Below are 57,671 nucleotides of genomic sequence, written 5' to 3'. Positions count from 1 at the left end.
AGTGGAAGGCGCTGCGCCTGCCGCAGCTCCGGCTGCCGCGGCTGCTCCAGCACCGGCTGCTGCACCGGCTCAGGCTGCTAAACCAGCCGCTGCCCCTGCTGCAAAAGCAGAAAAATCAGAGTTCGCTGAAAACGACGCTTACGTCCACGCGACTCCGCTGATTCGTCGCCTGGCGCGCGAATTCGGTGTGAACCTGGCGAAAGTGAAAGGGACCGGCCGTAAGGGTCGTATCCTGCGCGAAGACGTTCAGGCCTACGTGAAAGACGCGGTGAAACGCGCCGAAGCTGCACCAGCTGCAGCCGCTGGCGGCGGTATCCCGGGCATGCTGCCATGGCCGAAAGTGGACTTCAGCAAGTTCGGCGAAATCGAAGAAGTTGAACTGGGCCGTATCCAGAAAATCTCGGGTGCTAACCTGAGCCGTAACTGGGTAATGATCCCGCACGTTACGCACTTCGATAAGACCGATATCACCGATCTGGAAGCGTTCCGTAAGCAGCAGAACGCCGAAGCCGAGAAGCGTAAGCTGGACGTGAAATTCACCCCAGTGGTCTTCATCATGAAAGCCGTTGCCGCTGCTCTGGAGCAGATGCCACGCTTCAACAGCTCCCTGTCCGAAGACGGCCAGAAGCTGACGCTGAAGAAATACATCAACATCGGTGTTGCGGTTGATACGCCAAATGGTCTGGTTGTTCCGGTATTCAAAGACGTGAACAAGAAGAGCATCACTGAGCTGTCCCGTGAACTGACCACCATCTCCAAGAAAGCGCGTGATGGTAAGCTGACTGCCGGCGAAATGCAGGGCGGCTGCTTCACTATCTCCAGCATCGGCGGCCTGGGTACCACCCACTTCGCGCCGATTGTGAACGCGCCGGAAGTGGCTATCCTCGGTGTGTCCAAGTCCGCGATGGAGCCGGTGTGGAATGGCAAAGAGTTCGTGCCGCGTCTGATGATGCCAATCTCTCTGTCCTTCGACCACCGCGTGATCGACGGGGCTGATGGTGCGCGTTTCATCACCATCATCAACAACATGCTGAGCGACATTCGCCGCCTGGTGATGTAATCGAAAAGCCGGCCAGTCGGCCGGCTTTTTTCTGATAATCTCATGGTGTTTATGAGGTTATTGGTGAAAGCGACAATTCGTGAGCCGTTTGTTGTTTCAAAATTGTTAACAATTTTGTAAACTGCGGGCGGATAGAACGACCCGGTGGACGACGGGTATAAACTAAGAGGTCATGATGAGCACAGAAATCAAAACTCAGGTCGTAGTACTTGGGGCAGGCCCGGCAGGTTACTCCGCAGCATTTCGTGCAGCGGATTTAGGTCTGGAAACCGTCATCGTAGAACGTTACAGCACCCTCGGCGGTGTTTGTCTGAACGTCGGCTGTATCCCTTCTAAAGCGCTGCTGCACGTAGCGAAAGTTATCGAAGAAGCCAAAGCGCTGGCTGAACACGGTATCGTCTTCGGCGAGCCAAAAACCGATATCGACAAAATCCGTACCTGGAAAGAGAAAGTTATCACTCAGCTGACCGGCGGTCTGGCGGGTATGGCCAAAGGCCGTAAGGTCAAAGTGGTTAACGGTCTGGGTAAATTCACCGGTGCGAACACCCTGGAAGTGGAAGGCGAAAACGGCAAAACCGTTATCAACTTCGACAATGCGATCATCGCGGCAGGCTCTCGCCCAATCGAACTGCCATTCATTCCACATGAAGATCCACGCGTGTGGGATTCCACCGATGCCCTGGAGCTGAAAACCGTTCCTAAGCGTCTGCTGGTTATGGGCGGCGGTATCATCGGTCTGGAAATGGGTACCGTGTACCATGCGCTGGGTTCAGACATTGACGTGGTTGAAATGTTCGACCAGGTTATCCCGGCTGCTGACAAAGACATCGTTAAAGTCTTCACCAAGCGCATCAGCAAGAAGTTTAACCTGATGCTGGAAACCAAAGTGACTGCCGTTGAAGCGAAAGAAGACGGTATTTACGTTTCCATGGAAGGCAAAAAAGCCCCATCCGAACCACAGCGTTACGACGCCGTGCTGGTGGCTATCGGTCGTGTACCGAACGGTAAAAACCTCGACGCGGGCAAAGCTGGCGTGGAAGTGGACGACCGTGGCTTCATCCGCGTTGACAAACAGCTGCGTACTAACGTGCCGCACATCTTTGCTATCGGCGACATCGTCGGTCAGCCAATGCTGGCGCACAAAGGCGTTCACGAAGGTCACGTTGCCGCTGAAGTTATCGCCGGCATGAAGCACTACTTCGATCCGAAAGTGATCCCATCTATCGCGTACACCGAGCCAGAAGTTGCATGGGTCGGTCTGACCGAGAAAGAAGCGAAAGAGAAAGGCATCAGCTACGAAACCGCCACCTTCCCGTGGGCTGCTTCTGGCCGTGCTATCGCTTCCGACTGCGCAGACGGTATGACCAAGCTGATCTTTGACAAAGAGACTCACCGCGTAATCGGTGGTGCGATTGTCGGTACCAACGGCGGTGAGCTGCTGGGTGAAATCGGTCTGGCTATCGAAATGGGCTGTGACGCGGAAGACATCGCGCTGACCATCCATGCGCACCCGACTCTGCACGAGTCCGTGGGCCTGGCGGCTGAAGTGTTTGAAGGTAGCATTACCGACCTGCCAAACGCGAAAGCGAAGAAGAAATAAGTTTTGTTGTGATTGCTAAGCGCCTCCTTCGGAGGCGTTTTTTTTAATTTTATTCTTAGTTATTAATATATAATTAAATATTCAGCGCTTCATTTAACGGTTATTTATTAGGTAAATGTTTTAGAGTTCAATATTGATTATTATTATATAAAATTCATATCAATATCGTTTGGAAAAATATTCTAAAAATTGATTTAGCAGTTTGACATAATATTTAAAGGGTATATAACTATTTCGAAGGTATATTTTCAATAAAAGGATGTATTATGAATAGTTATGTTTCAATATCTGATATTCGTGATTTAAAAGTTATGGGAGCCAGAACGCAATTAGGAAATGCCTGGGCAAGTTCAACACACAAACTGATTGCGCTTGATAAAGAGACTCTACTGCCCGTGAGCGTTGATTGGTGGTATGAGGATGAATCCACACCTCGCCATACTGGCCCCATTTTTACCGATACACGTCCCGACGTGCGACTGCTGGCAAACTCTGATATCTATCGTCTGGGTGACGTTATTAATATCAGCAATATTGGTGGTTCAGGTGGCGCATTGGCCGCTATTAAAAATGATGGTGTTGTTGAAGCGTGGGGTGTGCCAGAAAGCGGTGGTACTTCTCCGACCAGCGATCGTAATCATAATGTTAGGGCTATTTACGGTGGGCGAGAAATTTCTGCCGCCATTAACTCTAATGGACAGGTTTTTACCTGGTCTGTTGATGGTAATAATCCTCTGCCGGATCACATTGCAGCACTGACCGACATAGTAGCTATTAAAGTAGCTGAATATGGGTATGATAGCGGAAGCAATTCTTATCTTGCGTTGCGGGCTAACAATCAGGTAGTACAGTGGACAGACGGTGCGCCTCGTGAAGATTTTCCGAAAGATATTGCTGAACGCAAGGATTTCGTCGCTATCCAGACTACGGAATATGCCTTTGCAGGAATCACCCAAAATGGTCACGTGATCGCATGGGGGGATGGTGCATACGGAGGCGAGTTGCCGATTCATTTAAAAGAAGTTAACGATGTTATCGCATTACACAGTAATACTGGTACATTTGTGGCGCTCAGGGCTACAGGCAATATTTTTGCATGGGGAAGTGCTAAATACGGTGCTGATATACCAGACAATATAGCAAACCTGTCGGACATTGTTTCTATACATAGCACTGATACAACTTTCATTGCTTTGAGAAAAAATGGTAGTGTGGTTTTTTGGGGACAATCGTATTACTTAAGCGAGCTGCCACAAGAAATTGCGTGTCTGACTAATATTATCGATGTTCAGGCTGCTATTAATGGCAGCTATGCATTTTTAACATCAGATGGAGACGTATACTGCTGGGGGCATGTCGCTAATCGTATGCCCCAAAATGTAACAAATGTAGTTTCTCTGACAGGCGGTGCCTGGAATGCATTTGCGGCGCTTCGTCGTGATGGCACTGTATTAGCCTGGGGAGATAAATACGAAGGCGGAGATACTACCCCGGTAGCTCATGAATTATACAACATTCGCGCTATCTATTCGTGTGGCTATCGCTTTATCGCGTTGCGTGATGATGATCAAGTCTTTGAGTGGGGCGAAGAGGCAAGAACCGACATTTCAAAAATGCCGGCAAATTTACAAGGCAATATCACCTATAGCTTCGTTAAATAAAATTTGAATTAAAAGTGACCGCTGCCCAGCACTTTCGCCGGGCAGTGATTAAGGCGTTACCTTTTGCCAAGGATTTTCTGATGTAAACTGCCCGATTGCCTGCACTGCATCTTCCGTTTCCTTTCTAAGATCTCGCTGATAGACTCGATCGTCCTGGTTAATTACAAAGCTCATTATCCCCGTCTGACTGTAGCTCACAGGCCAGGCAACCATGGCAAAGCCATTTTTATCCGGCAGGATGCGATAGCGATAGCCATGGTAACCCGCGCCTGGCTCTTTCGGACTGAACGCCGGACCAAGCGGGCTTGGCGCTTCACCAGGCGAAACGGGCCAGTACAGACCGTCCTTTTTACCCTCAGAACTGACAATCTTCTCCGCGTATTTCTGGTTCATCGCAAAATAGCTTTGCTGCGCATCCACGTAGGCATGCAGAGCTTCAATGGCGGCGAGTTCGTTGCGCCCAATTTCGCGGGTCAGGATCTCCTCGGCGCCTTCTTTGATGTCAAACTGCCAGCCGGAGGCGGTTTTGATCACCGGAATGGGAAGTTGCCAGCCGCTGTCTCCGACAACCAGATGCGCTTTATCGCCTTCGACAATGGTGTTATGACGGACTTTCCAGTCGCGCAGAAAGCGATCGACTGCGTCAGGATCAACGCCTTCAGGGGGCAGGAAGTCGCGCCAGTTCTCACCGAGCAGGTTGCTCATCGCGCTTTCGTTTTGCTCGCGGATGGCGCTTTCCAGCGCATTGGTAGCCTGTTCTGGTGAGCTGAAGGATTGCTGCGCCATGACGGTCGCCGAGACCATGAACAACACCATTCCACTGAGTAATTTACGTTTCATGTCGGCTCCCTTAGCGATGACGGAATTCACGGTGTTCAGCACGTCCAGCCGCTGCCGGGCGTAGCTGCTGCTGACGAGCGGCGAGGTGTCTGCTTTGCGCCCCACGCTGCTGCTGCGCCTGCCAGTTGGCGGAACGGCTGTCGTTGCCGCTCAGTGCATTGGCCCGGAGTTGACTGTTTCGCTGCTGGAAGGGACGTTGCTGAGAAGGCTGAACCCGTTTCTCTTGTCTCTGCGCGGTGGTCTGTCGGTTTTCTCGCTGCTGCGTGGTGGCCCGCTTCGCCGTCTGCGGTTTGGTGTCATAGCCACGGTAGTTATTGCGCTGAGAAATCTGTTTCAGCTGTTCACTTGAGGCCTGTCGCTGCGCCGCTTTCGTGCCCGGGCGAGCAGTCTGTGGGAAGGTTTTACCTGTCGATTTCTCCATCTGGCTCAGCGCCGCCTGACGCTGGCTATCGCGATTAACCGGTTGCTGCGTTGCACTAAGCCCCGTGGCCGTGTTGGTGGAGTGGAAACGCGTGTTGAGCTGGTTTGTCGGGTAGGGGACACCTTCCCGATAGGCCGGGTTGTGCTGCCAGGTACGGTTGGCGTCCGTCAGACGTTGTCCGCTGATTTTATTGAAGTTCTCAACGTTAATATTGATGTTGTTATCACCGTTGCGGTTGTAGCCGCCGTGATTATCCCAGTCACCGTCATGATGATGGTCCCAGTCATCGTCATCATCCCAGTCGATATTGCTGAAGATGGCATAAGTTGTGGCGACACCCAGGCTGAAACCTAAGCCGTTGACGAAGCTGTTGCCAAACTGCTCCCCGGGTGACGGCGGGAGATAGGTTGGCGGATAACCGGTGTTGGGCCAGGTTCCGTAAACCATATTGGGATTATAGGTGGGGACGTAAACCACCTGCGGGTCGGCAGATTCAATTTTGATCACCGTCGGGGCCGGTGCGGACGTGGTGGTTGACGTTGACTCGGTGGTGCTGGTTTTTGCCGGTGCGGGTTTCGTTACCGTGGTGACCGTCTGCTGAGGCGTAGATTGCAAGGCGCCGGTCTTCTGCGCCAGCGCGCGCAGGCGTTGAACGGAATCCATTACATCTTTCGGCTGCGCGAGAAACGCATCGCCCAGATTTTGTACCCACGGCGGATTCTCTCCCATCAGCGACATAAGCTGAGGAAACGCGACCAGGGATTTTACGCTGGGATCCCAGGGCTGGCTGGCAACGGCCTGAATCGCGGCGTCCCCTTCCATTTTGGGGTTGTCTTTGGACCACTGCGCCGCTTGAATCACGTTGGCCGGGTAGGTCGAGGCCATCAAGATTTGTGACAGCAGAGCATCCGGGTAGAGCGCGATGGGGGCAACCCACTGATCGATTTGCGCGGCAGTGTAGGCTGGCGCGACGACAGGGGCCGGCTGGGCTGCGGTAGGCGCTGACGGTGGTTGCGCGACGGGGGCTGGCGCAACGGGTTCCGTTGCACGACTTTTGACAAACATGACGCCTGAGGCGGCAAACAGCCCGGCACTGCACAGAAGGACAAGCAGATGTGGCTTAAAGGGCAACTTCATAAAATGACTCCAACGAGACAGGCGCTGTGCCGTGAGGCGTTACGGTTGGCGTGAGTATTATTCACCCGTCTTTTACTGTTTTGACTTTTATTGGGAAGCGTCCGGTACGTCCGGATAAAGAGTGTGAGTATTTATTACACAATTATATGCGATGCGGGAAAAGGCGCCGGGAATTCAGAAGGCCGCTCTTACGAGCGGCCAGCAGCTAGTTGCCGAGGTTGACGACAAACAGCACCGTGATGTCGGATATGCTCCAGCCACCGTGCAGTGCGATAAGCAGTAAACCGATCGCAACGATCAGCGCAGTGATTCGCATCTCCATTGCGTGCGTTCCTGTACAGGCTATGCGGGTTCCTTCTTCACCGGAAAAGGCAGAACCAGGCAAATGAGTACATTGCCGCGTAGGTTACGGAACTGCTTCCGGGCCCGGTGACTGGTTGCTACACCAGCGAAGCAGGCCGGGGGCAACAGTATTACAGCCGAAATGGACTGAAAAGAGGTAAAATGCAGTTTCATCCTTTTACATTCGAAACTGGATGGCGGCTCGTAAACACAAAACATGTGCTTGCGGATCTGCATACTCAGGAGCATTATTCATGCCGAGTGCATTGCCGCAAATCTGCCAACCCGGTGTGCTACCACCGCAAGGCAACAAAATAACCGCTATCAGGCGGTTTTTTTGTCCCCAAAATTCACCTCGCCTCCCCGCTACACCATGCTTAACGATTCAGCAAACTTTTTAATGTTGCTTTTTTGTAAACGGATTAACACTGTGCAGAAATCCTGCTATGCTGCCCGACGCGGTATCGGGCATTTACCCTACAAACTGCTGTCTCACAGGAGCGTGAAGAGAACGCCCGCCGCATATGACAATGAGAGCGAGGAGAACCGTCGTGCTAGAAGAATACCGTAAGCACGTAGCAGAACGTGCCGCCGAGGGAATTGTACCCAAACCTTTAGATGCAACCCAAATGGCCGCGCTCGTCGAGCTGCTGAAGAACCCGCCTAAGGGCGAAGAAGAATTCCTGTTAGATCTGTTGATCAACCGCGTACCGCCTGGCGTAGATGAAGCTGCCTACGTAAAAGCCGGATTCCTTGCTGCTATCGCCAAAGGCGAAGCCACCTCCCCACTGGTTACTCCTGAAAAAGCCATTGAACTGCTCGGCACCATGCAGGGTGGTTACAACATTCATCCGCTGATTGACGCGCTGGATAACGACAAGCTGGCACCGATTGCCGCTAAAGCGCTCTCTTCCACGCTGCTGATGTTCGATAACTTCTACGACGTAGAAGAAAAAGCCAAAGCGGGCAACGTCTATGCGAAGCAGGTGATGCAGTCCTGGGCCGATGCCGAATGGTTCCTGAACCGCCCTGCGCTGGCGGAAAAAATTACCGTGACCGTCTTTAAGGTGACCGGTGAAACCAACACCGATGACCTGTCTCCGGCACCGGACGCGTGGTCTCGTCCAGATATCCCGCTGCACGCCCTGGCGATGCTGAAAAACGCCCGTGAAGGCATTGAGCCAGATCAGCCGGGCGTGGTGGGCCCGATCAAACAGATCGAAGCGCTGCAGAAGAAAGGTTTCCCGCTGGCCTACGTCGGTGACGTTGTGGGTACCGGCTCTTCCCGTAAGTCCGCCACCAACTCCGTACTGTGGTTCTTGGGCGACGATATTCCGCACGTGCCGAACAAGCGCGGCGGCGGCCTGTGCCTCGGTGGCAAAATTGCGCCAATCTTCTTCAACACCATGGAAGATGCGGGCGCGCTGCCAATTGAAGTAGATGTGAGCAACCTGAACATGGGTGACGTGATTGACGTCTACCCGTATAAAGGCGAAGTGCGCAACCACGAAACCAACGAGCTGCTGGCAAGCTTCGAACTGAAAACCGACGTGCTGATTGACGAAGTGCGTGCCGGTGGCCGTATTCCGCTGATCATCGGGCGCGGCCTGACCACCAAAGCGCGTGAAGCGCTGGGTCTGCCGCACTCCGACGTTTTCCGTCACGCGAAAGACGTGGCAGAAAGCAACCGCGGCTTCTCGCTGGCACAGAAAATGGTGGGTCGCGCGTGCGGCGTAGCCGGTATTCGCCCTGGCGCATACTGCGAGCCGAAGATGACCTCCGTGGGCTCTCAGGACACCACTGGCCCAATGACCCGTGACGAACTGAAAGACCTGGCGTGCCTGGGCTTCTCTTCTGACCTGGTGATGCAGTCCTTCTGCCACACGGCGGCCTATCCGAAGCCGGTTGACGTGACCACGCACCACACGCTGCCAGACTTCATCATGAACCGCGGCGGCGTGTCACTGCGTCCGGGTGACGGTGTCATCCACTCCTGGCTGAACCGCATGCTGCTGCCAGATACCGTGGGTACCGGCGGTGATTCCCATACCCGTTTCCCAATTGGTATCTCCTTCCCGGCGGGCTCCGGCCTGGTGGCGTTTGCTGCAGCGACCGGCGTAATGCCGCTGGACATGCCTGAATCCGTGCTGGTGCGCTTCAAAGGCAAAATGCAGCCGGGCATCACTCTGCGCGATCTGGTTCACGCGATCCCGCTGTATGCGATTAAGCAGGGTCTGCTGACCGTTGAGAAGAAAGGCAAGAAAAACATCTTCTCTGGCCGTATCCTGGAAATTGAAGGGCTGCCGGATCTGAAAGTTGAGCAGGCATTTGAGCTGACCGACGCCTCCGCCGAGCGTTCTGCGGCAGGCTGTACCATCAAGCTGAACAAAGAGCCGATCATTGAGTATCTGACTTCCAACATCGTGCTGCTGAAGTGGATGATCGCAGAAGGCTACGGCGATCGTCGTACGCTGGAGCGTCGTATTCAGGGCATGGAGAAATGGCTGGCGGATCCGCAGCTGCTGGAAGCTGACGCAGACGCAGAGTACGCGGCGGTGATCGACATCGATCTGGCGGATATTAAAGAGCCAATCCTGTGTGCGCCGAACGATCCGGACGATGCGCGTCTGCTCTCTGACGTGCAGGGCGATAAGATCGACGAAGTGTTCATCGGCTCCTGCATGACCAACATCGGCCACTTCCGCGCCGCCGGTAAGCTGCTGGATACCCACAAAGGCCAGCTGCCGACCCGCCTGTGGGTGGCACCGCCAACCCGTATGGACGCGGCTCAGTTGACCGAAGAGGGTTACTACAGCGTGTTCGGTAAGAGCGGGGCGCGTATCGAAATCCCTGGCTGCTCCCTGTGTATGGGTAACCAGGCGCGTGTGGCCGACGGTGCGACGGTGGTTTCCACCTCTACCCGTAACTTCCCGAACCGTTTAGGTACTGGTGCGAACGTCTACCTGGCCTCTGCGGAGCTGGCGGCGGTTGCGGCGCTGATTGGCAAACTGCCAACGCCGGAAGAGTACCAGACCTTCGTGGCGCAGGTGGATAAGACGGCGGTGGATACCTATCGCTATCTGAACTTCGACCAGCTTTCTCAGTACACCGAGAAGGCTGACGGGGTGATCTTCCAGACGGCGGTATAATCAGCAAAACCGTCTCTACGAGACGGTTTTTAGTATTTGCACCCTCTCCCGTGGGTGTACAGTCCGGGGACATGGTAGACAGGTGTTCGGGGACATGGTGAACACTTTTTAACATCCTTTACCCATGGTGATCGACTTTTTCTTCAGGTCGATCACCCCCACTTTCGTGCTGTACCACCACACTTCATAGCAGCCGTCATCCTGCGTCTCCCTCAGCCCGACCCGTTCTCCCCTGAACGCCTTGCCTGCGCTCAGACTGACACCCTGTATGCTCAGCTTTCCGCTGACATCCACTTTCCTGACCTTCACCCCTTCATCGTACTCAGGTGGCGTTACGCTGCCGCTGTACTGCCGGGCAGACGGCTGATAACGCGAGGCCGGTACTGCCATATCCAGCGCCTCGTGCGGGCGTTCAAGGTTGTACACCGTGCGCCAGTGATCGAAAGCGCGTTGCAGCTCTCCGCTGTCCGCGAACCATTTTCCCTGCAGCACTTCCGCCTTCAGGCTGCGGTGAAAACGCTCCAGCTTGCCCTGCGTCTGCGGATGATAAGGCCGGGAGTGCCCCACCCGGATACCGTGGCGCATCAGCCACAGCTCCAGCGCCGTCCAGGTGCCGGTGGTGTCGCCCCACGGTGAGCCATTGTCCATCGTCATCCTGTCCGGCAGGCCGTAGCGTTCAAACGCGCTGACCAGCTGCTGCTGCACGGTCTCGCGCCGTTCATCGGTACAGTGCGCCAGGCACAGGGAAAAACGGGAGTGGTCGTCCAGCAGGGTGAGCGGATGGCAGCGGCCACCGCCAAAGGGAAAGTGGCCCTTAAAATCCATCTGCCAGAGCCGGTTCGAAGCGTCCCGTAGCCGGAACGCCCGGTGATGCGCCCGGCAGCAGACCGTGACGGGCCATCAGATTATGGACGGTGCTGAAGGCGGGCATACGGTACCCCTGGTCTTCAAGCCAGCGCTTAATCTTGCGGGCGCCCCAGCGTTGATGACGGTCATGCGCCATGCGCAGCAGGGCCGTGATGTCGTCAGATGAGCGGTTCGGGGAATGATGAGGTGCGCGGGAGCGGTCCTGAAGACCGGAGGCACCTTCCTCAGCCCAGCGCTGAAGCCACTTGTAGCCGGTGGCAGGAGAAATGCCGAACTGACGGCAGAGGAAACGGATGTTCGCCCCGTCCTGCGAGGCGAACAGTACAAACTCGGTACGTAATGACATGGTATCTCTCGCATCCCAGGGCATAAGCGACTCCATAAACGGGTTCTTATGCCTCAGTTGTAAGTGTCTACCATGTCCCCGAACAAGTGTTCACTATGTCCCCGGACCGTACATGGGAGAGGGACGGGGTGAGGGCATCAGGCCGCAGGGTCTTGCTCTCACCTTTTTATTTTCATTCCTCCCACCTCTCCCGCTTTTTTTCTTTCCCTCTGCTGCGATAATTACCCTAATGGCTTTGCAGAGGAAAACGCTATGGATTACGAATTTTTGCGCGACATCACCGGCGTGGTGAAAGTGCGCATGTCGATGGGGCACGAAGCCGTTGGACACTGGTTTAACGAAGAGGTGAAAGAAAATCTCGCCCTTCTTGATGAAGTCGAACAGGCGGCAAATACGGTGAAAGGCAGTGAACGCTCCTGGCAACGTGCCGGGCATGAGTACACCCTGTGGATGGATGGCGAAGAGGTGATGGTGCGCGCCAACCAGCTTGAGTTTTCAGGGGATGAGATGGAAGAGGGGATGAGCTACTACGACGAAGAGAGCCTGTCGCTGTGCGGCGTGGAAGACTTCCTGCAGGTAGTGAATGCCTACCGTGAGTTTATGAAACAGAAGTAACTCCCCGAAGCGTCCCTGCTCCGGGCAACACTTACACGGCCGGAATATTGCGGCCGTAGTAGATTTCGCGCATCTCTTTCCAGAGCAGGTCGGTGATGACCTTGCGCTCTTCTTCACTTAAATCTTCCGGCTTCGTGTGGAACATGTAGTGCTTAAGGTCGAACTCCTTAAGCATCATCTTGGTATGGAAAATGTTTTCCTGGTACACGTTCACGTCCATCATGTCATACAGCGATTTCATGTCCTCGGACATAAAGTTCTGAATGGAGTTGATCTCGTGGTCGATGAAGTGCTTCATGCCGTTGATATCACGGGTAAAACCGCGCACGCGATAATCAATCGTGACGATGTCCGATTCCAGCTGGTGGATTAAATAGTTCAGCGCGTTCAGCGGGGAAATCACGCCGCAGGTCGACACTTCAATATCGGCGCGGAACGTGCACAGCCCGCCTTCCGGGTGGCTTTCCGGGTAGGTGTGAACGCAGATATGGCTTTTGTCGAGGTGGGCGACGACCACTTCGGGCAGCGGACCCGGGTGTTCAGTTTTGTCGATAAGCTGCGGGTCGACCGGCTCTTCGCTGACCAGAATGGTGACGCTGGCACCCTGGGGCTCATAATCCTGTCGGGCGATGTTCAGAATATTGGCACCGATGATCGAGCAGGTTTCTGACAGGATCTCGGTCAGACGGTTGGCGTTGTAGAGTTCATCGATATAGGCGATGTAACCATCGCGTTCTTCCGCTGTTTTGGCATAGCAGATATCGTAAATACAAAAACTCAGGCTTTTAGTCAGGTTGTTAAAGCCATGTAGTTTAAGCTTTTTCAATTAGCTCACCCCCTTAGTGGATAATGCGTCTTGCAGGTACTGCGGCAGAGCAAACGCTGCGGTATGAATAGCCGGATTGTAGTAGCGGCACGTGAGCCCGGCCTGATGGAAGCGGGCCTGGATAATTTCGGTAGAGAGATGACGCAGCACGTCGTTATCCGTTGCCCATGCAAAGGTCATGATCCCGCCGTAATAGGTTGGAATCGCCGCCTGATAGAAGCTGACGTCGCCGAAATAGGTGCTCAGCTTACGGTGGCTGTCGAGGGCTTCGTCCTGCTGCAGGAAGCAGACACCGTTTTGTGCGACGAAAATCCCGCCCGGGTTCAGGCAGCGCTTGCAGCCTTCGTAGAACGAGGAGGTAAACAGTGACGCGCCGGGGCCGATGGGGTCGGTGCAGTCAGAGATAATCACGTCGAAGGTCTGCGTGGTCTGGTTAACAAAGTTAACGCCGTCGTCGATAACCAGTTTAAAGCGCGGATCGTCATAGCTGCCGGCATTATGGTTGGGCAGGTACTGGCGGCAGAAAGAGACCACGCCCGCATCGATCTCAACCATGGTGATGGTTTCAATGGAACGATGACGTGAAACCTCGCGCAGCATTGCGCCGTCGCCGCCGCCGATAATCAGAACATGCTTCGCGTGTGCGTGCGCCAGCAGCGGAACGTGGGTCATCATCTCATGATAAATAAACTCGTCGCGCTCGGTCGTTTGCACTACGCCATCCAGGGCCATCACGCGGCCAAAGGCGGCGTTTTCGAAGATGATCAGATCCTGGTGATCCGTTTTCTCATGATAGAGCACGTTATCAACGGCAAAGTACTGACCAAACTGGTCATGCAGTGTTTCATGCCACAACGTGTGGTCGGCCATACGCGGACTCCTCCTTTGTTAACATCCGTAACGCTCACAAAAAATGAGCGAAACATGATAGCTAACTATAACCGTGGTTGCACGGGTATAGGTTGAACAGGGGGCGTCGGGAAGGTTATTTCACGTAGGCGAGCAGGCTGAGCGAATCGCGGGCCAGCGCTTTGCATTTTTTAGCCGTGGGAATGCCAATACCGCTCAAGTCACGGTAGCTGTCTTCACCGAGCGCCTTCATGTCAAAGCTGTCGTAGTTGCTGAGATCCCACTGGTTCTGCTGGGCGAAAAAGACCAGCGCGCGGCGAATTTGCCCGTTGGGTAAATTCTGGTAGCCACAATCATTTTTCAGGAATACAAAAACCGCCGTTAAATCGGCCATATCTTCCGCTTCATTTTCACTGAGCGCATAGCTGTTCGCACACATTGCCATCAGGCTTCCGAACAAAATTGTCCTGAAAAACGTCTTCATTGCTTCTACCACTTCTTCACGGAAAATTAACGTTAGCACACTTGATGCCAGTGCGACGATCTTTATTATTGCCGCTTTACTTGACCTTCCGGTAAGGGGAGGGTTTATGCTCAAAAGATCGCCTGCTGGAAATAAGGAAATGAACATGCAACGTCGTGATTTTTTAAAATATTCCGCTGTGCTGGGGGTTGCCAGCGCATTACCACTCTGGAGCCGCGCGGTTTTTGCGGCTGAAAGGCCTGCCTTACCCATTCCTGACTTACTGACCGCAGACGCCCGTAGCCGTATTCAGCTTGTTGTTCAGGCCGGTAAAACCTCCTTCGGTGGGCACAGCGCCACAACCTGGGGCTACAACGGCAATCTGCTCGGCCCGGCGCTTCAGTTACGCAAAGGGAAAGCGGTGACGGTGGATATCCACAATACGCTTGCCGAGGAGACCACGCTGCACTGGCACGGGCTGGAAGTTCCGGGCGAAGTGGATGGTGGTCCCCAGGGTGTTATCAAGCCTGGGGGGAAACGCAGCGTAACCTTTACCCCTGACCAGCGGGCGGCAACCTGCTGGTTCCACCCGCATCAGCACGGTAAAACGGGCCATCAGGTGGCAATGGGGCTGGCCGGACTGGTGTTGATTGAGGATGACGAAAGCCGTCTCCTGCGCCTGCCAAAACAGTGGGGTATCGATGATGTGCCGGTGATTGTGCAGGACAAAAAATTCAGCGCGGACGGGCAGATTGACTACCAGCTGGACGTGATGAGCGCGGCGGTCGGCTGGTTTGGCGATACGCTGCTGGCCAACGGTGCGATCTATCCGCAGCACGCCGCCCCGAAAGGCTGGCTGCGCCTGCGCTTGCTTAACGGCTGTAACGCCCGCTCGCTGAACTTCGCCACCAGCGATAAGCGCCCGCTTTACGTGGTGGCAAGCGACGGCGGCCTGCTGCCGGAACCGGTAAAAGTGAGCGAGCTGCCGATGCTGATGGGCGAACGCTTCGAAGTGCTGGTGGACATCAGCGACGGCAAGCCGTTTGACCTGGTAACGCTGCCTGTCAGCCAGATGGGGATGGCAGTGGCGCCGTTTGATAAACCGCATCCGGTGCTGCGCATTCAGCCGCTACAGGTCACGGCCTCCGGTATGCTGCCGGACACCTTAGCCACGCTGCCAGCTCTCCCGTCGCTGGATGGGCTCACGCAGCGTAAGCTTCAGCTCTCCATGGACCCGATGCTTGACATGATGGGCATGCAGGCGCTGATGAAAAAGTATGGCAATCAGGCCATGGCGGGAATGCACCACGGCCAGATGATGGGCCACATGAATATGGACCACGGCAAAATGGGCGGTATGGATCACGGCGGTCACGGGTTCGATTTCCACAACGCCAACAAGATCAACGGCAAAGCGTTCGATATGAACACGCCGATGTTTGCCGCCACGAAGGGACAGTTTGAGCGCTGGGTGGTTTCAGGGGAAGGGGACATGATGCTGCATCCGTTCCATATCCACGGCACGCAGTTCCGTATTCTGTCTGAGAACGGTAAAGCGCCGGAAGCGCATCGAGCAGGCTGGAAAGATACGGTGAGAGTGGAAGGCGGCGTCAGCGAGGTGCTGGTGAAGTTCGACCACGAAGCGCCTGAAGAGTTTGCCTATATGGCGCACTGTCATCTGCTGGAGCATGAAGATACGGGGATGATGCTCGGTTTTACCGTATAAAAAAAGCCGGGTGGCGGCTTCGCCTTACCCGGCCTGCATTGCTAAATACGGCAACTTTCGTTGCCGTTTTGCTTTTATTTGCCTTCGTCCGGCAATGCATACGCGACAATATAGTCGCCCATCTTCGTACCAAACGAACCGTGACCACCCGCAGAAATGACAACGTACTGCTTGCCATTCACTTCATAGGTCATCGGCGTTGCCTGTCCACCGGCCGGCAGACGGCCTTGCCACAGTTTTTCACCGTTGGTCATGTTATACGCGCGCAGGTAGTTATCTGCGGTTGCCGCGATGAACAGCACGTTACCGGCTGTGGAGATTGGACCACCCAGCATTGGCATACCCATATTGAACGGCACCGGAACCGGCATCGGGAACGGCATGCTGTCCTGTGGGGTACCAATACGTTTTTTCCAGACGATCTGGTTGGTTTTCAGATCCAGACCGGAGATGTAACCCCAGGCAGGCTGTTTACACGGCAGACCAAACGGAGACAGGAACGGGTTCAGGGTAACGCCAAACGGTACGCCATACTGCGGCTGGATACCGGCTTCGGTCCCGCTGCCTTTCGCGTCTTTCGGCTGCTCCATCGGGTTACCCGGACCGCGTGGGATCAGACGGGAAACGAACGGCAGCGCCATTGGGTTGGCAATCGCCACCTGACGGTTAGGGTCGACGGAAATACCGCCCCACTCAAACATTCCCAGGTTGCCCGGGAAGACCAGCGTACCCTGCTCAGACGGCGGCGTGAAGATGCCTTCATAGCGCAGCTGATGGAACATCACGCGGCACACCAGCTGGTCAAACATGGTGGCACCCCACATGTCTGCACCGCTGAGGTCTTTCTTCGGACGGAAGCTCAGGTCAGAGAACGGCTGGGTTTTGCTGACGTAGTCGCCTTTGGCCGCACCCTGCGGAACCGGTTTTTCCGGGGCAGGCACAACCAGCTTACCGTTGCTGCGATCCAGCACGAAGATGTTGCCGGTTTTAGCCGGAGCGTAAATGACCGGCACGGTTTTGCCGTTAACGGTAATGTCCGCCAGCGTCGGCTGGGACGGCATATCCATATCCCACAGATCGTGGTGAACGGTCTGATAGCTCCACGCCAGCTTACCGGTGGTTGCGTTCAGCGCCAGGATAGCGCTCGCATAACGTTCCTGCTCCGGCGTGCGGTTACCGCCCCAGATATCCGGCGTGGATACGCCCATCGGCAGGTAGACCAGGTCCAGCTTCGCGTCATACGCGGCTGGTGCCCAGGAGTTCGGCGAGTTGAAGGTAAAGGTGTGCTCGTCAGACGGGATCGCGTTTGGATCTTTCGCGCCCGGGTCGAAAGCCCACAGCAGTTTACCGGTGTTCACGTCGAAACCACGGATAACGCCGGAGGTTTCACGCGTAGAGAAGTTATCCGTTACCGAACCGGCAATCACGATGGTTTTATCGGTGATGATTGGCGGGGAGGTTGGCTCATACAGACCCGGCGTGGTGTCCGGCATGTTGGTCTGCAGGTTCAGAATGCCTTTGTTGGCGAAGGTTTCGCACAGCTTGCCGGTCTCAGCGTTGATGGCAAACAGACGGCCATCGTTCACCGGCAGCATAATGCGGCGAGGACAGTCAGCAATGACTTCCGGGCTGGCATTATCGGCGCGCGCTTCGTGGTAAGAAACGCCGCGGCAGGTCACGTGCTGGAAGGACGGGTTGGAGTTCAGCTGTGGATCGAAGTGCCATTTCTCTTTACCGGTGGCCGCGTCGAGCGCGAACAGACGCTGGTGCGCCGTACACAGGTAGAGCATGTTGCCCACTTTAATTGGGGTCACTTCGTTGGTCAGTTCACCCGGATCGTTCGGCATCTTCAGGTCGCCGGTACGGAATACCCAGGCTTCTTTCAGGTTCTTAACGTTGTCCGCGTTGATCTGCTTCAGCGGGGAGTAGCGTTGACCTTCCTGGTTACGACCATAAGCAGGCCAGTCACCGTCAGCGACCTGCGAGATAGCTGCCGCAGGCGTGGACTCCGCGTTCAGCGTACCGTTGATCTCCTGCGGGTCGTTAAAGCCAGCCCAAGTGAGAATGCCGCCGCTGATTAACAGCGCCACCAGCAGGGCTGCAACGGCACCGCTGGAAGGGACAATCAGGCGGCGCCAGACAAACGGCAGGATCAGCCAGATACCGAAGAAGACCAGGATGTCGCTGCGCGGCGTCAGGGCCCAGAAATCGAAACCGACTTCCCAGACGCCCCAGAGCATGGTGGCAAGAAGGAGGGCGGCATACAGCCACAGTGCGGATTGTTTTCTACGCCAGAGCAGGACGGTTACGCCAAGCATAACCAGGCCCGCAATCGGGTAGTACCAGGAGCCGCCGATCGCGACCAGCCAGACGCCACCGATTAACAGGTACAGGCCGCAGAAGGCGGCGAATAGCGCTGTTAGTGTCACCAGTAGACGCGGCTGTTTAGTGTTTGTTTCAGCCATAGAAAGTGTACTCGTCAGTTTTTGTTAATAATTTGCTAGCATCTAATTATAGGTGTTAACAAGTGTGATCGGAATCACAATATTTGCTTTTTATAACTCATACGCCAGGCTTATCCATTTACTGATATAATGGCTGGCTTGCGTATCGATGCCGGAGCAAGATTCATCCGCATTGAAAGATTTTCATCAAAATCATTTGGTTAGTAATATGAAACATACTGTTGAAGTGATGATCCCGGAAGCCGAGATCAAAGCGCGTATCGCCGAACTGGGTCGTCAAATCACCGAGCATTACAAGGACAGCGGCAGCGAAATGGTGCTGGTTGGTCTGCTGCGCGGTTCTTTCATGTTCATGGCAGACCTGTGCCGTGAAGTGCAGGTACCGCACGAGGTCGATTTTATGACCGCTTCCAGCTACGGCAGCGGCATGTCCACAACCCGTGATGTGAAAATCCTGAAAGATCTGGATGAAGATATTCGTGGCAAAGATGTGTTGATCGTTGAGGACATTATCGACTCCGGCAACACCCTTTCAAAGGTGCGCGAGATCCTGAGCCTGCGCGAGCCGAAATCGCTGGCGATTTGTACGCTGCTGGATAAACCGGAGCGTCGTGAAGTGCAGGTGCCGGTAGAGTTTGTCGGTTTCTCCATCCCGGACGAGTTCGTGGTGGGTTACGGCATTGATTACGCGCAGCGTTATCGTCATCTGCCGTATGTTGGGAAAGTGGTATTACTGGACGAGTAATTGCGGGCTGATGCCCTCACTCCGACCCTCTCCCACGGGGAGAGGGCGAAAACCCCCGGCTTTATTTATGGTTCACATGCTTAAGCTTGAGGTTGGCAATCCCCGAACGGTAACGCTGCTCCAGCGTTTCGCGATTGGTGGCGGTGACTTCCAGATTGCGCAGCAGGCCATCGTGAATACCGTACGCCCAGCCGTGGATTGATACCTTCTGCCCGCGTTTCCACGCCGACTGCATGATGGTCGAATGCCCAAGGTTATATACCTGCTCCATCACGTTCAGCTCGCACAGCGTGTCCATGCGTCGCTCCTGCGGCATTTCGCCGAGCAGTGAACTATGTTTGAACCAGATATCGCGGATGTGCAGCAGCCAGTTATCAATTAAACCCAGTTCCGGGTTTTCAACCGCCGCCTGCACGCCGCCGCAGCCGTAGTGGCCGCAAATAATGATGTGCTCGACTTCCAGGACGTCAACGGCATACTGAACCACGGAAAGGCAGTTGAGATCGGTATGAATCACCAGGTTGGCGACGTTGCGGTGAACAAACAGTTCGCCGGGCTCAAGGCCGGTCAGGCGCTCGGCAGGTACGCGGCTGTCTGAACAGCCAATCCAGAGAAAGCGCGGGTTCTGGGCTTGTGCGAGTTTTCCAAAAAATCCGGGGTCTTCCTCCACCAGCATTTTTGACCATAGTGCATTGTTGCTAATGAGTGTATCTATGTCGTTCATGGAGGTTAGCGACCTGTAACCAAGTAATTGCGTTGCGCTACTATAGGGTAACCCGACTTTTAATGAAACCACACAACGTGTGTAAGAACTGAAGGTAAGTTAAATTCATGGCAATTGCACTGGAGCTTGAGCAGCTTAAAAAAACCTATCCGGGTGGCGTTCAGGCGCTACGCGGGATAGACCTAAAAGTAGAGGCCGGGGATTTTTACGCGCTTCTGGGGCCGAACGGGGCGGGGAAATCCACCACCATCGGGATCATCAGCTCGCTGGTGAATAAAACGTCCGGACGGGTGAGCGTCTTTGGTTACGACCTGCAAAAAGATGTGGTAAACGCCAAGCGCCAGCTGGGGCTGGTACCGCAGGAGTTCAACTTCAACCCGTTTGAGACGGTGCAGCAGATTGTCGTTAACCAGGCGGGTTATTACGGCGTTGAGCGTAAAGAGGCGCTTGAGCGTAGCGAAAAGTACCTAAAACAGCTCGATCTGTGGGAAAAGCGTAACGAACGTGCGCGGATGTTGTCCGGGGGGATGAAGCGCCGCCTGATGATTGCCCGCGCGCTGATGCACGAGCCGAAGCTGCTGATCCTTGATGAACCCACCGCAGGCGTGGATATCGAACTGCGTCGTTCTATGTGGGGTTTCCTCAAGGATCTCAACGACAAAGGCACCACCATCATTTTGACCACCCACTACCTTGAAGAAGCAGAGATGCTATGCCGCAACATCGGCATCATTCAGCACGGCGAGCTGGTGGAGAACACCTCGATGAAGGATCTGCTCTCCAAGCTGAAATCCGAAACGTTTATTCTCGATCTGGCGGCAAAAAGCCCGCTACCGAAGCTAGAAGGGTACCAGTATCGCCTGGTTGATACCTCAACGCTGGAAGTGGAAGTGCTGCGCGAGCAGGGGATCAACAGCGTGTTCTCCCAGCTGAGCGCGCAGGGGATTCAGGTTTTAAGCATGCGTAACAAAGCGAACCGACTGGAAGAGCTGTTTGTCTCTCTGGTGCAGGATAAACAAGGAGACAAGGCATGACGCATCTTTATTGGGTCGCGCTGAAAAGTATCTGGGCGAAAGAGATTAACCGCTTTATGCGTATCTGGGTGCAAACCCTGGTACCGCCGGTCATCACCATGACGCTCTATTTCATCATCTTCGGCAACCTGATTGGTTCCCGCATTGGTGAGATGCACGGTTTTACCTATATGCAGTTTATCGTGCCGGGCCTGATTATGATGGCGGTGATCACCAACGCCTACGCAAACGTGGCCTCGTCGTTCTTCAGCGCTAAGTTCCAACGCAATATTGAAGAGTTGCTGGTGGCGCCGGTGCCAACGCACGTCATCATAGCCGGTTACGTGGGCGGCGGCGTGGCGCGCGGGCTGTGCGTGGGCATCCTGGTGACGGCGATTTCGCTGTTCTTCGTGCCGTTCCAGGTGCACTCGTGGCTGTTCGTGGCGCTGACTCTGCTGCTGACGGCAATTCTGTTCTCGCTGGCCGGTCTGCTGAATGCGGTGTTCGCTAAAACGTTTGACGACATCAGCCTGATCCCGACCTTTGTGCTGACGCCGCTGACCTATCTCGGCGGGGTGTTCTACTCCCTGACGCTGCTGCCGCCGTTCTGGCAGGCACTGTCGCATCTGAACCCGATCGTCTACATGATCAGCGGCTTCCGCTTTGGCTTCCTCGGCATTACCGATGTTCCGCTGTTTACCACGGTGGCGGTGCTGGTGGTATTCATCATCGCCTTCTACCTGCTGTGCTGGTATCTGATCCAGCGCGGGCGCGGTCTGCGTAGTTAACCCTCTGCCCGGCGACGCTCTGGTTGCCGGGCACTTTCTTTGACGGTTATCACCGTAAGCAAACCTTCACTCCGCTAAACTACTTGCCTGCTAAGGAGAGAGTTATGCTGGGATGGGTGATCACCTGCCACGATGAACGAGCGCAGGACATGCTGGATACGCTTGAGGCCAAATTTGGCCCGCTGGCGCAATGCCGGGTGGTTAACTACTGGCGCGGGTTGAGCACCAACATGCTCAGCCGGATGATGTGCGATGCCCTGCATGAAACGGATACCGGTGATGGGGTGATTTTTCTTACCGATAAATCCGGCGCGGCGCCTTACCGCGCGGCCGCTTTGCTGAGCCACAAGCATGATAATTGTGAAGTGATCTCCGGTATCAGCCTGCCTTTACTCGAAGCCCTCTATCCGCTTCGCGCCTCATTGAGCAGCGCAGAGTTTCGGCACGCTATCGTGGCGGAGGGCCAGCCGGAGGTGAGCAGCCTGTGGCACCAGCAGCAGAAAAACCCGCCTTTCGTTCTGCTTCACGATCTGTATAAGCATTAAACATTGGTATTGATGTCGCTTTTGCTACAATGGCGACTGATTTCCCGTGTCGATTTATATCCTATGTTCATGCGCGTGTTCTTTCTCCTTTTGCTGCTGGTTTCCGGCGGGGCGTCTGCCAGCCTGATAAGTCAGCAAGGGCTTCCTGCTCAATATATGCAAACCACTGAGGATGCTGCCATCTGGGCTCAGGTAGGTAACTCTGTGGTTAATGTGGGCAATATTCGCGCAGGGCAGATCGTCGCGGTCTTTCCCGCGGCGGCGGATTATTACGAATTTCGCTTCGGGTTCGGTACCGGCTTTATTGATAAAGACCACCTTGAGAAAGTGCAGGGTAAGCAACGCGTTGAGGACAGCTTGGGCGACCTGAACAAGCCGCTCAGTAACCAGAACCTCATCACCTGGAAAGATACGCCCGTCTATAACGCGCCCAGCAGCGGAAGCGCGCCCTTTGGTACTCTGAGCGCCAACCTGCGTTATCCCATTCTAAATAAAGTCAAAGACCGCCTGAACCAGACCTGGTATCAGATCCGCATCGGCAACCGCCTGGCGTGGATAAGCAGCCTGGACGCGCAGGAAGATAACGGCATTCCGGTTCTGACCTATCACCATATCCTGCGCGATGAGGAGAACACCCGTTTTCGTCATACCTCCACCACCACCAGCGTGCGCGCGTTCAGCAACCAGATGACCTGGCTTCGCGACCAGGGGTACACCACGCTGACGATGTATCAGCTGGAAGGCTACGTGCGCAACAAGATGAACCTGCCCGCGAAGGCGGTGGTGATTACCTTTGACGACGGCCTGAAGTCGGTGAGCCGTTACGCGTATCCTGTGCTGAAAGAGTATGGCTTCAACGCGACGGCGTTTATCATTTCGTCACGTATTAAAGGCCATCCGCAGAAGTGGGATCCGAAATCGCTGCAGTTTATGAGCGTTCAGGAAATCAAAGGCATTCAGGATGTGTTCGACATTCAGTCGCACACTCACTTCCTGCACCGCGTGGACGGGTATAAACACCCGATCTTACTGAGCCGCAGCTATCACGTGATCCTGTTTGATTTTGAGCGTTCTCGTCGCGCGCTGTCACAGTTCAACCCGCGTGTGCTCTACCTTTCTTATCCCTTTGGCGGCTATGACAATAAGGCGATCAGGGCGGCGAATGATGCCGGTTTCCATCTGGCCGTGACCACGGTGAAGGGGAAGGTGAAGCCGGGGGATAATCCGTTCTTACTCAAACGACTCTATATTTTAAGAACGGATTCGCTGGAGACGATGTCGCGGCTGATCAGCAATCAGCCGCAGGGATAAGCTATTCGTAGGTGATCTGCAACGTGCCGATGGCGCTGAACGTTCCTGAAGTGACTTTTTCTGTACCAGATTTAACCAACTGAGCCGTGAGAGACTCGCTAAATGACGGGATGATAGTGTTCCCTTTTGTCGCATAGTTGTTAGTTGAATTAGGCACCGCCAGGCTGTTGTCCGGCCACTTCAGCAACACGCCCACGCCTTTTGCCGCATTCGACGATGCGGTGTTCGCGAGTAAAGAGCCATCAGTCCCGGTAGTCTTGCTGGTGGTCAACTTCATCGTAATTTTGCGTGTGTTGGTGCAATTCCCTGACACGGTAGCAGAGACTTTTTGCGTGTTATCGTTCTCGACATCGGAAACATCATACTCCCCCAGATCTACGCTTTTAGGAGCCGTAAGAGTGCAGGTTGGTTTTTCAACAGGAACATTGAAGGCCATATCGGGTATCGTGATTAACGGACGTGGATGGTCACTTTCATCTGAGCTCCAGGGGTTACCTACGACAATATTGCCAATATTCCCGGCCACTGGACCAATCTGTGTGACGCTTGCGGGCACGCCAGCATATGAGGGTAATTGATAAAATTCCATACGGGCATACCACCATACTGCTTTAACCAGATCTGAATTATCCCCCTGATTGGCTGTTTCTACATAACTTCCTGTAGTCGAAGGGAAAAAGGCATTAAAAGCGTTGTTGGTCGGGTACATGGCCAGCGTATAGGCGATCCCCGTTACGTTAGTTTTAAAGAGTGCTTTTCCGTCCACGCCACCGACGACCAGTGTACTGTCCGTTTTCTGATAGACGCGCTCGCCATCTTTACCCATTGAGCACCAGGAGTAGAGGCCCGGAGTCACCTGCAAATCAATAAGGCCGCTTATTTTTGTTGGCGCGCTGACGCTCTCCAGGGGAACGATCTTGGGCTTTGCACCTTTGACATCCGAAATAGGCTGAACACTGTAACCATTAAATTTGCATTCATACAAATCGGCCGATGCAGAAAAACTAATTGCAAGAATTGACAAAGCAAGGCCTGCACCTTTTATGAAGAAATGACTTGTTCCGGCTCCTGCTATATAACACATTCAAAAATTCCTTATATCCGATGCTTGGTATATTTTAATTGTAAGTAACGCTGACCAGCACGCTTGTGGTAACTTTCCCCGCGCTGACAATCCCTGTGTCTTGATAACGGGCATAGAAATTATAATTTGTTAAATACTGGCTTTCGGTTTGGTTAGATACATCAAAAATAACATCTGACGTTCCTGACGCATTGACCACATTGGTATTGTCTTTTTCTGAGAAAATCACAACGCCGACGTTCTCTGCTCCTCCCCCGGAGGCGGGAATTTCATTGGCGAACACCTGTTGAGAGCTTCCGATAACTATCCCACTTTGAGGTTTAAACTCAAAATGCAGGGTTTTTGCCAGTCCAGATTCACTTTCCGCACAGCTTTTCAGCTGTATTTCGAAGCGAGTTCCCCCAGCTGCGTCACCGGGTTGTAGCCGTGGGCTGCCGTCGGAGTTATAAAACCAACCTTTGCCAACGATCGGTAAAATAACTTTGCCATCATCCGGAATACTTACCTGACACGTATTGTTGATGATGTTTGCCGTCATATCCATCTCCAGGCTCGAGGCAAAACCTGCTGCGGGAAACCCCAGACAGCAGGCGAGCCATAACATCGCACTTCTAAAGTTTAAGCGGGAGTGGAACATCCTGTTTAAGCTATCAGTCTTAATAAACATTATTGATAGGTCACGATAAAAGTCACAGGGGCACTGACCGAACCAGTGGTCACGTCAGAAATGGTTTTATCTTTAGCAATAACGATGCGCGCATCCATTTCAAATTTTCCCGCCCCGTTAGACAGGTTGACGATAGACGTTGGGGCCGTGGCGCAGTTCAGCAGGGAACCTGAGTCGACAGAACCTTTCCAGATTTCAAAACCAACGTTATGCCCGGCTGCATATGAGTTCCCATTTTTGGCATTGCCAGTACAGGACCCGCCAGCACCCGGCGTGGCTTGAACGGAGGCATTTTTGACCCCGGCACAGTTAGTGAACGCGATTTTGAATGCCCCTGTTCGGTTCTGGCTCACCAGATCGGACTTAAATACATCGCCAAACGGCAAAATGCTAATAGGAGCCCCGCTCGCATCCTGAATCTCGGCATTACAGGTTCCTGCTTCAATGGTGGACGTAAAGGTGGCCTGAACGCTCGTCGTACCCGTAATGGCGCTCAAACAAACGGAAGGCAGGATGGCAGTCATCGCAAACACCAGTGATGTCATTTTCTTTTTCATATTAACGCTCCGTATTGCGCCAGTTATTCATAGGTGAAATTAAACGTAGCGATACCGCTAAAGTTGCCAGTCATGCCTTGCCCGCTTGCAGTTTCCACCAGCGTCGCCAGGAGTTGAACTTCGCCAGCACTTATTTCTCCGCTCGACCAGACGAGGCGCTGAGTATCAGTGGATGAATTAATGACAAAAGGGGCATCCGGAGTGGCGGTGCGGGAAATCGCCACGCCAATATTTTCTGCGCTGCCCTCACCGGAGAGTGAATTTTTAATTGCCGTATTCAGTGGGCTGGCACTACCACTAATGGTCGTGTTCAGCTTTGTCAGACTCGAAGGGCATGAGACCATTTTGAGTTTAAAATTTGTTGTTGCTTTGGCATTTTTGAGGATGATGTAATCCAAGCGTACCTTGCCGTCGGTGCCAATGGGAATAACGTTGCTGGAGCCATCACCGCTGCCACCTTCAATTTTCATATCGCAGGTGGTGTCACGGATATTAGCGGTAAAGGTAATATCGAGATTATCGGCGTATGTTCCGAGCGGCAGCGCCATCAGACTCGAACTTAATACCCATAATCCTGTTTTTTTCCCAGGTTTAAAAAGCATGCTCTAACTCCTTTTATAATACTGTGATGCGGCAGGTCTGGCCTGTCAGCAGCGTTGTTGGTCCAATCTTTTTCGCATTGGGCGGAATCTGATAGGAGACAGTACAGGATGTGCCGGACTCACTTCCCCAGACGATTTTTAACAACCCTTTATCTTCAATTCCGCGAATCCAGGCTTGCCCGGCCTGGCCTACGCTACCTACGGATACGCCTTGCTCAGTTTGAACATCGGCACCAAGCGGAATAAACCCACCGTCGTCACGCGTCAGTTCCATTAACACTGAACGCCCTTGATCGGTCTCAAAATTAACCAGCACAACGGCACCGCTACGAGGGACAGTAGTGGAACGGGTATTTTTCACTTCAACGTCAGAGCGCATATCGCTGATATCAAGACCGACGTTGTTTTCACGGTAGGCAGACAGATAGGGCATAAGGGCATAGCCTGAAGAGCCAATTTCACCGTTACCGATGGAGACTCGGGCACCTTCTGCTCCCTCAGCTTTAATCAGCGCAAGCGTATCGCTTTCGCTAATGCTGCCAGGGGCGAGTGTTATGCCACCAGAGTGCAGAATCATCCCGCCGCTATAGCTGGCGGAATATTGTCGGCTATCGTCATCGGATGCGGAGACGGAAAGACTCACCGGTCCATGCGGGCCGTTATAACTCCCGTAACCGCTTAGCTGATTTAACGTATCGTCGTTACGCGTGGTGCTTTCGGTGATGCTGTAACTGAACCGGTTATCTTCGGTGTTGCCGTTGGCGCTGGCGTTAAAACTTCCACCGCCTTTTAGATCGCTGCCGATGCCCGTGGTGAGGGATGAGAACCCGCCTGCACGCTTGCCGTTACCCATCAGCGTGTCGAAAGGAATTGTGAGGCTAAGGTAGACACTATCATCCTTTTCCCCGAACTCGTTGTAAGTGCGCTGCACGGAGAGGCTGTAACTTCCCCAGCTTAACGATTGACTGTGGCCAACCGAGTACTGCGCTGATGAGCTGCTTTCATTCCAGTAGTCCTGCCAGGTGGAGTTGACATACAGCGATCCCAAATCAAGGCCGTTAAAGGCCAACGGCTGGCTGATGTTCACCTGGATCTGGTTCTTCATGCGCTGGAAAGTCTGGTACACATCGCTGTTATCACGGTCAGGGTTAAGTTCCCTGTCACGGTATTTGATCTCGTTGGTCAAGGAAGCTGCATCGCTCAGGCTGAGATAGTCAGATGTCGAAAACCGGTATGCTGCTACGTTGAAAGAGGTATTCGTGGCTTCCATGAGTTTGCTGTAGGAGATACGATAACTCTCACCCTTAAGATGCCGTAAGCCGTCGATCCGGGCATCAGAATGCGTGACATCAAAGGCGAATGCGCCAATGCGGGTGTTCATCGCCAAACCCACCAATGCGGCGTAAAAATCGCTATCGGTGTACTCCAGACCCGCATAACCTGTGAAGGTATTGGTTAATCCATAATAGCCCGTGGCGTAACCTACCTTTGGCTTGTCACGTAGGTTATCGTCACGCAGTTCACCCACGCCGACATCCCATCGGGAGTAGCCCGGGCGCAGCATTTGCGCGACCGAGGAATACGCGACCGAGAAGGAACGTTTGCTGCCATCCGCTTCTTCTACAGTGACGATAAGATCGCTGCCATAACCCGTCGTACTGAGATCTGAGATTTCAAAGGGCCCCGGCGGGACGGAGGTTTCGTAAATCGTGTTTCCGCTCTGGGCGATCGTGACTTTGGCGTTGCTGTTTGCCACACCCCGAATCACCGGCGCATAAGTCGATATGCCATTAGGAAGCATACGATCATCGTTATATAAACGCGCCCCGCGCAGACTAATGGAATCGAAAGCATCTCCACGGGTGTAGGAGTCTCCCGCGATAAACTGTGCTTTCAGCGGCGTGATATCACGCTGGAGATAAATGTCCTGGCTGGCGTAATGGGTACCGGAATCCCGATCCCAGTTCAGATTACCTCGTGCCCGGAGCCGCCACGGGCCCAGGTTTGCTCCATAGCGCAACCCTGCGTAGGCCGTATCGGTGCTGTAATCAGACGTGTCCGCGTGCCAGCCGTTAAGATCCCAGGAGAGCATCGCCGCCGGGATCCCGTCTTCCCAAAGTGAAGGATCGACAAATCCCGCCGGGCGCTGAATGACGAAAGCCTGGGGAATAGAAAGGTCCAACTCCTGTGTGGAAGGATCGTAAGCCACACGTGAGCCGGGATAGGCGTCTGACACAGAGATGCACGTATCTTCGGAATCATCCCCTGCTGGTTTAAGTTGCTCGGTTGCTACATTTGTCTGAGTGAGCAGTTTACGCGTGATGCAGGGCGTGGCGCGCGGTGTACCATTCTCCTTAAACACAAGATCCGTGGTAATGGAAGGTTTCCCGTTAATAACCACCTTCACCTTATACGTCCCGGCAAGAACAGGGTTGCCTTTTGAAAAACGGCTGACATCAATTGATGTACCGGTATTATAAAGAAACTGATCGTTAAACTGCACGTCTTCTTCTTTATTATTTTCAGCAGCAAATGCACAAAACGGCAATACCGCACTTATCGATAAACATAGTAGTGAACGTTTAAACCGCATGATGTACTCTGTCCCAGAGTTAAGCTAATTATAGTTATTCCGAATGATACGAGGCGGATAAATAATCAATTCTGTATGGATTCATACTTATCAATTCCACCGAAATCATTGATGGCTTGCCAGGTGATTTTGTTATACCCCAAGGTGTTATGATTTTTTACGTTCATAGTCTGGCTTGAGAATGGCTCAATATAATGCGTTTCAATATCGTAGCTTTTAGCACCAGCAATAAGCGTTGCCCCCGCCAGTGATACATAATAAGGTGAATCATTCTTCGCACTTAAAACGATATTTTGACCTTGCCGGGTTTCAGTCCATTTAAGATTTTTAGCCGCATCTGTCGGTTCTCCTTTCAAACCTGTAGGCCGGAAAAAGAGTTTTATGCGGGTACGGAATGCCAGCTGAAGCATGCTTTGCGTATCGCTTTCCTTTGCCTTTGGCGGAACTTCCAGAACGTTAAACCAGAACAGGGATTCTTTATCTTTTGGCAATGACTGACCAAGCCAGGTGATTCTGACCGTTTGCCCTTTTTGCGGTTCTACACGCGATACAGGAGGCGTGACAATAAAGGGAAGTTTCAGCTCTTGAGGATTAGTGGTATCTCTTCCGTCATCGAGCCAGGTTTGTACCAGTAAAGGTCTGGTGCCACGGTTATCCATAGACACCGTTACGTCTTTTGCCGATTCTGGATAAATGACACGGGTGCCGGAAATCACAATATCTGCACTGGCGTTAAGAGCAAAAACGCTCACCGAGGCCAGCAGCAGGGCTTTTAATCCGCTCTTAATATTCAGTAAGTACATGTCTACTCTCAAATAATACGAAAAAATGTGCCCGGCTGGGCACATTAACAGGACGAATAAAATTATTCGTAGCTCATGGTGAAGTAAGCGTTGGCGCTGACTTTACCTGACTGTACAGGGCTAGTATCTTTCACCCAATTGGAGCCAGGGACATAAGCAACACGGTAGAACAGTTTACCGGAGCCGGCTTTCAGGTCTGTTTTCTGCGTATTATTGTCAGGCTGGCCTACCATAATACGAGATGAAATGGTTGGGGCATTGTTAAACAGGGCAAGTGCAACGTTGGTTGCAGAGCCTTGTACGTTAGCATCGGGTTCAATAGTACCGTTCGCAATAGCGCCCATATTTTTTGACATGAAGCTTGCAGAGGCATTCTTTAATGTCTCAGGGCAATTGGTGAGCAGCAGTTCAAAGTTTTTGGAACCGACGCCAGTATCAATAGTTGTGGATTCAACTTCAGATTTTTTAACGACGGGTAAGGTAATAGTAATATTGCTTTGTGATTCACCATTAGAGGTGGAAATATTACATGTTGTGTCTGTTACCGCACCATCAAAGGTGATTAAACCAAGATCCGTATCTGCGATTGCTGAAAAAGAACCTACTGCAAACAAAGCTACAGCTGAAGCTAATAACGTTTTTTTTAACATAATTGAAATTCCATTTAAAAAACATTGTAATGATTTAATACAAGCAAAATGATGATAGGGATCTCTGTATACGTTGGGTATTTAGAATTACTAAAAGTTATAATTAGAAAAAATTAAAGATTGATAAGTCATTGAAAAAGATCTTGAAAATGATCTCAAAAAAAACACTGGGGATTATTTTTTATTGCGTTGATGTGGTATTGGCAGGCTTGGATTATTAATGGCATTGATCATTTCCCATTCGCATATAACTGAGGGGAATGTTTATTTAAGAAAGGAGACGCGAAAAGAGAGGTGAAAATAAGTGAAATGAGTAAAGAGATGCTATTTACATAATTCAGAATGATGTGTTTTTTCCTGTTAAGGAGCGGATCCAGAGGGTTCCGCTCCTTGTTAGAATCAGGCAACCTGAACCGGAATCGCCTTTGCGGTGCGCTTCATTTCATTGTCGCCTTCGAAGTAGGCCACTTTAGGCTGCCAGCGGCGGGCTTCTTCGTCAGACATCATCACGAAGCTGGCGATGATCACAATGTCGCCCACGTCCGCACAGTGCGCCGCAGCGCCGTTAACGGAGATGATTTTAGAACCGCGCTCGGCGGCAATCGCATAAGTAGAGAAGCGTTTACCGTTGTTCACGTTCCAGATATCAATCGCTTCGTTTTCAAGGATACCCGCCGCGTCGAGAAAATCCTGGTCAATGGCGCAGGAGCCTTCATAGTGCAGGTCGGCCTGGGTGACTTTCACACGGTGAAGCTTACCTTGCAGCATTTTGCGAATCATTACGTTTACCTTTAATTATCAAGGGTGAAGAACTACGCCAGCTCAACCACTTTATTATCAATCAGGCGTGCCTGGCCGAGCCATGCCGCCACCAGGATGACTGCGCGCTTGCTGTTCTGAGTTAATTCCAGCAGCGTATCAGCATCACGAATTTGTACGTCGTCAGCACGAAGGCCCTTATCGTTAAGCGCCTGCTCGGCAAGGGCAATAATCTCTTCTGCTGTTAACTCTTTTGCCAGCATCTGCTCTGCCATGGTGTTCATCACCTTGCTCAGGCCCGGCGCGATTTTACGCTGTTCGGCGGTCAGGTAACCATTCCGCGAGCTGAGCGCCAGACCGTCTTTCGCACGCACAATCGGTACGCCGACGATCTCAATATCGTAACCCATGTCAGCAACCATCTTGCGGATCAGCGCCAGCTGCTGGAAATCTTTCTCACCGAAGCAGGCAACGTCCGGCTGCACCAGGTTAAATAGCTTGCTGACGATGGTGGAGACGCCGCGGAAGTGGCCCGGACGGCTTGCTCCTTCCAGCATGGTGGAAATGCCCGGGACGTCAACGTAGGTCGCCTCTTCGGTACCCTGCGGGTAAACGTCCGCCGGTGCAGGTGAGAAGACGATATCCGCGTGGCGTTTTTTGAGCTTCTCGCAATCTTCCTGCAGGGTGCGCGGATAGCGTGCCAGATCGTCGGCGCGGTCGAACTGCATGGGGTTCACGAAGATACTGACCACCACGATATCTGCTCGCGCACGGGCTTCGTCGACGAGCTTCATGTGGCCGTCATGCAGATTGCCCATGGTCGGGACCAGTGCGATACGTTTACCTTCCTGACGCGCGCGGCGGATATGCTGGCGAAGCAGCGGCAGGGTTTCAATGATTAGCACAACGAGACTCCTTAATGGAAACTGTGTTCTTCACCCGGGTAAACACCGGATTCAACGTCGGCAATATACTGCCTGACCGCAGCGCGCATGTCGCCCGCTTCAGTGAGGAAATTTTTGGCAAATTTCGGGATATGCCCGCCAGTAATACCAAAGGCGTCGTGCATCACCAGAATCTGACCGTCGGTCACGTTGCCTGCACCAATACCAATCACCGGAATGGAGAGTGCGTCGGTGATGCGTTTCGCCAGCTCAACCGGCACGCACTCCAGCACCAGCAGCTGGGCGCCTGCGGCTTCCAGCGCCAGGGCATCCTCAAACAGCGTCTGCGCTGCGTCGCCGCGGCCCTGCACCTTATACCCGCCAAAGATGTTGACGGACTGCGGGGTCAGGCCCAAATGACCACACACCGGCACGGCGCGTTCGGTGAGCATTTTCACCGTCTCCACCAGCCAGGCGCCGCCTTCAATTTTGACCATATTAGCGCCAGCGCGCATCACTGCCGCCGCGTTTTCAAATGCCTGCTCTGGCGTGGCATAGGCCATAAAAGGCAGGTCGGAAAGCAGAAGGCAGCCTGGCGCACCGCGGCGTACCGCACGGGTGTGATATGCAATATCTTCGACCGTGACCGGCAGGGTGGAATCATGTCCTTGTACCGTCATCCCTAACGAATCTCCGACCAGCATGACGTTGATACCCTCTTCAGCAAACAGTTTGGCGAAGCTGTAGTCATACGCGGTGATGGTGGCGAAGCGTTTTTTTTCCTGTTTGCATTTCTGCAGTAAGGAGATGGTGGTTGGTTTCATACTGTTTCCTGATAGCCCAAAAGCGAATCTTTGCGCATTCTAACAGTAACATTCGAGGGAACAATGATTTTAGGTAATCGATTAACCACAATTATTTTGTGGTCAATCGGTGAGGGAAGAGGATCACCAGCGAGCGGGTCTTTCCGCGTTCAGGTTGTCCAGAACGGCTTTGAGCGGGATGCCTTCCGGGAAGGTGAGATCGGGCGCCACTTCAAAGAGCGGCCAGAGCATAAAGCCACGATTTTTCATGTCGTAATGCGGTACGGTGAGGCGTTCAGTGTTAATCACCTCATGGCCGAACAGCATAATATCGAGATCAAGCGTGCGCGGCCCCCAGCGTTCGGCTTTGCGTACGCGCCCCTGCTGCAGTTCGATGCGCTGAGTGTTGTCCAGCAGCGTTTCGGCATCGAGGGATGTTTCCAGCACCACGGCGGCGTTCAGATAATCAGGCTGATCCTGCGGGCCTAGCGGCGGCGTGCGGTAAAAGGAGGAGACCGCCACGATACGGCTTTGCGGGATCTCACCCAGCGCCTGTACGGCAGCATTCACCTGCTCCAGCGGAGAGGCTAAATTGCTGCCGATGGCGATATACGCAAGGGTCATGCTGTCCCTTCACGACGCGGTGCGCGTTTGCGCGGACGACGATGACGGCGACGCGGGGCAGGTTCTTCATCCAGCCCGGTCAGCATATCTTTCTGCTCCGGCGGGGCGGAAACCTGGAATTCGGCCCACCACTGCGCCAGGCGCTGCAGCTCCTGATTGCGTTCAGTTTCCGCACGCAGCGACAGCAGGTCGAAGGCGGCGCGGAACTTTGGATGCTCCATCAGCTTCCAGGCACGTTTGCCCTGACGGCGGGACATGCGCAGCTGAAGCTGCCAGATGTCGCGCACCAGCGTGGTAATACGTTTTGGGATAGCCAGCGTGCGGCACCCTTCGTCCAATACATCGTTCGCGGCCAGCGCGAAGGCATCGTAATAGGCGAGGCCGCTCTCCTGGGTGATTCTTTGAGCCGTTTCCAGCAGCGGGTACCAGAACATTGCCGCAAACAGGAATGCCGGGTTCACGCGCATATCGTTATGGATGCGGGTGTCGGTATTTTTCAGCACCTGCGCAATCATCCGCTCCATTGGGCTGTCGCCGTTTTCGGTGAAGTAACGGGTAATGGTCGGGAACAGCGGCTGGAACAGGTTGTATTCGCGCAGCAGATTGTAGGTTTCGAACCCGTAGCCGGCCTGCAGCAGCTTCAGCGCCTCTTCAAACAGGCGGGCTGGCGGCACGTCGTTAATCAGCGTCGCCAGACGCGGGATCGGCTCTGCGGTTTCCGGGCTGATGCGCATGTTCAGCTTGGCGGCAAAACGCACGGCGCGCAGCATGCGCACCGGATCTTCGCGATAGCGCGTTTCCGGCGTGCCGATCAGGCGGATCAGACCCTCTTTCAGGTCCTGCATGCCGCCGACGTAATCACGCACGGTGAAATCCGCCACGCTGTAATAAAGGCTGTTGATGGTGAAGTCGCGACGCTGGGCATCTTCTTCGATAGAGCCGAAGATATTGTCGCGCAGCAGCATACCGTTCTGGCCGCGCTGTGACGTGGTGCGGTCGGATGCACCCGCTTCGTGGTGGCCGCGGAAGGTCGCCACTTCGATGATTTCCGGCCCAAACATCACGTGAGCCAGACGGAAACGGCGGCCAACGAGACGGCAGTTGCGGAATAATTTACGCACCTGCTCGGGCGTGGCGCTGGTCGTCACGTCGAAATCTTTCGGTTTTTTGCCCAGCAATAAATCACGCACCCCACCGCCAACGAGATAGGCCTCGTAGCCCGCTTTATTCAGACGATAGAGTACCTTGAGGGCATTTTCACTGATATCTTTGCGGGAAATATTGTGCTGCTCACGCGGAATAACCGACATGTGTGGCTGTGCAATAGCGTCGTTCGCCATGCTCTCTTCGCGGCTTAGCACTTTACGGCAAAAATTAGCGACTCGGGTAAAAATGGTACACCTCGTAGTGTGTTTTGTTATGAAAAAAGCGGCTAATCATAGCTCAGCGCAACGCATTTGAGAATGCTGGATTTTTGGCACTGCCGCGAGCGTCCAGTTGGCAATGGCTATTTTCAGCAATTCGTCAATGCGCAGATCCTGCCATTCGTTGGTTACATTCTGGTTGAGAAATCGCAGCGCGTCGATCAAAACAGGACGCGGATCGCCGTCTGGCAGGGCCGGGGCGTGGTTTTGCTTGGAGAGCTTAATGCCCTGCGCATTGACCGCCAGCGGCAGATGAATGTAATCCGGCGCCGTCCAGCCAAACTGATGATAAAGCGAGATTTGCCGTACGGTCGGTTCGACCAGGTCCGCCCCGCGCACAATTTCCGTCACGCCCTGGAAATGATCGTCGACGACCACCGCCAGGTTATACGCAAACAGACCATCACGACGGTGAATAATAAAATCTTCACATGCCAGACGTTCATCCGCCCTAATCTCACCGGAGAGCCGATCGTGGAAGCGGGTGACGGGCGCGCGCTGTAGCAAGCGTACGGCGGCATTTTTCGGGGGAAGATTCAGCGTGCGGCAGTGGCCGTCATACACACCTCCCACGCTCTGGATACGCGCGCGGGTGCAGGTGCAGTTATAGGAGAGCCCCTGAGCACTGAGCCAGGCCAGACGTTCCCGATAAGCCTCATGTCGTTGTGACTGCCACAGAACGTCGCCGTCCCAGTGAAGACCGTAATGTTCCAGCTGACGCAGAATGGTGTCTGCAGCACCGGGAACTTCACGCGGAGGGTCAATATCTTCGATGCGGACGAGCCATTTACCCTGACTGGCGCGAGCCTGCAGGTAGCTACCAAGCGCGGCAATTAATGAGCCGAAGTGTAATTCACCGGAAGGAGATGGCGCAAAGCGCCCGATATAGTGTGATTCAGACATATCAACAGTAACAAGGCGGGAGAGACTCCCGCCTTTGAAGTGTATAAACAGCGCTGGCGTTAGCCGGCCATCTGTTTTTCGCGGATTTCGGCCAGCGTTTTACAGTCGATGCACAGATCGGCGGTTGGACGCGCTTCCAGGCGACGAATACCGATTTCAACACCGCAGGATTCGCAGTAGCCAAAATCTTCGTCTTCGACTTTTTTCAGCGTTTTCTCGATCTTTTTGATCAGTTTGCGTTCGCGGTCACGGTTACGCAGTTCGAGGCTGAACTCTTCTTCCTGAGCGGCACGGTCTACCGGATCCGGGAAGTTAGCAGCTTCATCCTGCATATGCGAAACGGTGCGATCCACTTCATCCCTGAGTTGATTACGCCATGCTTCAAGAATACGCTTGAAGTGCGACAGCTGGGCTTCGTTCATATACTCTTCGCCCGGCTTCTCTTGATACGGCTCCACCCCAGCGATGGCGAGAATACTCAGGGACGATGTTTTACGGTTTTGCCCTTCTTGCATGTTGCTTCTCCTTAACACGCACTATCGATCCCCGTGTTGGGGGAAAAATCAGGTCGCTATAAATAGCAGATGCTTTTCCGTATGGCAATTATCTAAACGTAACACTTGACAAGCCTGTGAGGAAAAGCGTATTTGCGCACGCGGCCAGAACACTTATTCATCAATCGTCTAATCCCTTATAAGACAATGGGAAGAGACGATCTCAGAGTCATATTATCGGCAGAAAGTTCCGCTTTATAAGCTAAAACCTCTACCCCCTGCTTTTGTGCCTCATTCAACAGTTGTGCGTATTTAGGATCGATATGGCGGGCAGGGGAAAACCGTTCAATCGCTGTATGCAACACCGCAAACAGCAATACGGCGCGTTTGCCCGCCGCCGCAACACTCATTAGCTCTCGCAGATGCTTCTGCCCGCGTAGCGTTACCGCATCCGGAAAGAAGCCGTTTTCCTGTTCCGCTAACGTCACTGATTTTACTTCAATATAGCACTCAGGACGGCCTTCCGCCTGTAACATGAAGTCAATTCTGCTGCCTTCATCGCCGTATTTCACTTCTGTTTTATGCGTACCGTAACCCACCAGTTCGGGAATGGCGCCATTCGTCAGCGCTTCCTTAACCAGCTGATTTGCACGCAGAGTATTAACACAAATAAACGCCCCGTTTTGCGTTTCGGTTATTTCCCAGGTATGGGGATATTTGCGTTTAGTATTTTCTGAAGTGGAATACCAGACCGTGTCACCCGGCGCGGCGCAACCGGTCATGGCGCCGGTGTTGGGGCAGTGCAGGGTGAGCTCTTCGCCTTCCGGCGTCACCACGTCGGCGAGGAAGCGTTTGTAGCGTTGGATCAGCGTGGCGGACTGGAGTGCAGGACTAAACTTCATCGGAATTCCTTGTGGTGTCGCCCAACGTCCAGCGCTGTAGCGGCCTGTAGCGGGTGCGTCCCCGTGCAAAGACGGATTCATAAAGCGCGAATTCATTAACCGGAAAAGCCCAGTGAAAACCCGGCGGCGGAATGGCAACGGCCTGACCGGCATCGCGCAGCAGCGTGACGTGCGGATGAAACGGCTGCGGGCTCTGGTAACAGCCGCTGCGCGCTGCCTGCGCGCGCAACATATTGGCGAGCTGTAACAACCCGCGCGGCGGCTGGCGCGTACCCAGCCAGACCACGCGCGAACGCAGCCACTGACCCGCATCGTCAAGGTGCAGCGTAAACGCCGGCTGGACAATACGCCCGGCCATGGCGGCTAATGCCCGCTGTTTTTCGGCGCTCACGTCACCCAAAAAGGCCAGCGTCAGGTGCAGGTTTGCCGCCGCAACAGGTCGGCCCGCTTCCGGTGGAAAATGTTCCGCGCGCCAGCGAACGATTTGCCGCTGTAGGGTGGTGGGCAATTCAATGGCAAAAAACAGCCGTTTCGAATCAGACATACGGGGGACTCGGTAATGATATGCGCCGATGCTACAATGTACGCCGACTAATGTTAACCCTCTGGAGCAGTTAGTGTCCTCATTGCCGGTCGCCGTCGTTCTTCCTGAGCTTCTCGCTGCCTTACAACATGCCCCGCAGGTTTTGCTTAACGCGCCTACGGGGGCGGGTAAATCTACCTGGCTGCCGCTGCAGATCCTTAAAGAGGGGAAGATTGCCGGGAAAATTATCCTGCTGGAGCCGCGCAGGCTGGCCGCGCGCAACGTGGCGCAGCGCCTGGCGGAACTGCTGAATGAAAAACCGGGTGAAACGGTAGGCTACCGGATGCGCGCCGAAACCTGCGTCGGCCCGTCCACGCAGCTTGAGGTGGTCACCGAGGGCATTCTTACCCGCATGCTGCAAAACGACCCGGAGTTGAACGGCGTCGGGCTGGTGATCCTGGATGAATTCCACGAGCGCAGCCTGCAGGCCGATCTGGCCCTCGCGCTGTTGCTCGACGTTCAGCAGGGGCTGCGCGACGATCTGCGGCTGCTGATTATGTCGGCGACGCTGGATAACGAGCGGCTACGACAGGTATTACCCGATGCGCCGGTCATCAGCTCAGAAGGACGGGCATTTCCTGTTGAGCGTCGCTATCAGCCGCTTCCTGCCCATCAGCGCTTTGACGAAGCGGTAGCTATTGCTACTGCTGACCTGCTTCGCCAGGCGCCCGGCTCGCTGCTGCTGTTTTTGCCCGGCGTGGGGGAGATTCAGCGCGTGCAGGAGCGGCTGGCCTCCAGGGTGGGCAGTGACGTACTGCTTTGCCCGCTCTATGGCGCCCTGTCGTTGACCGAGCAGCGTAAAGCCATCCTTCCCGCCCCGGCGGGGCAGCGTAAAGTCGTGCTGGCAACCAACATTGCCGAAACCAGTTTAACCATCGAAGGCATTCGCCTGGTGGTGGATAGCGCGCAGGAGAGGGTGGCGAGCTTTGATCCGCGCACCGGGCTGACTAAACTGCTGACACAACGCATCAGCCAGGCGTCAATGGTGCAGCGCGCGGGCCGTGCGGGGCGTCTTGAGCCGGGTATTTGCCTGCATTTGACCAGCGCGGAGCAGGCTGAACGCGCGGCACAGCAAAGCACGCCGGAGATTTTACAAAGCGATCTCTCCGGGCTGGTGATGGATCTCCTGCTGTGGGGCTGCCCGGATCCTGAACAGCTCACCTGGCTTAATCCGCCGCCTGTCGTGAATCTCGCCGCCGCGCGCAGCCTGCTCACCCAGCTTGGCGCACTGGAAGGTGAACGTCTGACGGCGCGCGGTCAGAAAATGGCGGCGCTGGGCAACGATCCGCGTCTGGCGGCGATGCTGGTGGCCGCTCAGGGCGAAGATGAAATTGCCACAGCGGCGAAACTGGCGGCTATTCTTGAGGAGCCGCCGCGCGGAGGCAGCAGCGATCTGGGGCAGGCGTTTTCGCGCAATCAGGGAAACTGGCAGCAGCGGGCGCAGCAGCTGTGCAAACGCCTGAACTGCCGGGGCGGTTCACCTGACGGCGATAAGATTGCCTCCCTTCTGGCGCTGGCCTTCCCGGACAGGATTGCGCGCCGCCGCGGGCTGGATGGACGCTATCAGCTGGCAAACGGCATGGGGGCGATGCTGGACAGCGATGATGCCCTGACGCGACATGAATGGCTGATCGCGCCGCTCCTGCTTCAGGGCAGCCAGTCTCCTGATGCCCGTATTTTACAGGCGATTGCCGCGGACATAGATGCCCTGACGCGTACCTGCCCGCAGCTGCTCCAGCAATCGGACATCGTGGAATGGGATGACGCTCAGGGGACGCTAAAGGCGTTTCGGCGTAGTCAGATTGGCAAACTGATCCTCGGGACGAAACCGCTGGCGAAGCCGTCGGAAGAAGAGTTACACCAGGCAATGCTGAACGGCATTCGGGAAAAGGGCCTTAACGTTCTGAATCGGACGCCGGAAGCTGAACAGTATCGCATTCGTCTGCACTGCGCCGCGAAGTGGCTACCGGAATACGGCTGGCCCGCGGTGGATGATGAGACGCTGCTCGCGACGCTTGAGCAGTGGCTGCTGCCACAAATGAGCGGCGTGCACTCTCTGCGCGCCCTTAAGGCGCTTGATGTTAAGACCGCGTTACAGAATTTACTGGACTGGTCATTACGTCAACGTCTGGATAGTGAGCTTCCTGGGCATTACACTGTGCCCACCGGGAGCCGGATTGCCATTCGTTATCATGAGGATAATCCTCCGGCGCTGGCGGTTCGGATGCAGGAGATGTTTGGTGAGGCAACCACACCGTCTATTGCGGAAGGGCGGGTGCCGTTGGTGCTTGAGCTGCTCTCGCCTGCGCATCGTCCGTTGCAGATCACCCGCGATCTGGGAGCGTTCTGGGCGGGAAGCTACCGTGAAGTGCAGAAAGAGATGAAAGGGCGCTACCCCAAACACGTATGGCCGGACGATCCGGCGAATACGGCGCCGACGCGGCGGACGAAGAAATATTCGTAGTGGGGAAAGTGCGGCCTGATGCCCTCACCCCGGCCCTCTCCCACGGAGAGAGGGAGAAAACCAATTTTGAGAGATTTCTTCTATCACAGGCCTGTGGAAGAAAAGAAAATCTGGCCTTTGCGCCTGAAAGTTGCGGAGAAAAAGCATGGCGGGGAATGACCGCGAGCCAATAGGACGTAAGGGAAAACCCGCGCGTCCGGCGAAAGAAAAAGTAAGCCGTCGTCGCCTCAGAGATGAGGAGTATGACGATGGCTATGAAGACGATTATGAGGATGAAGAACCCATGCCGCGTAAAGGAAAAGGCAAAGGGCGTAAGCCTCGTGGGAAGCGCGGCTGGTTCTGGCTGCTGCTGAAGCTGTTCATTGTTTTTGTTGTGCTGATCGCGATTTACGGCGTTTATCTGGATCAGAAGATCCGCAGCCGTATCGACGGGAAAGTCTGGCAATTGCCGGCGGCAGTGTATGGTCGCATGGTGAACCTTGAGCCGGACATGTCCATCAGCAAGAACGAGATGGTGAAACTGCTGCAAGCTACGCAGTATCGTCAGGTCACGAAAATGACCCGCCCGGGCGAATTTACCGTCCAGGCGAAAAGCATTGAGATGATCCGCCGCCCGTTCGACTTCCCGGACAGCAAAGAGGGGCAGGTGCGCGCGCGTCTGACTTTTGACGGCGATCGGCTGGAAACCATTGAGAACATGGACAATAACCGCCAGTTCGGTTTCTTCCGTCTTGATCCGCGTCTGATCACCATGCTCTCGTCCGCCAATGGCGAACAGCGCCTGTTCGTGGCGCGTAACGGCTTCCCGGATCTGCTGGTGGATACCCTGCTGGCAACCGAAGACCGCCATTTCTACGAGCACGACGGTATCAGTCTCTACTCCATCGGCCGTGCGGTGCTGGCGAACCTGACTGCGGGCCGTACCGTGCAGGGGGCGAGTACGCTTACTCAGCAGCTGGTGAAGAACCTGTTCCTCTCCAGCGAGCGTTCTTACTGGCGTAAAGCCAACGAAGCGTACATGGCCGTGCTGATGGATGCGCGCTACAGCAAGGATCGTATCCTTGAGCTGTACATGAACGAGGTGTACCTCGGCCAGAGCGGCGATAACGAGATCCGCGGCTTCCCGCTGGCGAGCCTGTACTACTTTGGCCGTCCGGTGGAAGAGCTCAGCCTTGACCAGCAGGCGCTGCTGGTGGGCATGGTGAAAGGGGCGTCCATTTATAACCCGTGGCGCAACCCGAAACTGGCGCTGGAGCGTCGTAACCTGGTACTGCGTCTGCTGCAACAGCAGCAGGTGATTGACCAGGAATTATACGACATGCTTAGCGCACGTCCGCTGGGCGTGCAGCCGCGCGGTGGGGTGATCTCTCCGCAGCCTGCTTTCATGCAGATGGTGCGCCAGGAGCTGCAAAGCAAGCTCGGTGATAAGGTCAAAGATCTCTCCGGCGTGAAGATCTTCACAACCTTTGACTCGGTAGCCCAGGACGCGGCAGAAAAAGCGGCGGTGGAAGGGATCCCGGCGCTGAAGAAGCAGCGCAAGCTCTCCGATCTGGAAACCGCGATGGTGGTGGTTGACCGCAATACCGGCGAAGTGCGCGCGATGGTGGGCGGCGCAGAGCCGCAGTATGCGGGCTACAACCGCGCGATGCAGGCGCGTCGTTCGATTGGCTCTCTGGCTAAACCGGCGACCTATCTCACCGCGCTGAGCCAGCCGAATTTGTATCGCCTGAACACCTGGATCGCCGATGCGCCAATCTCCCTGCGTCAGCCTAACGGCCAGGTCTGGTCACCGCAGAACGATGATAAACAGTTCAGCGGCCAGGTGATGCTGGTGGACGCGTTAACCCGCTCCATGAACGTACCTACGGTTAACCTCGGTATGGCGCTGGGCCTGCCGGCCATTGTCGATACCTGGCAGAAGCTGGGCGTACCGAAAGATCAGCTGCACCCTGTTCCGGCGATGATTCTGGGGGCGCTTAACCTGACGCCGATCGAAGTGGCGCAGGCGTTCCAGACCATTGCCAGCGGGGGTAACCGCGCACCGCTCTCTGCCCTGCGTTCGGTGATTGCCGAAGATGGCTCCGTGCTGTATCAGAGCTTCCCGCAGGCTGAACGTGCCGTTCCTGCGCAGGCGGCCTACATGACGCTGTGGACGATGCAGCAGGTTGTGCAGCGCGGTACCGGTCGTCAGTTGGGGGCGAAGTATCCTGGTCTGCATCTGGCGGGTAAAACCGGGACCACCAACAACAACGTCGATACCTGGTTTGCCGGTATTGATGGCCGTGAAGTGGTGATCACCTGGGTAGGCCGTGACAACAACCAGCCGACCAAACTTTACGGGGCGAGCGGGGCGATGTCGATTTACCAGCGCTACCTGGCGAACCAGTCACCTGTGCCGCTGAACCTGGTCGCGCCGGAAGATATCGTCGATATGGGCGTGGATGGTTCCGGGAACTTTATCTGCGGCGGCGGGATGCGTACCCTGCCGGTCTGGACGACCAACCCGGACTCACTGTGCCAGCAGAGCCAGCCTGAACAGCCAACGGGCAACCCGTTCGATCAATCTTCTCAGCCGCAGCAGCCGCAGCAACAACCGGCCCAGCAGCAGAACGAGAAGAAAGACAGTGATGGCGTGGCCGGCTGGATCAAGGATATGTTTGGTGGGAATTAATTAATTCCCTGAATAAAAAGCCGCTTTAATATAAAGCGGTTTTTTTGTTTTTTACATCCTGCAATTTTTAAAAAAATTAAATATCTAATTTAGATTTTTTAAGTTCTCATTTTTTTCATCTAAAACATGCATTTGAAATCTTCTACATGTTGCGTAACTTTATCCTCTCTGGACACAATGAAGAATAATCTGATGTAATCGCCATAAGAAATTCACTGGCTCAAAGGATATTCCTATTTAGTCAGTCATGTGTAACATGCTGGATAACATTTCGACTCAAAATATTTGTAGTGCGAATGGATGCCACATTTGTCAAATATAAGGATATTTTTCATGAACAAAAAAATTGTCTCTACATTTTTAGCCGGAAGCGTTATGGCCGCGCTGTCTCTGCCTGTATTTGCATCAAACGATTCCGGTACGGTGAACTTCGCCGGAAAAATTGTTGCCGATACCTGTGAAATTAACGTTGATGGCACAGGGACTAACGCTTCCACCGTCACTTTCGCAGATACCTATCCTTCGGATTTTGGCGCTGACGGTACGGTTGGCACCTCAAAAGCCTTTAAGATTGAAGTGAAAAAATGTGACCCGCTGGTCGCTAAACTGAACCTCAAGTTTAGCGGCACGACAACAGACGCCGCTAACAAGCGCTTGCAGAACGATCTGTCTGGCGCAGGCAATGCGACCAACGTTGGCATCATCGTCAGCAATGAGAACGGCGCTAAAGGCGATGTTGTTTTCGACGGTTCAGTACCGGATGCGGGTACCGATGTGAATAACGACGCGACCGGGGCAACGGCTTCTGTCTTTAACTACACCGCGAAAGTGATTCAGGTGGGGGATACCGCGCCAACCGCGGGCCATTACTCCTCCTCTGCAACATTCGAGGTTGTCTATCGCTAAGCAATGACGGGCAGCCTGAACGGCTGCCTTTTTGGAACATTGTATGAAGACTTTATTTAAATTGTTATGTGGTTGTTTAATTATTTCCTGCTGTTCAGTACAGGCAAGTGTTGTTCTCGGTGGTACGCGAATTATTTATCCATCGAATAAATCAGAAGTTCAGATAGCACTTAAAAATAAAGATCCGCATACACGTTATCTGGTGCAAAGCTGGGTCAGTTACCCCAATGATGCGAAAGCGCCATTTATTATTACTCCTCCTGTTTACAAATTGCAGGAAAATCGTCAAACCCTTTTGCACGTTATTTTTACCGGCGATAAAAAAAGCCTGCCCGCAGACCGGGAATCTCTGTTTCTGGCAAACGTTAAATCCGTATCGGCACTCTCGCCGGAGCTGAAAGAGAAAAACACGCTGCAATTTGCGATGAAAACGCGCCTGAAGCTTTTCTGGCGTCCGGCTCAGCTGAAGGAAAGCGATGCCCTGGAAGCCTACACAAAAATCACATTCCAGCGTCAGGGCGACACGCTAATTGCAAACAACCCGACCCCGTTTTACGTCTCGTTTGGCGAGCTGGCCGTTGGTGGGAAAAGTGTTCCGGTGAAAGAGACCAAAACCACACCAGGTGCCATTTCAATGATGGTGGCTCCGTTCAGCGAGCAGCGTTTCGCGTTACCGAATTCAGCAAAGGGCGCGGTGACCTGGACAGCAATCAATGATTTCGGTGGGCAAACCCCGCAGCGCAAGCAGGCTCTTTAAATCATCATGTTGGTATTTTATGTCGTCATCTCTGCTTCACAAACAGGTACTGTACGGGATCGCGCTGACGCTGCTCGCCGCGATCCAGCCTGCAAGTGCTGATGACGAATTTAACCTGCGGATCCTTGAGCTGGATACGCCCCTCGAAAATACCTCTACATTAAAAAACTTCATTAACGATAACGGGCTACTTGCCGGAAGCTACCTTACGACTGTTATGTGGGATCGGGATGTAGTGGATAAACGTCCCATCGCTTTCGTGCTGTCTGACGATAAACAGCGCCTGCTGCCGGAGCTGACGAAAGCGGATCTGCGCGATTACGGCGTGAAAGTCGACACGATCCCGGACTTAAAAGATCTGGATGACGGCGCTTATGTCCGCGATATCTCCCATTTCATTGAAAATGCCCGTTACGAATACAATCAGGATGATCAGACCCTGAAGCTGGTCATCCCGCAGGCGTATCGCGACCATGCTGCCGCTGGCGCGATACATCCAAAATTCTGGGATGACGGCGCGCCTGCCGCCTGGACAAGCTATCAACTCAGCGGTTCTCAGCAGCACTACAGTTCGGGCAAAACCTCTTCGACCTGGCTTGGCCTGGAGTCGGGGATTAACCTTGGGGCGTGGCGGCTGCGGAATAACAGCACCTGGAGCGACGCTTCCGGCTGGGAGGGCATTGCCAGCACGTTACAACGCGACATCAAAACGCTGAAAAGCCAGCTTGAGATTGGTCAGACATATACCAATGGTGAACTTTTTGACAGCGTCCAGATGACCGGCGTGAAGCTGGAAACGGATACTTCTATGCTGCCTGTTAGTCAGCAGGGCTTTGCGCCCGTCGTGCGCGGTATTGCCAATAGCGATGCGAAAGTCACTATCAAGCAAAACGGTTACACCATCTATCAGACAAACGTCTCACCGGGGCCGTTCGAGATCCGCGATTTAAGCCAGGTAACATCCGGAGCCGATCTGGAAGTGACTGTCGAAGAGGCGGACGGCAGCGAGCATAGCTTCATCCAGGCCAGCGCGTCGGTGCCGGTGTTACAGCGGGAAGGCGGCTTTAAGTATTCGCTGGCCGCAGGGCGCTATCGCGGTAATGAAGGTGAAGACGAACCCACCTTTGCGCAAGGCACAGCCATCTATGGTCTGCCTTACGGCGTCACGGCGTATACTGGCGCGCTGGGTTCATCACTGTATCATGCGCTGCTGCTGGGGCTCGGTGCCGATCTGGGGCATTTCGGCTCCGCCTCTGTCGACCTCACGGCCGCGCGTACCGCGTTTGATGACGGGCGTGACGATGCCAGCGGTTTATCCTGGCGGGCGCAGTATTCAAAAGATATTCCCGACACGGATACCACCATCACGCTTGCCAGCTATCGCTACTCCACATCGGGGTTCTATACCTTTCAGGAAGCTATCGATCAGCGTGACAGCGAAATCGATGACGGCATTTATACCTACCGCAGAACTAATAACCGCCGTAGCCGCATGCAGCTCAACCTTTCCCAGCGGGTTTCTGACTGGGGCTCGGCCTATCTCAACGGCTATCAGCAGGACTACTGGGATATGGACGGCCATGAGCGTAGCGTCAGCGCGGGGTTCAGCTCCAGCTGGCGCGACATCACCTGGTCGATAAGTTACAACCTGACCCGCACGCCAGATGCCGATACCGACCGGCAAATGGCGTTGACGGTCAACATTCCGTTATCAAAGTGGCTGCCGAATTCCTGGGCAACCTACAGTGCCAATACCTCCAGTGGCGGATTTGTCTCGCATCAGGTTGGGCTTGGCGGTACCGCGCTGGAGGACAATAAGCTGAGCTACAACCTCCAGCAGACCTATGCCAACCAGGATACGGGCTACGGCGGCAGCCTGTCCGGGCGTTATCGCGGGGCTTCCGGAGAGGTAGGGATGGGGTACAGCTACGGTGGTAACAATCGGCAGTGGAACTACAGCGCTCAGGGGTCAATCGTTGCTCACGAGCATGGCGTGACGCTGGGGCAACCCGTACGCGACGCCTTCGCCATTGTGCACATTAAAGATGGTGATAACGTCAAAGTGCAAAACGGGCGCGGCATCACGACGGACCGTTTTGGTAACGCGATTGTTCCTTCTCTGACGGCCTATCGGCACAACATCATCACCGTGAATACGCAGGATCGGGAAGATATTGATATCGACGCGGCAACGCTGGATCTCGTGCCGACGAAAGGGGCGGCAGTGCCGGCCACGTTCGACGCGCGCGTGGGACGACGCGCGCTGGTGACCTTGCTCTACGCGGGTAAGCCCGTGCCGTTTGGTGCCCTGGTGGCGCTGGACAACACCACGGCCATCGTGGGTGATGACGGGGAGGTTTACCTGACAGGGCTGTCCGGCAAAACAACGTTTAGCGTGCAGTGGGGAGAAGAGCGCGATCGGCAGTGTCACGGGACGCTGGATCTTCCCTCGCACAGCGCGGCAGGGATCGTGAAAGCCACGGTCAACTGCCTTAACTGAGGTATTTCATGAATCTACGTCGTATCGTTAACACTTTCCTGCCACCGTTACTGCTTGTGCTGGCGGGGGCATTTTGCCATTCAGCCCGGGCAGATTGTACCTTCAACGGCAGCGCTGACGCGGATGCCGTGGTGACGTTTCAGCTTCCCCCGGTCATTATTGTCGCCCCCGACACGCCCGTCGGCACCGTGCTTTATGACGCCAGCGTCGAGAGTAAAGCGGTAACGGTGGATTGTAGCGTTGACGCGCAAATTCGACGCGGGTATTTGTACCTCACGGATGCGGATGCGCGCGAAGGTGTGATGAGCGGGGTTTATCAGACCAACGTGCCGGGTATTGGCATCCGTGCGGCGTCATCGACCGAACGGCTTCCCGGTTACACTGAACAGGATTTAGTCCGGCCCATGCAATTTCTGGGATCGATCCACGGCTCTTCGACAAGTACATCTGTATTTCGCGCCGCTGCCCAGCTGGTCGTCACGGGCGCTATCCAGGAGGGCGATCTTGATACCTCACGGTTAACCTCAATGGATATCATGGGCAACGCGCCGATCGGTGAAATGCGCTTCTCTCCCACCACTATTCACATCACCACAAACACCTGTAACCTGGTCGATCGCAACATCTATGTGCCGCTGAAAACGGTCAATACCCAGGACTTTAGCGGCCAATACTCTGACATCCTCACGGACGGCAGCTTTAAGATTGAGATCACCGACTGCGCGGCAGGCACAAAGGTGGATTATCAGTTTACCAGCGCGGGATCAACGGGCGTCACGAACGGCAATATTTTGGGGATCGCCTCCGGAGATTCCGCCGCTGAAGGCGTCGGCATTCAGATCCTTGACCAGAATGATACTGTACTGCAGTTCGATCGGAACTATACGGCGATAACCGGCACGCAGGACAACGTTCCTGTCGAGATCCCACTCAAGGCTCGCTACGTCAGGACGGGGGAGATAAAAGCCGGCAAAGTCGATTCTGTCGCGACGTTCGAGCTCTTTTACCGTTGATTCATCCTGCCCGCTCTGGCGGGCTAAGGATCATTTCACTAACTTCGTTAACCCTCTCTTTTCATCTGGTTAATTCTTAAACCCTTAAATCTTGTAGGGCCGCTTACTGCTTGCTATGCAACCAGCGTTTCGCATATTATTCTGCGGTCATAATAATAATTCTCGTTTACGTTATCATTCACTTTTCCATCAGAGATAAACATGGCGCTTTCCAATACTGCTCAGCCAATTAACACGTCGCTGCGTAAAGTCGCGGTTGTCGTAGCCACAGCGGTTGCCGGCATGTCTGCATTTGCTCACGCTGCCGAAACCCCGAAAAAAGAAGATACTATTACCGTTACCGCTGCACCTGCTGCACAGGAGAGTGCCTGGGGACCTGCTGCGACTATCGCCGCTCGCCAATCTGCGACCGGTACCAAAACAGACACCCCAATTCAAAAGGTTCCACAGTCTATTTCTGTGGTGACGGCCGAAGAGATGGCGCTGCACCAGCCGCGTTCGGTTAAAGAAGCCCTGAGCTACACGCCGGGCGTTGCGGTGGGCACGCGTGGTGCGTCCAACACCTATGATTATCTGGTTATTCGCGGTTTCGCGGCCGATGGCCAGAGCCAAAACAACTACCTCGACGGCATGAAAATGCAGGGGAACTTCTACAACGACGCGGTAATTGACCCGTACATGCTGGAGCGCGCCGAAATCATGCGCGGTCCGGTTTCCGTTCTGTACGGTAAAAGCAGCCCAGGCGGCCTGCTGAACATGGTAAGTAAGCGCCCAACAACCGAGCCGCTGAAAGAGATCCAGTTTAAAGTGGGTACCGACAGCCTGTTCCAGACAGGCTTTGACTTCAGCGATGCGATCGACGATGACGGTGTCTATTCATACCGCCTGACGGGCGTTGCGCGCTCGAACAATTCGCAGCAGGAAGATAAGGGCGAGCAGCGTTATGCCATCGCGCCATCCTTCTCCTGGCGTCCGGATGACAAAACCACCTTCACGTTCCTCTCCTACTTCCAGAACGAGCCTGAAACGGGCTACTACGGCTGGCTGCCAAAAGAGGGGACGGTTGACCCGCTGCCAAACGGCGATCGTCTGCCGACTAACTTCAATGAAGGCGCGAAGAACAACACCTATTCCCGTAACCAGAAAATGGTGGGATACAGCTTCGACCACGAATTCAACGATACTTTCACCGTGCGTCAGAATCTGCGCTTTGCCGAGAACAAAACCTCGCAAAACAGCGTTTACGGCTACGGCATGTGTTCCGATCCGCTCTATTCGAGTAATCCGGCATCCAGCCCTTGCGCGAGCATTCCTCAGTCACAATGGGGGCATACGCTGACTCGCCAGTATGTGATCGATGACGAGAAGCTGCAAAACTTCACCGTTGATACGCAGCTTCAGAGCAAGTTCGCGACGGGGGCTCTCGACCATACTCTGCTGACAGGCGTTGATTTCATGCGCATGCGTAATGACATTAACTCCTGGTTCGGCTATGCCGGCTCCGTTGCGCCATCCGATATTTACGATCTCGATCGTGGCGATTTCGATTTCGGTTCACACCCTGGACCATCTGGTGCTTACCAGGTGCTGAACAAGCAGAAGCAGACCGGCGTTTACGCTCAGGATCAGATCGAATGGGATAAAGTGCTGGTGACACTGGGCGGCCGTTACGATTGGGCCGATCAGGAGTCCTACAACCGCGTATTAAATACCACCGCCAAGCGTGATGATACTCAGTTCACCTGGCGTGGCGGCGTTAACTACCTGTTCGACAACGGGGTAACTCCTTATTTCAGCTACAGCGAATCCTTTGAACCGGCTTCCCTGACCGACGCTCAAGGTAAACCATTCTCACCGTCTAAAGGCAAACAGTACGAAGCGGGCGTGAAATACGTGCCTAACGATCGTCCGATTGTGATCACCGGTGCAGTGTATCAGTTGACCAAAACTAACAACCTGATGGCTGACCCAACTGGCTCACCCTTCTCCGTTGAAGGCGGCGAGATCCGCGCCCGTGGCGTAGAGCTGGAAGCCAAAGCGGCGTTATCTGCCAGCGTGAACGTTGTCGGTTCTTATACCTATACCGATGCGGAATACACCACCGACACCAACTACAAAGGCAACACGCCGGCGCAGGTGCCAAAACATATGGCATCCCTGTGGGGTGATTACACGATGTTTGACGGCCCACTTTCTGGCCTGACGCTGGGTACCGGTGTGCGTTATACCGGCTCCAGCAAAGGTGACCCGGCGAATAGCTTCACTGTTGGAAGCTATACACTGGTTGATGCACTGGTCAGATACGATCTGGCGCGTGTAGGCATGGCCGGATCAAACGTCGCGCTTCACGTGAACAACCTGTTCGATCGTGAGTACGTTGCCAGCTGCTTCAACACCTACGGTTGCTTCTGGGGTGCTGAACGCCAGGTTGTCGCCACCGCGACCTTCCGCTTCTAACCTCTTTATGGGCACGGTTCGCCGTGCCCTTTTTATTTAAGTTGGCTGACATGCAGGATAATAAAACGCAATCCGACACCACCTTTACGCTCAATAATCTCTCCTTTCGCGTACCCGGGCGCACCCTGCTGCATCCGCTCTCTCTGACGTTTCCTGCCGGTAAAGTGACGGGCCTGATTGGCCACAACGGTTCCGGTAAATCCACGCTGCTCAAGATGCTGGGACGCCACCAGCCACCTTCTGAAGGGGATATTCTGCTGGACGATCGGCCGCTGGAGGGCTGGAGCAGTAAAGCCTTTGCCCGCAAGGTGGCCTACTTGCCGCAGCAGCTGCCGCAGGCGGAAGGGATGACGGTGCGTGAGCTGGTAGCGATTGGCCGCTATCCGTGGCACGGGGCACTTGGCCGCTTCGGTGTCACCGACCGGGAGAAAGTAGAGGAGGCGATTGCGCTGGTAGGGCTAAAACCGCTGGCGCATCGCCTGGTGGATAGTCTGTCCGGCGGTGAACGTCAGCGGGCGTGGATTGCGATGCTGGTGGCGCAGGACAGCCGCTGCCTGCTGCTGGATGAACCGACCTCTGCGCTGGATATCGCCCATCAGGTCGACGTGCTGGCGCTGGTGCATCGCTTAAGCCAGCAGCGCGGCCTGACGGTGATCGCTGTCCTGCACGATATCAACATGGCGGCACGCTACTGTGACTACCTCGTCGCGCTGCGCGGCGGTGAAATGATCGCTCAGGGCACGCCGTCTGAGCTGATGCGCAGCGAAACGCTGGAACATATTTACGGTATTCCGATGGGTATTTTGCCTCACCCGGCCGGGGCTGCTCCCGTGAGCTTTGTCTACTGATGCTGGATTCAACATACATTAGCCGCCGTCGCCTGCTGACGGTCATGGCGCTCTCGCCGCTGCTGTTGAAGATGGCCCCGGCCCGCGCCGCCGCTATCGATCCGCACCGCATCGTGGCGCTGGAGTGGTTACCCGTCGAGCTGATGATGGCCCTGGGTATCACGCCCTACGGCGTGGCCGACATTCCCAACTACACCCTGTGGGTGAATGAGCCAAAACTGCCGGACTCGGTCATCGACATCGGTCTGCGCACGGAGCCAAACCTTGAGCTTCTCACGCAGATGAAACCGTCTTATTTATTCTGGTCTGCGGGGTATGGCCCGTCGGAAGAGATCATGGCGAAGATTGCGCCGGGACGAGGCTTTTCCTTTAGCGACGGTAAAAAGCCGCTGACCATGGCAAAAAATTCCATCCACGAGATGGCCCAGTTCCTCAACCGGGAAGCGGAAGCAAAACAGCATCTCGATGAGTTTGACGCGCTGATTGAGTCTCTTAAGCCGCGCTTTGCCCGCCGTGGCGATCGGCCTTTGCTGATGGTGACGCTGCTGGATGCCCGCCATATGCTGGTCTTTGGAAAGAACTGCCTGTTCCAGGAAGTGCTCGACAACTTCGGCATTCGCAACGCCTGGGAAGGCGAGATGACGTTCTGGGGAAGCACCGCCGTGGGCATCGACCGCCTGGCGGCGTTTCGAGACGTCGACGTGCTGTGCTTTGACCACGGCAACGAGCGTGAAATGCAAACCCTGATGGCGACCCCGCTATGGCAGGCGATGCCGTTCGTGCGCGAGCAGCGCTTCCTGCGCGCCCCTGCGGTATGGTTTTACGGCGCGACGCTGTCGGCAATGCACTTTGCCCGCGTGCTGGACAACGTGATGGGGGGCAAAGCATGAGTACGCGTATTGCCCGTTTCCCGGCGCTGCTGCTGGGGCTGATTTTTCTGGCGGCGCTGGCGCTAACCGGGTTCAACCTCTCCACGGCACTGCCGCGCGAGCAGTGGGCGGCCGCGTTTGCCGCTCCGGATATCGACAATATTCAGCAGATGTTGTTCCACTACAGCCTGCTGCCGCGTCTTAGCATCTCCCTGCTGGTCGGAGCGGGGCTGGGGCTGGTGGGCGTGCTGTTCCAGCAGGTGCTGCGTAACCCGCTGGCGGAGCCAACCACGCTGGGCGTGGCGACGGGGGCACAGCTGGGGATCACCATCACCACCCTCTGGACCCTGCCGGGGGCATTAACCTCGCAGTTTGCCGCGCTGGCAGGCGCCTGCGTCGTGGGCGCGCTGGTCTTTGGCGTGGCCTGGGGAAAACGTCTCTCGCCGGTCACGCTGATCCTCGCCGGGCTGGTCGTCAGCCTCTACTGCGGCGCGATCAACCAACTGCTGGTGCTGTTTCACCACGACCAGCTGCAAAGCATGTTTATGTGGAGCACCGGCACGCTCACCCAGACCGACTGGAGTATCGTCCAGCGCCTGTGGCCACAATTGTTTGGCGGCGTGGTGCTCACGCTGCTGCTGCTGCGCCCGCTCACTCTGATGGGGCTGGATGATGGCGTGGCGCGCAACCTGGGGCTGGCGCTGTCGCTGGCTCGTCTGGCGGCGCTCACGCTGGCGATTGTGCTGAGCGCTCTGCTGGTTAACGCGGTTGGCATCATCGGGTTTATCGGCCTCTTTGCGCCGCTGCTGGCAAAAATGCTCGGGGCGCGTCGCCTTCTGGCACGTCTGCTGCTGGCGCCGCTGATCGGGGCGCTGATCCTCTGGCTTTCCGATCAGATCATTCTCTGGCTGGCGCGCGTCTGGATGGAAGTGTCTACCGGGTCGGCAACGGCGCTTATCGGTGCGCCGCTGCTGCTGTGGCTGCTCCCGCGTCTGCGCAGTATCAGCGCCCCAGCGATGGACGCTGGCGATAAGGTCTACGCTGAACGTCAGTCGGTGCTGTGGTTCAGCCTTGCCGGTCTGGCGGTGTTGCTTATCGCCTCGTTTGCCGCCCTCGCGTTTGGGCGCGATGCCGCAGGCTGGCACTGGGCAACGGGTGACTTACTCAACGAACTGCTGCAGTGGCGCTGGCCGCGTATTCTCTCCGCGCTGATTGCCGGGGTGATGCTGGCGGTGGCGGGCTGTATTATTCAGCGTCTGACCGGTAACCCGATGGCAAGCCCTGAAGTGCTGGGGATCAGTTCCGGCGCGGCCTTTGGCGTGGTGCTGATGCTCTTCCTGGTGCCGGGCAATGCGTTTGGCTGGCTGATGCCTGCCGGGAGTATCGGTGCGGCGGCCACGCTGATGATTATTCTGGTTGCCTCTGGCCGCGGTGGATTTTCTCCGCACCGCATGCTGCTGGCCGGTATGGCGCTCAGCACCGCCTTTACTATGCTGCTGATGATGCTGCAGGCGAGCGGCGATCCGCGCATGGCGAAGATCCTGACCTGGATTTCCGGCTCAACGTACAACGCCACCGCCAGCCAGGTTGCCTGGTCAGGAAGCGTTATGATCGTGCTGCTGGCGATGGTACCGCTGTGCCGTCGCTGGATGACCATTCTGCCGCTGGGGGGCGAAACCGCGCGTGCGGTCGGCTTAGCGCTGACGCCAACGCGCGTCGCGCTTCTTCTGCTGGCGGCGTGTCTGACGGCAACCGCCACCATGACCATCGGTCCACTAAGCTTTGTAGGGTTGATGGCGCCGCATATCGCCAGAATGATGGGTTTCCGACGGACGATGCCACATATTGTGATGTCGGCCCTGACGGGCGGGGTCATTCTGGTGTTTGCCGACTGGTGTGGAAGGATGGTGCTGTTCCCGTATCAGATCCCGGCGGGCCTGTTGTCGACCTTTATCGGTGCGCCGTATTTTATTTATCTGTTGAGAAAGCAGAGCCGGTAATAAAAATAAACGGCAATCCTTAGATTGCCGTTTTAGCAATGCCCTTAGAGCTTCGCAAACACCTTACGCGCCGCGTCGATGGTGTTATTGATATCTTCTTCGCTGTGCGCCACGGACATAAAGCCCGCTTCGAACGCGGACGGTGCCAGGTACACGCCTTCTTCCAGCATCAGGTGGAAGAACCGCTTGAAGCGCTCAACGTCGCACTTCACCACGTCCTGATAGCGGGTCACGGTTTTCGCATCGGTGAAGAAAATCCCGAACATGCCGCCCACGTGGTTAACAACCAGCGGAATTCCCGCTTCTTCTGCGGCTTCCAGCAGACCGTTTGCCAGCTGCGTGGTACGGTCCGTCAGGGTTTCATGAATACCCGGCTGCGCCACTTCGGTCAGGCAGGCGAAGCCCGCAGCCATGGCAATTGGGTTACCGGAGAGCGTGCCCGCCTGGTAAACCGGGCCGGTTGGCGCCAGGGCTTCCATCACGTCCTTACGACCGCCGAAAGCACCGACCGGCATGCCGCCGCCGATGATTTTGCCGAGGCAGGTCAGGTCCGGCTCAACCTCATAATAAGACTGGGCGCCCGCCAGTGCCACGCGGAAGCCGGTCATCACTTCATCGATGATCAGCAGCGCGCCGAACTCATCGCACAGCGCGCGCAGGCCCGGCAGGAAGTCAGGCTGCGGCGGGATGCAGTTCATGTTGCCCGCAACCGGTTCAACGATAATGCAGGCGATCTCCTGCGGATACTGCTCGAACGCCGCGCGAACGGTGTTCAGATCGTTGTAGGTGCAGGTCAGGGTGTGCTTCGCGAAATCAGCAGGTACGCCAGGCGAGTTTGGCTGGCCGAGGGTCAGCGCGCCGGAGCCCGCTTTCACCAGCAGGCAGTCTGCATGGCCGTGGTAGCAGCCTTCGAATTTGATGATTTTGTCGCGACCGGTAAAGCCGCGCGCCAGACGGATGGCGCTCATGGTGGCTTCGGTACCGGAGTTCACCATACGCACCATGTCCATGGTCGGCACCAGTTCGGTAACCAGCTCCGCCATTTTCACTTCCATCTCGGTCGGCGCACCGAAGCTCAGGCCGCGCTGCGCGGCTTCGATGACCGCGTTACGAATGGCGGGATGGTTATGTCCGAGAACCATCGGCCCCCAGGAACCGACGTAATCGATATAGGCTTTGCCATCGACATCATACAGATACGCGCCGTCAGCACGTTCAATAAACAGCGGCGTGCCGCCCACGCCGGTAAAGGCGCGTACTGGCGAGTTCACGCCACCGGGGATTAGCTCGCGGGCTGCACTGTAGAGGTTTTCAGACTTGCTCATGGCGTCGTTCCTGGTTCGTATAAAATGATTAAGCACACTATTCTAAGTGATCCGCAGAAGGTTATGAAATTTTTAGCCTGTTAATGCTTTAAGATTTGTTAAGTATTTTTCAGGCGTCGCAGGGAAGGTCTCTGGTAAAATCTTCGCGGCTTTTTGTATGACGAATAAGAACAGGACATGAAATCAGATTCCCCGTCTTTTGAAGAACAACAGTTTACGCGCGCCCAGCACCGAGTCAGCATTCGGCGGCTGCTCAATCGCGATAAAACGCCGCTGGCGATCCTGCTGGCCGCTGCCGTGGTGGGTACCCTTGCAGGGCTGGTTGGCGTGGCGTTTGAAAAAGCGGTTAACGCCGTACTCAACTGGCGAGTGGGTACCGTAGCCGGTTTTGCCGATCGCGAATGGCTGGTCTGGGTAGCGGCATTCGGCCTGTCTGCGCTGTTTGCCATGGTGGGGTATTTTCTGGTGCGTAAATTCGCCCCGGAGGCGGGCGGGTCTGGCATCCCGGAAATTGAAGGCGCGCTGGAGGAGCTGCGCCCGGTGCGCTGGTGGCGGGTGATCCCGGTTAAGTTTATTGGCGGCATGGGGACGCTGGGCGCAGGGATGGTGCTCGGCCGGGAAGGGCCAACGGTGCAGCTGGGGGGGAACGTCGGCCGCATGGTGGGCGATCTGTTCCGCATGCGCAGCGCCGAGGCGCGCCATACGCTGCTGGCCACCGGTGCAGCGGCGGGGCTTTCTGCGGCGTTTAACGCGCCGCTGGCCGGTATTTTGTTCATCATCGAAGAGATGCGCGCGCAGTTCCGCTACAACCTGATCTCCATTAAAGCGGTGTTTACCGGCGTCATTATGTCGAGCATCGTCTTTCGCATTTTTAATGGCGAAGGGGCGGTGATTGAAGTCGGTAAACTGACCAACGCACCGGTTAACACCCTGTGGCTATACCTCATCCTCGGCATGATTTTTGGTGTGGTGGGCCCGCTGTTTAACACCTTTATCTTACGCGCTCAGGATATGTTCCAGCGCGTTCACGGCGGCAATACCACGAAATGGGTGCTGATGGGCGGCCTGCTGGGCGGCATTTGTGGCGTGCTCGGCTTTATCGAACCGAATGCCGCGGGCGGCGGTTTCGGGCTGATTCCCATTGCCGCAGCCGGGAATTTCAGCGTGGGTTTGCTGCTGTTTATGTTTTTCTCCAGGGTCATTACGACGGTACTGTGCTTCTCCTCCGGCGCGCCCGGCGGGATTTTTGCCCCGATGCTGGCGCTGGGAACGCTGCTCGGCACCGCGTTTGGTATGGCGGCTGAGGCAGGTTTCCCCGCTTACCATCTGGACGCCGGCACCTTTGCAGTGGCCGGGATGGGGGCGCTGCTGGCCGCTTCCCTGCGCGCGCCGTTAACCGGCATCGTGCTGGTGCTGGAGATGACGGATAATTACCAGCTCATTTTGCCAATGATCATTACCTGTCTCGGCGCGACACTATTAGCCCAATTCCTGGGTGGAAAACCGCTATACTCCACCATCCTCGCGCGTACCCTGGCAAAACAAGAGGCGGAGCGGGCCGCCACGTAGAATACTTGAATGAATTACCAGGGTATTAGATAATGACGAAAAGAATTGGGTGAATTTTACCCAATAGCAGTATTCATGGGAGCATAAGATGAGTGATGACGTAGCTGTGCCGCTGGAGTTTACCGAAGCAGCAGCCAACAAAGTGAAAACCCTGATTGCCGACGAAGACAATCCGGATCTGAAACTGCGTGTCTATATTACCGGTGGCGGCTGCAGCGGCTTCCAGTACGGTTTTACCTTTGACGATCAGGTGAACGACGGCGATATGACCATCGAGAAGCAAGGCGTCGCGCTGGTAGTTGACCCGATGAGCCTGCAGTATCTGGTGGGCGGTTCGGTGGATTACACCGAAGGTCTGGAAGGTTCGCGTTTTGTGGTGACCAACCCGAACGCAACAAGCACCTGCGGGTGCGGTTCTTCGTTCAGCATTTAAGCCTGAATGCGGATTGTAGGCCCGGTAAGCGAAG

Annotated in this window: 47 protein-coding genes and 1 pseudogene (1 of these 48 cut by a window edge); 23 read left to right on the top strand and 25 right to left on the bottom strand. The window is 55.0% G+C overall.

The genetic code is table 11. The features are described 5' to 3' along the window. From aceF to INF77_RS01805, 3 genes are all read left to right on the top strand, one after another. Nucleotides 1-1,060 carry the 3' portion of a pyruvate dehydrogenase complex dihydrolipoyllysine-residue acetyltransferase gene (aceF, locus tag INF77_RS01815; protein ID WP_193543064.1) on the top strand. 839 nt of this gene lie to the left of the window's left edge, so only the last 1,060 of its 1,899 coding nucleotides appear in the window; its start codon lies off the left edge, out of view; it ends in the stop codon at nt 1,058-1,060. 175 nt (nt 1,061-1,235) lie between these two features. Further along, a complete protein-coding gene (gene lpdA, locus INF77_RS01810) occupies nt 1,236-2,660 on the top strand; it encodes a dihydrolipoyl dehydrogenase (RefSeq protein WP_023332094.1) in 1,425 nt (474 codons plus the stop codon). A 266-nt stretch (nt 2,661-2,926) separates the two neighbouring features. Beyond that, the gene (locus tag INF77_RS01805) at nt 2,927-4,321 is read left to right on the top strand and encodes a hypothetical protein (protein ID WP_227414015.1); all 1,395 of its coding nucleotides are present in this window, start codon (nt 2,927-2,929) and stop codon (nt 4,319-4,321) included. A gap of 48 nt (nt 4,322-4,369) precedes the next feature. Here INF77_RS01805 and INF77_RS01800 read toward each other — a convergent pair whose 3' ends face one another. Together INF77_RS01800 and INF77_RS01795 are read right to left on the bottom strand one after the other, a co-directional pair. Then, nucleotides 4,370-5,161, bottom strand: coding sequence for a DUF2950 family protein (locus INF77_RS01800; RefSeq protein ID WP_150144914.1), 792 nt, complete (start codon nt 5,159-5,161; stop codon nt 4,370-4,372). 10 nt (nt 5,162-5,171) lie between these two features. Continuing rightward, on the bottom strand, nt 5,172-6,719 hold the full coding sequence (locus INF77_RS01795) for a DUF3300 domain-containing protein (RefSeq protein ID WP_150144854.1): 1,548 nt from the start codon (nt 6,717-6,719) through the stop codon (nt 5,172-5,174). An 893-nt stretch (nt 6,720-7,612) separates the two neighbouring features. Between INF77_RS01795 and acnB the strand changes: the two genes are divergently transcribed. After that, nucleotides 7,613-10,210 carry a bifunctional aconitate hydratase 2/2-methylisocitrate dehydratase gene (acnB, locus tag INF77_RS01790; protein ID WP_193532918.1) on the top strand — a complete coding sequence of 866 codons (2,598 nt, stop codon included), beginning with the start codon at nt 7,613-7,615 and terminating at the stop codon, nt 10,208-10,210. A 108-nt stretch (nt 10,211-10,318) separates the two neighbouring features. Here the strand turns inward: acnB and INF77_RS01785 are convergent. Next, nucleotides 10,319-11,459, bottom strand: a pseudogene (locus tag INF77_RS01785) (IS481 family transposase). A gap of 216 nt (nt 11,460-11,675) precedes the next feature. Between INF77_RS01785 and yacL the strand changes: the two are divergent. Continuing rightward, complete coding sequence (yacL, locus tag INF77_RS01780) at nt 11,676-12,038, top strand: protein YacL (RefSeq protein ID WP_041911228.1); 363 nt, start codon at nt 11,676-11,678, stop codon at nt 12,036-12,038. Nucleotides 12,039-12,069: 31 nt separating this feature from the next. Here the strand turns inward: yacL and speD are convergent, their stop codons facing one another. The 3 genes from speD to INF77_RS01765 form a co-directional block, all read right to left on the bottom strand. After that, the gene (gene speD / locus INF77_RS01775) at nt 12,070-12,864 is read right to left on the bottom strand and encodes an adenosylmethionine decarboxylase (protein WP_028015535.1); all 795 of its coding nucleotides are present in this window, start codon (nt 12,862-12,864) and stop codon (nt 12,070-12,072) included. Further along, on the bottom strand, nt 12,865-13,734 hold the full coding sequence (gene speE / locus INF77_RS01770; protein WP_193532919.1) for a polyamine aminopropyltransferase: 870 nt from the start codon (nt 13,732-13,734) through the stop codon (nt 12,865-12,867). A gap of 115 nt (nt 13,735-13,849) precedes the next feature. After that, complete coding sequence (locus INF77_RS01765) at nt 13,850-14,197, bottom strand: YacC family pilotin-like protein (protein WP_014882582.1); 348 nt, start codon at nt 14,195-14,197, stop codon at nt 13,850-13,852. 145 nt (nt 14,198-14,342) lie between these two features. Here INF77_RS01765 and cueO point away from each other — a divergent pair, with 145 nt between their 5' ends. After that, on the top strand, nt 14,343-15,902 hold the full coding sequence (cueO, locus tag INF77_RS01760) for a multicopper oxidase CueO (protein ID WP_136343964.1): 1,560 nt from the start codon (nt 14,343-14,345) through the stop codon (nt 15,900-15,902). A 74-nt stretch (nt 15,903-15,976) separates the two neighbouring features. Here cueO and INF77_RS01755 read toward each other — a convergent pair whose 3' ends face one another. Beyond that, nucleotides 15,977-18,367, bottom strand: a complete 2,391-nt coding sequence (locus INF77_RS01755) for a glucose/quinate/shikimate family membrane-bound PQQ-dependent dehydrogenase (RefSeq protein WP_048961413.1) — start codon at nt 18,365-18,367, stop codon at nt 15,977-15,979. A gap of 208 nt (nt 18,368-18,575) precedes the next feature. Between INF77_RS01755 and hpt the strand changes: the two genes are divergently transcribed. Beyond that, nucleotides 18,576-19,112, top strand: a complete 537-nt coding sequence (gene hpt / locus INF77_RS01750) for a hypoxanthine phosphoribosyltransferase (protein WP_032644976.1) — start codon at nt 18,576-18,578, stop codon at nt 19,110-19,112. 61 nt (nt 19,113-19,173) lie between these two features. On the opposite strand, the gene can is transcribed toward hpt, so the two are convergent. Next, nucleotides 19,174-19,836 carry a carbonate dehydratase gene (gene can / locus INF77_RS01745; RefSeq protein WP_014882586.1) on the bottom strand — a complete coding sequence of 221 codons (663 nt, stop codon included), beginning with the start codon at nt 19,834-19,836 and terminating at the stop codon, nt 19,174-19,176. 107 nt (nt 19,837-19,943) lie between these two features. Between can and INF77_RS01740 the strand changes: the two genes are divergently transcribed. The 4 genes from INF77_RS01740 to INF77_RS01725 all read left to right on the top strand — a co-directional run bounded on the left by INF77_RS01740 (nt 19,944) and on the right by INF77_RS01725 (nt 23,493). Next, nucleotides 19,944-20,870: an ABC transporter ATP-binding protein gene (locus tag INF77_RS01740; protein ID WP_028015540.1), complete on the top strand. Its 927-nt coding sequence runs from the start codon at nt 19,944-19,946 to the stop codon at nt 20,868-20,870. After that, a complete protein-coding gene (locus INF77_RS01735; protein WP_023334536.1) occupies nt 20,867-21,637 on the top strand; it encodes an ABC transporter permease in 771 nt (256 codons plus the stop codon). The genes INF77_RS01740 and INF77_RS01735 overlap by 4 nt, the downstream gene beginning before the upstream one ends. Nucleotides 21,638-21,741: 104 nt before the next feature. Further along, a complete protein-coding gene (locus INF77_RS01730) occupies nt 21,742-22,182 on the top strand; it encodes a PTS sugar transporter subunit IIA (protein ID WP_028015541.1) in 441 nt (146 codons plus the stop codon). Nucleotides 22,183-22,245: 63 nt separating this feature from the next. After that, nucleotides 22,246-23,493 carry a polysaccharide deacetylase family protein gene (locus tag INF77_RS01725; RefSeq protein ID WP_193532922.1) on the top strand — a complete coding sequence of 416 codons (1,248 nt, stop codon included), beginning with the start codon at nt 22,246-22,248 and terminating at the stop codon, nt 23,491-23,493. A 1-nt stretch (nt 23,494) separates the two neighbouring features. Here the strand turns inward: INF77_RS01725 and INF77_RS01720 are convergent, their stop codons facing one another. The 16 genes from INF77_RS01720 to thpR form a co-directional block, all read right to left on the bottom strand. Continuing rightward, nucleotides 23,495-24,577 carry a fimbrial protein StkG gene (locus INF77_RS01720; protein WP_053086545.1) on the bottom strand — a complete coding sequence of 361 codons (1,083 nt, stop codon included), beginning with the start codon at nt 24,575-24,577 and terminating at the stop codon, nt 23,495-23,497. A 34-nt stretch (nt 24,578-24,611) separates the two neighbouring features. Continuing rightward, nucleotides 24,612-25,214 carry a fimbrial-like protein gene (locus tag INF77_RS01715; RefSeq protein ID WP_193532923.1) on the bottom strand — a complete coding sequence of 201 codons (603 nt, stop codon included), beginning with the start codon at nt 25,212-25,214 and terminating at the stop codon, nt 24,612-24,614. 29 nt (nt 25,215-25,243) lie between these two features. After that, entirely contained in the window at nt 25,244-25,801 is a 558-nt protein-coding gene (locus INF77_RS01710; protein ID WP_047367344.1) for a fimbrial protein, read from the bottom strand. A 23-nt stretch (nt 25,802-25,824) separates the two neighbouring features. Then, nucleotides 25,825-26,403: a fimbrial protein gene (locus INF77_RS01705; protein ID WP_193532920.1), complete on the bottom strand. Its 579-nt coding sequence runs from the start codon at nt 26,401-26,403 to the stop codon at nt 25,825-25,827. Nucleotides 26,404-26,416: 13 nt separating this feature from the next. Next, nucleotides 26,417-28,996, bottom strand: coding sequence for an outer membrane usher protein (locus tag INF77_RS01700; protein ID WP_048961414.1), 2,580 nt, complete (start codon nt 28,994-28,996; stop codon nt 26,417-26,419). A 65-nt stretch (nt 28,997-29,061) separates the two neighbouring features. Next, nucleotides 29,062-29,799 carry a fimbrial chaperone gene (locus tag INF77_RS01695; protein ID WP_047367347.1) on the bottom strand — a complete coding sequence of 246 codons (738 nt, stop codon included), beginning with the start codon at nt 29,797-29,799 and terminating at the stop codon, nt 29,062-29,064. A gap of 62 nt (nt 29,800-29,861) precedes the next feature. Beyond that, nucleotides 29,862-30,449, bottom strand: coding sequence for a fimbrial protein (locus INF77_RS01690; protein WP_047367348.1), 588 nt, complete (start codon nt 30,447-30,449; stop codon nt 29,862-29,864). A gap of 399 nt (nt 30,450-30,848) precedes the next feature. Next, the gene (gene panD / locus INF77_RS01685; protein WP_003856284.1) at nt 30,849-31,229 is read right to left on the bottom strand and encodes an aspartate 1-decarboxylase; all 381 of its coding nucleotides are present in this window, start codon (nt 31,227-31,229) and stop codon (nt 30,849-30,851) included. A 32-nt stretch (nt 31,230-31,261) separates the two neighbouring features. Next, on the bottom strand, nt 31,262-32,113 hold the full coding sequence (panC, locus tag INF77_RS01680) for a pantoate--beta-alanine ligase (protein ID WP_008501942.1): 852 nt from the start codon (nt 32,111-32,113) through the stop codon (nt 31,262-31,264). Between the two features lie 11 nt (nt 32,114-32,124). Further along, a complete protein-coding gene (panB, locus tag INF77_RS01675) occupies nt 32,125-32,916 on the bottom strand; it encodes a 3-methyl-2-oxobutanoate hydroxymethyltransferase (RefSeq protein ID WP_045259479.1) in 792 nt (263 codons plus the stop codon). A gap of 123 nt (nt 32,917-33,039) precedes the next feature. Further along, on the bottom strand, nt 33,040-33,519 hold the full coding sequence (gene folK, locus INF77_RS01670; RefSeq protein WP_047367349.1) for a 2-amino-4-hydroxy-6-hydroxymethyldihydropteridine diphosphokinase: 480 nt from the start codon (nt 33,517-33,519) through the stop codon (nt 33,040-33,042). After that, entirely contained in the window at nt 33,516-34,913 is a 1,398-nt protein-coding gene (gene pcnB, locus INF77_RS01665) for a polynucleotide adenylyltransferase PcnB (RefSeq protein WP_028015552.1), read from the bottom strand. The genes folK and pcnB overlap by 4 nt, the downstream gene beginning before the upstream one ends. Nucleotides 34,914-34,955: 42 nt before the next feature. Continuing rightward, nucleotides 34,956-35,846, bottom strand: coding sequence for a tRNA glutamyl-Q(34) synthetase GluQRS (gluQRS, locus tag INF77_RS01660; protein ID WP_193532980.1), 891 nt, complete (start codon nt 35,844-35,846; stop codon nt 34,956-34,958). 59 nt (nt 35,847-35,905) lie between these two features. After that, on the bottom strand, nt 35,906-36,361 hold the full coding sequence (gene dksA / locus INF77_RS01655) for an RNA polymerase-binding protein DksA (RefSeq protein ID WP_013095632.1): 456 nt from the start codon (nt 36,359-36,361) through the stop codon (nt 35,906-35,908). A gap of 176 nt (nt 36,362-36,537) precedes the next feature. After that, nucleotides 36,538-37,242, bottom strand: a complete 705-nt coding sequence (gene sfsA / locus INF77_RS01650; protein WP_041911210.1) for a DNA/RNA nuclease SfsA — start codon at nt 37,240-37,242, stop codon at nt 36,538-36,540. Beyond that, nucleotides 37,232-37,786, bottom strand: a complete 555-nt coding sequence (thpR, locus tag INF77_RS01645; RefSeq protein WP_049137776.1) for an RNA 2',3'-cyclic phosphodiesterase — start codon at nt 37,784-37,786, stop codon at nt 37,232-37,234. Before thpR ends, sfsA begins: the two co-directional genes overlap by 11 nt. 73 nt (nt 37,787-37,859) lie before the next feature. Here thpR and hrpB point away from each other — a divergent pair, with 73 nt between their 5' ends. The 10 genes from hrpB to fhuB all read left to right on the top strand — a co-directional run bounded on the left by hrpB (nt 37,860) and on the right by fhuB (nt 54,310). Then, a complete protein-coding gene (hrpB, locus tag INF77_RS01640; RefSeq protein WP_193532981.1) occupies nt 37,860-40,289 on the top strand; it encodes an ATP-dependent helicase HrpB in 2,430 nt (809 codons plus the stop codon). A 145-nt stretch (nt 40,290-40,434) separates the two neighbouring features. After that, nucleotides 40,435-42,960 carry a bifunctional glycosyl transferase/transpeptidase gene (gene mrcB / locus INF77_RS01635; protein WP_193532982.1) on the top strand — a complete coding sequence of 842 codons (2,526 nt, stop codon included), beginning with the start codon at nt 40,435-40,437 and terminating at the stop codon, nt 42,958-42,960. 333 nt (nt 42,961-43,293) lie between these two features. Next, nucleotides 43,294-43,866 (top strand): fimbrial protein, encoded by a 573-nt coding sequence (locus tag INF77_RS01630; RefSeq protein ID WP_193532983.1) that lies wholly within the window; start codon nt 43,294-43,296, stop codon nt 43,864-43,866. A gap of 43 nt (nt 43,867-43,909) precedes the next feature. Beyond that, a complete protein-coding gene (locus INF77_RS01625; RefSeq protein ID WP_028015559.1) occupies nt 43,910-44,623 on the top strand; it encodes a molecular chaperone in 714 nt (237 codons plus the stop codon). A gap of 19 nt (nt 44,624-44,642) precedes the next feature. Next, complete coding sequence (locus INF77_RS01620; protein WP_126817808.1) at nt 44,643-47,123, top strand: fimbria/pilus outer membrane usher protein; 2,481 nt, start codon at nt 44,643-44,645, stop codon at nt 47,121-47,123. An 8-nt stretch (nt 47,124-47,131) separates the two neighbouring features. Next, nucleotides 47,132-48,136: a fimbrial protein gene (locus INF77_RS01615; protein ID WP_193532830.1), complete on the top strand. Its 1,005-nt coding sequence runs from the start codon at nt 47,132-47,134 to the stop codon at nt 48,134-48,136. A gap of 201 nt (nt 48,137-48,337) precedes the next feature. Beyond that, nucleotides 48,338-50,593 carry a ferrichrome porin FhuA gene (gene fhuA / locus INF77_RS01610; RefSeq protein ID WP_045259489.1) on the top strand — a complete coding sequence of 752 codons (2,256 nt, stop codon included), beginning with the start codon at nt 48,338-48,340 and terminating at the stop codon, nt 50,591-50,593. A gap of 50 nt (nt 50,594-50,643) precedes the next feature. After that, nucleotides 50,644-51,441 (top strand): Fe3+-hydroxamate ABC transporter ATP-binding protein FhuC, encoded by a 798-nt coding sequence (fhuC, locus tag INF77_RS01605; RefSeq protein WP_193532829.1) that lies wholly within the window; start codon nt 50,644-50,646, stop codon nt 51,439-51,441. After that, on the top strand, nt 51,441-52,331 hold the full coding sequence (gene fhuD / locus INF77_RS01600) for a Fe(3+)-hydroxamate ABC transporter substrate-binding protein FhuD (RefSeq protein WP_088204387.1): 891 nt from the start codon (nt 51,441-51,443) through the stop codon (nt 52,329-52,331). Before fhuC ends, fhuD begins: the two co-directional genes overlap by 1 nt. Then, on the top strand, nt 52,328-54,310 hold the full coding sequence (gene fhuB / locus INF77_RS01595) for a Fe(3+)-hydroxamate ABC transporter permease FhuB (protein WP_047367358.1): 1,983 nt from the start codon (nt 52,328-52,330) through the stop codon (nt 54,308-54,310). Before fhuD ends, fhuB begins: the two co-directional genes overlap by 4 nt. A 44-nt stretch (nt 54,311-54,354) precedes the next feature. Here fhuB and hemL read toward each other — a convergent pair whose 3' ends face one another. Continuing rightward, the gene (hemL, locus tag INF77_RS01590; protein ID WP_041911201.1) at nt 54,355-55,635 is read right to left on the bottom strand and encodes a glutamate-1-semialdehyde 2,1-aminomutase; all 1,281 of its coding nucleotides are present in this window, start codon (nt 55,633-55,635) and stop codon (nt 54,355-54,357) included. Between the two features lie 177 nt (nt 55,636-55,812). On the opposite strand from hemL, the gene clcA reads away from it, so the two are divergent. Together clcA and erpA are read left to right on the top strand one after the other, a co-directional pair. Continuing rightward, nucleotides 55,813-57,204, top strand: coding sequence for a H(+)/Cl(-) exchange transporter ClcA (gene clcA, locus INF77_RS01585; RefSeq protein WP_193532828.1), 1,392 nt, complete (start codon nt 55,813-55,815; stop codon nt 57,202-57,204). Between the two features lie 88 nt (nt 57,205-57,292). Further along, nucleotides 57,293-57,637 carry an iron-sulfur cluster insertion protein ErpA gene (erpA, locus tag INF77_RS01580; RefSeq protein WP_008501923.1) on the top strand — a complete coding sequence of 115 codons (345 nt, stop codon included), beginning with the start codon at nt 57,293-57,295 and terminating at the stop codon, nt 57,635-57,637. Nucleotides 57,638-57,671: the final 34 nt, after the last annotated feature.

Source organism: Enterobacter cloacae complex sp. P1B (genome assembly GCF_014982345.1).
Lineage (GTDB): Bacteria > Pseudomonadota > Gammaproteobacteria > Enterobacterales > Enterobacteriaceae > Enterobacter > Enterobacter bugandensis.
The sequence above is the reverse complement of the archived record's forward strand: the minus strand, read 5'-3'. Positions and strand labels throughout refer to the sequence as shown.

Bases quoted from the DNA above. Each gene is read 5' to 3' on its own strand.
- INF77_RS01695 (WP_047367347.1), bottom strand. From the start codon at position 29,799: ATGTACTTACTGAATATTAAGAGCGGATTAAAAGCCCTGCTGCTGGCC.
- INF77_RS01705 (WP_193532920.1), bottom strand. From the start codon at position 26,403: ATGCTTTTTAAACCTGGGAAAAAAACAGGATTATGGGTATTAAGTTCG.
- speE (WP_193532919.1), bottom strand. From the start codon at position 13,734: ATGGCCGACCACACGTTGTGGCATGAAACACTGCATGACCAGTTTGGT.
- gluQRS (WP_193532980.1), bottom strand. From the start codon at position 35,846: ATGTCTGAATCACACTATATCGGGCGCTTTGCGCCATCTCCTTCCGGT.
- INF77_RS01620 (WP_126817808.1), top strand. From the start codon at position 44,643: ATGTCGTCATCTCTGCTTCACAAACAGGTACTGTACGGGATCGCGCTG.
- yacL (WP_041911228.1), top strand. From the start codon at position 11,676: ATGGATTACGAATTTTTGCGCGACATCACCGGCGTGGTGAAAGTGCGC.
- INF77_RS01715 (WP_193532923.1), bottom strand. From the start codon at position 25,214: ATGTTCCACTCCCGCTTAAACTTTAGAAGTGCGATGTTATGGCTCGCC.
- INF77_RS01730 (WP_028015541.1), top strand. From the start codon at position 21,742: ATGCTGGGATGGGTGATCACCTGCCACGATGAACGAGCGCAGGACATG.
- INF77_RS01690 (WP_047367348.1), bottom strand. From the start codon at position 30,449: ATGTTAAAAAAAACGTTATTAGCTTCAGCTGTAGCTTTGTTTGCAGTA.
- folK (WP_047367349.1), bottom strand. From the start codon at position 33,519: ATGACCCTTGCGTATATCGCCATCGGCAGCAATTTAGCCTCTCCGCTG.
- hpt (WP_032644976.1), top strand. From the start codon at position 18,576: ATGAAACATACTGTTGAAGTGATGATCCCGGAAGCCGAGATCAAAGCG.
- fhuD (WP_088204387.1), top strand. From the start codon at position 51,441: ATGCTGGATTCAACATACATTAGCCGCCGTCGCCTGCTGACGGTCATG.
- fhuA (WP_045259489.1), top strand. From the start codon at position 48,338: ATGGCGCTTTCCAATACTGCTCAGCCAATTAACACGTCGCTGCGTAAA.
- clcA (WP_193532828.1), top strand. From the start codon at position 55,813: ATGAAATCAGATTCCCCGTCTTTTGAAGAACAACAGTTTACGCGCGCC.
- panD (WP_003856284.1), bottom strand. From the start codon at position 31,229: ATGATTCGCAAAATGCTGCAAGGTAAGCTTCACCGTGTGAAAGTCACC.
- INF77_RS01630 (WP_193532983.1), top strand. From the start codon at position 43,294: ATGAACAAAAAAATTGTCTCTACATTTTTAGCCGGAAGCGTTATGGCC.
- INF77_RS01805 (WP_227414015.1), top strand. From the start codon at position 2,927: ATGAATAGTTATGTTTCAATATCTGATATTCGTGATTTAAAAGTTATG.
- cueO (WP_136343964.1), top strand. From the start codon at position 14,343: ATGCAACGTCGTGATTTTTTAAAATATTCCGCTGTGCTGGGGGTTGCC.
- INF77_RS01700 (WP_048961414.1), bottom strand. From the start codon at position 28,996: ATGCGGTTTAAACGTTCACTACTATGTTTATCGATAAGTGCGGTATTG.
- INF77_RS01740 (WP_028015540.1), top strand. From the start codon at position 19,944: ATGGCAATTGCACTGGAGCTTGAGCAGCTTAAAAAAACCTATCCGGGT.
- hemL (WP_041911201.1), bottom strand. From the start codon at position 55,635: ATGAGCAAGTCTGAAAACCTCTACAGTGCAGCCCGCGAGCTAATCCCC.
- INF77_RS01735 (WP_023334536.1), top strand. From the start codon at position 20,867: ATGACGCATCTTTATTGGGTCGCGCTGAAAAGTATCTGGGCGAAAGAG.
- thpR (WP_049137776.1), bottom strand. From the start codon at position 37,786: ATGTCTGATTCGAAACGGCTGTTTTTTGCCATTGAATTGCCCACCACC.
- lpdA (WP_023332094.1), top strand. From the start codon at position 1,236: ATGAGCACAGAAATCAAAACTCAGGTCGTAGTACTTGGGGCAGGCCCG.
- INF77_RS01800 (WP_150144914.1), bottom strand. From the start codon at position 5,161: ATGAAACGTAAATTACTCAGTGGAATGGTGTTGTTCATGGTCTCGGCG.
- dksA (WP_013095632.1), bottom strand. From the start codon at position 36,361: ATGCAAGAAGGGCAAAACCGTAAAACATCGTCCCTGAGTATTCTCGCC.
- INF77_RS01755 (WP_048961413.1), bottom strand. From the start codon at position 18,367: ATGGCTGAAACAAACACTAAACAGCCGCGTCTACTGGTGACACTAACA.
- INF77_RS01795 (WP_150144854.1), bottom strand. From the start codon at position 6,719: ATGAAGTTGCCCTTTAAGCCACATCTGCTTGTCCTTCTGTGCAGTGCC.
- INF77_RS01720 (WP_053086545.1), bottom strand. From the start codon at position 24,577: ATGTGTTATATAGCAGGAGCCGGAACAAGTCATTTCTTCATAAAAGGT.
- can (WP_014882586.1), bottom strand. From the start codon at position 19,836: ATGAACGACATAGATACACTCATTAGCAACAATGCACTATGGTCAAAA.
- sfsA (WP_041911210.1), bottom strand. From the start codon at position 37,242: ATGAAGTTTAGTCCTGCACTCCAGTCCGCCACGCTGATCCAACGCTAC.
- fhuC (WP_193532829.1), top strand. From the start codon at position 50,644: ATGCAGGATAATAAAACGCAATCCGACACCACCTTTACGCTCAATAAT.
- INF77_RS01625 (WP_028015559.1), top strand. From the start codon at position 43,910: ATGAAGACTTTATTTAAATTGTTATGTGGTTGTTTAATTATTTCCTGC.
- panB (WP_045259479.1), bottom strand. From the start codon at position 32,916: ATGAAACCAACCACCATCTCCTTACTGCAGAAATGCAAACAGGAAAAA.
- INF77_RS01765 (WP_014882582.1), bottom strand. From the start codon at position 14,197: ATGAAGACGTTTTTCAGGACAATTTTGTTCGGAAGCCTGATGGCAATG.
- mrcB (WP_193532982.1), top strand. From the start codon at position 40,435: ATGGCGGGGAATGACCGCGAGCCAATAGGACGTAAGGGAAAACCCGCG.
- INF77_RS01615 (WP_193532830.1), top strand. From the start codon at position 47,132: ATGAATCTACGTCGTATCGTTAACACTTTCCTGCCACCGTTACTGCTT.
- fhuB (WP_047367358.1), top strand. From the start codon at position 52,328: ATGAGTACGCGTATTGCCCGTTTCCCGGCGCTGCTGCTGGGGCTGATT.
- INF77_RS01725 (WP_193532922.1), top strand. From the start codon at position 22,246: ATGTTCATGCGCGTGTTCTTTCTCCTTTTGCTGCTGGTTTCCGGCGGG.
- INF77_RS01710 (WP_047367344.1), bottom strand. From the start codon at position 25,801: ATGAAAAAGAAAATGACATCACTGGTGTTTGCGATGACTGCCATCCTG.
- erpA (WP_008501923.1), top strand. From the start codon at position 57,293: ATGAGTGATGACGTAGCTGTGCCGCTGGAGTTTACCGAAGCAGCAGCC.